A 56,905-nucleotide genomic window follows, 5' to 3' on the forward strand; every position below is an offset into this window, starting at 1 on the left:
CTTGGCCTCCTCGACCGTGATCACGCCCTCGTTGCCCACCTTCTGCATGGCGTGGGCGATCATCTCGCCGATCTCCTTGTCGCCGTTGGCGGAGATCGTGCCGACCTGGGCGACCTCGTCGGAGGTCGAGACCTTCTTGGCGCGCGCGATGATGTCCTTGACGGCCGCCTGGGTGGCGAGGTCGATGCCGCGCTTCAGGTCCATCGGGTTGATGCCGGCGGCGACGTACTTGGCGCCCTCGCGGACGATGGCCTGGGCCAGCACGGTCGCGGTGGTGGTGCCGTCACCCGCGATGTCGTTGGTCTTCGAGGCCACTTCGCGCACCATCTGGGCGCCCATGTTCTCGAACTTGTCGGCGAGCTCGATCTCCTTGGCGACCGTCACACCGTCCTTGGTGATGCGCGGGGCGCCGAAGCTCTTCTCGATCACGACGTTGCGGCCCTTCGGGCCGAGCGTCACCTTCACCGCGTCGGCGAGGATGTCGACGCCGCGNCGCAGGCGCTCGGCCAGGTGTCGCTGCCAGCACGGTCGCGGTGGTGGTGCCGTCACCCGCGATGTCGTTGGTCTTCGAGGCCACTTCGCGCACCATCTGGGCGCCCATGTTCTCGAACTTGTCGGCGAGCTCGATCTCCTTCGCGACCGTCACACCGTCCTTGGTGATGCGCGGGGCGCCGAAGCTCTTCTCGATCACGACGTTGCGGCCCTTCGGGCCGAGCGTCACCTTCACCGCGTCGGCGAGGATGTCGACGCCGCGCAGCATCTTATCGCGGGCGTCGGCGGAGAAACGAACGTCTTTCGCTGCCATTGTGTGCCTCTTAGCTGGTTGTTGAACCCCAAGGCCGGGACGGCCTCAAAGGGCGATGGCGGGTGACCCGATCAGGCGGCGACGACGCCCATGATGTCGGATTCCTTCATGATCAGGAGGTCCTGACCGTCGATCTTGACCTCGGTGCCGGACCACTTGCCGAACAGGACGCGGTCGCCAGCCTTCACGTCGAGCGCGTTGACGCGGCCGGCCTCGTCGCGGGCGCCGGGACCGACGGCGACGACCTCGCCCTCCTGCGGCTTCTCCTTGGCGGTGTCCGGGATGATGATGCCGCCCTTGGTCTTCTCTTCGCCTTCGATGCGACGGACGACCACGCGGTCGTGCAGCGGACGGAACTTCATGAGCTGCCCTCTTGCTTCAGGTCTTGAGTTGGCGTTGATGCGGCCGGCGGGACCGCTCGCAAACTCGACTGTTAGCACTCTGTCTCGGCGAGTGCCAAAGACGGCCGCGAGATAGGCGCGGGCGGGTTCCGAGTCAAGGCTGTCGCACCCCCGCGCGACGGTGCGATGACGCGCCGGCGGCCCCGTTCCCCCTCATGGATAACGCGCTCTCATGCTGAGCCTGCACGGACCCGAAGGCCCGGTGGCGCTGCGACCCGGCGGCCCGATCGCGCGCGACACCGTGTGGCTCGACCTGAACGACCCCACGCCGGAAGAGGCCGCGGCGGTCGAGGCCGCGACCGGCCTGCGGGTGCCGTCGCGGGCGGCGCTCTCGGAGGTCGAGACGTCGAGCCGCCTGCGCCGCGTGAAGGGCGGCCTCTCGCTCTCGACCCCGATGATCACGTTCGAGCAGAGCGCGTCGCAGCTGAAGCCGCTGGGCTTCCTGCTGACCAAGGATCACCTCGTCACGATCCGCTTCCACGACCTGCGCGCCATCGAGGCGTCCGCGAAGCGTGTCGCCGACGGCGACGGCAGCACGACGCCGAGCGAGATCTTCCTCGTCGTGCTGGAGGAACTGGTCGACAGCCTCGCCGACGCCCTCGAGGATATGGGCTCCGAGCTCGACACGCTCTCGACCCGCATCTTTGACTTCGACGTCCGCGGTGCCGAGCGGCGGCGCCTGGAGAGCCCGCCGCCCCGGCGCCGCGACCTCGCCCTGCGCCGGATCCTGCGGGGCATCAGCAACCGCGGGAAGGTTCTGGGCAAGATCCGGTCGAGTCTGCTCGGGCTCGAACGGATCATCCCGTTCGTCGCCGCGGCCTGCGACAGCCTCGGCCTGCCGGAGGATGCGCGCTTCGAGACGATCAAGCGGGACATCGAATCCCTCGACGAGTTCGAGACGCGGCTCGCCGAGAACGTGCAGTTCCTGCTCGACGCGGCCCTCGGCCTGATCACCATCGAGCAGAACAACGTCTTCCGCGTCCTCACCGTCGTCTCGGTGGTCGGCGTCCCGCCGACGCTGATCGCGTCGATCTACGGCATGAATTTCAAGCACATGCCCGAGCTGGATTGGGCGCTCGGATATCCCTACGCGCTCGGCCTGATCCTCATCAGCGCGGTCGCGCCGATCGTATACTTTCGCATGCGCGGCTGGTTCTGATATTCGTAAGTATGCTTCGGCCCTGACTGAGTTTATATTTGAATGCAATCTCGACGATGGCGTCGGTCCGGTTACGGACGCACAGAGGGCGCGGCGCTCCAAGCATTCGATTTCCGTCAGGCAACTCTTAAACTGGACGAATGCCAGAATAAGGGATTCATTAACGCTGTGAGGCTACACCCCACGGCGGGGGAACGCGAGCCGTACCATGTTCAATCGCACTGTTTTCAATGAAGCCCAGGCCAAGATCGACGCGCTCGACCGCTCGCTGGCGATCATCGAGTTCTCGATGGACGGAACGGTCCTTCACGCGAACGAGAACTTCCTGCGATTGATGAAATACGGCCTCAGCGACGTCCGGAACCGCCATCACCGCATCTTCGTGGACAAGAGCTACGCCGAGTCCGCCGATTACGCGGCGTTCTGGAGCAAGCTGAAGGACGGCCAGTACGTCACGGGCGAGTTCCTGCGCCTCGACAAGGAGGGCGACTCGGTCTGGCTCGAGGCGACGTACAATCCTGTCCTCGACGCGCGCGGCAAGCCGATCAAGGTCGTCAAGTTCGCCGCGGACATCTCGGCGAAGAAGAAGGAGATCAACCGGCTCCTGACGATGATAGACAACGTTCCGGTGGCGGTCATGACGGCCGATCTGAAGGACAACTTCAAGATCGACTACATGAACGCCACGTCGCGCAAGACCCTCGGCACGATCGACCAGCACCTGCCGGTGAAGGTCGACGACATGCTCGGCCGCTCGTTCGACATCTTCCACAAGAACCCCAGCCACCAGCGCACGATGCTGGCCGACGCGAGCCGGCTGCCGCACAGCACCAAGATCAAGGTCGGGCCCGAGACCCTCAACCTGCGGGTCACGGCCGTGAACGACGAGAAGGGGCAGTACCTCGGTCCGATGCTGACTTGGGCGGTGGTCACCGCGCAGGTGAACATGGAGACCGACGTCAAGCGGGTCGTCGAGGCCGTCGGCTCCGCCATCCAGGAAATGCAGAGCTCGGCCGTGGGCCTGATGCAGTCGGCCGAGTCCGCGCGCCACAAGGCGTCGTCGGTCGCGTCGAACTCCGAGCAGATGAACGGCGCGATCCAGGAAATCTCCGGCCAGGTCGGGCGGGTCTCGGAGCGCGCGCAGCAGATCGCCGCCCAGGCTGGGACCACCGACGCGACCATGCGCCAGCTCGCCGAGAACGCCCGCAAGGTCGACGCGGTGGTGGGCATGATCAAGTCGATCGCCGACCAGACCAACCTGCTCGCCCTGAACGCCACCATCGAGGCGGCCCGCGCGGGCGCCGCCGGGCGCGGCTTCGCCGTGGTGGCCTCCGAGGTGAAGGCGCTCGCCGAGCAGACCGCCAAGGCGACCGGCGAGATCACGCAGCAGGTCTCGGCGATCCAGAGCGCGACTGGCGAGGCCGTCGGCGCCATCGAGATGATCACGGCTGCGGTGGACGAACTGTCCAAGCTCACCCTGGCGATGGCGAGCGCCGTCGAGGAGCAGGCGGTCTCGACCCACGAGATGGCGGGCAATATCGGCGGCGTCTCCGAGGCCGCCAACGCCACCGGTCAGCTCGCCCAGGCGGTCCAGGGCATCGCCGAGAGCCTCGCCGGCCACTCGACGAGCCTGTCGGAGAGCGTGATCCGGTTCATGAAGACGGCCTGATCGGGCGACTCAGTCCCGGGCGAGCTGCGCCCGGCCGATGGCGAAGACCCGCCCGTCCCCGAGGAGATGGGCGGTGAAGCCGTCGGGGAACAGGCTCTCGATCGCCCGGTCGCGGACGTTCAGGCCGCCGGCGTAGGCGCCGAAGGCCGGCATGACGAGGCGGGTGCCGTCCGTGACGAAGCAGCGGCGGCGCACCGCCCGCCCGCGCATCGCCACCTTTCCGCAGGGATGGAGGTGGCCGGCGATCTCGCCGGGCACGGGCTCCGGGCTCGGCTCGTGGCGCAGGACGAGGCCGCCGAGCGTCAGCGCGTCCGCGTAGGGGCCGCCGACGCCCTCGTTCACGGCCGCGTCGTGGTTGCCGGCGATCCAGACCCAGTCCCGCCCTTCCTGCAGGGCCGCCACCAGGGCGCGGTCGCCCGGCTCCATGCGCTCGGGACCGCGGGCGTCGTGGAAGGAATCGCCCAGCGCCACCACCCGGGCCGGATCGTGCCGCACCACCGCCTCGTGCAGGCAGGCGAGCGTCTCCCGGGTGTCGTAGGGCGGCAGGAACTGGCCGGAGCGGGCCGCGTAGGACGAGCCCTTCTCCAAGTGGAGATCGGACACGATCAGCGTCCGGTGCTCCGGCAGCCAGAGGCCGCCGCACAGGTCCAGCACCAGCGTCTCGCCCGCGAGCTGCAAGGTGGGGTGCTTGGGAGTCTTCTCGAGTCTCAGGCCGGCCGCCAAGATCGCATCCTCGGTGTCGTCGGGGGAGGGCGGATCGACGGTCAGGACAGAGCCTCTTGGAGAAGCTCTGCCTCGGCCTCGGCCAGGATCTCGTCGGCGCCCTCGCCGTAGACCCGCTCGCGCCCGATCTCGAGCATCACGGACACGGAGAGCGGCGAGACCCGGTCGAGAGACCTGTGGATGATTCGCCCCTGGATGCGCTCTAGCATCATGCCGAGGCGCCTCACGTCGAGGAGTCCGGTTGCCGCATCCTGCCGCGCGGCCCGCAGCAGCAGGTGGTCGGGCTGGTGCTTGCGCAGCACGTCGTAGATCAGGTCGGTCGAGATCGTGACCTGCCGGCCGGACTTCTTCTGTCCCGGGTGATGGCGCTCGATCAGGCCCGCGATCACCGCGCATTGGCGGAAGGTGCGCTTCATCATCGCCGATTCGTCGAGCCACGCCTCAAGATCGTCACCCAGCATGTCGACGGCGAAGAGGTCGCCGATGAAGTCCGGATCGATCGCGGCGCGCTCCGAGACGTCGCGGGTCGACCAGATCGCGATGCCGTAATCGTTGGCCGCGAAGCCGAGCGGGCGCAGGCCGGAACGCTCCAGCCGCCGGGTCAGCAGCATGCCCAGCGTCTGGTGGGCGAGGCGGCCCTCGAACGGGAAGGCGGTGAGATAGTAGCGCTTGCCGCGCGGAAAGGTCTCGACGAGAAGGTCGCGCTCGCCCGGCAGGACAGAGCGGCGGCGCTGCTGCAGCAGGTAGGCGCCGATCTGCTCGGGCAGGCGGTCCCACGCGAACGGGTCGGCGATCAGCGCCCGGACCCGGGCGGCCAGGAAGGTCGAGAGCGGAAACTTCGCGCCCGCGTAGGACGGGATCGCCGGGTCGGTGCCGGGCGGCGCGCGGGTGACGAGGCACTCGTCCTCGGCAAGCCCCTCGAAGCGCAGGGTCTCGCCGGCGAACAGGAACGTGTCGCCCACCGTCAGCGTCTCGGCGAACTCGTCCTCGATCTCCCCGAGCACGCGGCCGGTCTTCGGCAGCACCGTGCCGGGCTTGCCGCGCAGGGTCCGGCCGAGGCGGACCTTCACCCGGGCCGCCTCCACGATGGTGCCGACATTCATCCGGTAGGCCTGGGCGGTGCGGGCGTCGCGCACCCGCCAGAGTCCGTCCGGCCCGCGCAGGATCTTGGCGAAGCGCTCGTAGGCGCGCAGCGCGTAGCCGCCGGTGGCGACGTAATCGACCACCTGCTCGAACGATTCCCAGGTCAGGCCGGCGTAGGGCGCCGCCGAGACGATCTCGTCGTAGAGGTCGAGGGGATCGAAGGCGTCAGCGCAGGCCATGCCGAGGACGTGCTGGGCGAGGACGTCGAGGGCGCCCTGGCGGGCGTCCGGCGTGTCCTGGGCGGCCTCCTCGACAGCGTCCAGCGCCGCCTGGCACTCCAGCATCTCGAAACGGTTGCCCGGGACGAGGTAGGCCTTCGAGGGCTCGTCCATGCGGTGGTTGGCCCGGCCGATCCGCTGCATGATGCGGCTCGCCCCCTTCGGCGCGCCGACATTGACCACGAGGTCGACGTCGCCCCAGTCGATCCCGAGGTCGAGGGTCGCGGTGCAGACGATCGCCCGGAGCTGGCCCGCCGCCATCGCGGCCTCGACCCGGCGGCGCTGCTGGGCGTCGAGCGAGCCGTGGTGGATCGCGATCGGCAGGGCGTCGTCGTTGAGCCGCCACAGCTCCTGGAACGTGTACTCGGCCTGGAGGCGGGTGTTCACGAAGACCAGCGTGGTCCGGTGCTCGCGGATGAGGTCGTAGATCGCCGGCATCGAGTGCCACGCGGTGTGGCCGGAGATCGGCAGCGCCCGGCCGAGATCGAGCATGCGCAGGTCCGCCTTCGCGCCGCCGGCGACGGTGACGAGATCGGCCATGGGCGGCGCGACGCGCTCCCCGTCCCGTCCGGGAGAGGGTCGGGGTGGGGGAGGAGACGCGTCAGGACTGGACGCGCCGTCCCCGCGCGCGGCGGGAGGAGAGGGAAGCGGCCCCTGCGGCACCAGGTACTTCCGCAGCTCGTCCGGTTCCCGCACCGTGGCGGAGAGCCCGATCGCCGCGAGGCCGGGGCTCAGCCGGTGCAACCGCGCCAGCGCCAGGGACAGCAAGTCGCCGCGCTTCGAGGTCACCAGCGCGTGCAGCTCGTCGAGCACCACGCAGCGCAATCCGGAGAAGAATTCCGCCGCCTCGCGATGGGCGATCAGCAGCGCCAGCTGCTCGGGCGTGGTCAGCAGGATGTCCGGCGGCCGGCTGACCTGGCGGGTGCGCTTGTGGGCCGGGGTGTCGCCGGTGCGGGTCTCGACGCGCACCGGCAGCGCCATCTCGGCGATCGGCGCGTCGAGGTTGCGGGCGATGTCGACCGCGAGCGCCTTCAGGGGCGAGACGTAGAGGGTGTGGAGGCCCGCCGCCTTCCGCTGGGGGCCACGCTCGGCGAGGGCCACGAGGCTCGGCAGGAAGCCGGCCAGCGTCTTGCCGGCCCCGGTCGGCGCCACCAGCAGGGCAGAGCGGCCGGCGCCGGCGATCCGCAGGAGATCGAGCTGGTGCGATCGGGGCGCCCAGCCGCGCCCGGCGAACCAGGCGCGGAACCGCTCCGGCAGGATCTCGGACGGGTCGCTCAGGCGAGCGCCATCAGGAAGCGGTCGATCAGCTCCAGCGCCCGCTCGCTCATCGGGCTCGGGTAGCGGGCGAAGACGTGGCAGCCGCCGGGATAGATCGCCGTGTGGCCGCCATTGCCCGCCGCCGCCCAGCGCGCCGACATGTACAGCGTGTCGTCGAGGAGTGGGTCGGCGGTGCCGATGGTGAACAGGGCCGGCGGCAGACCCTTCAGGTCGGCGTAGATCGGCGACACGTCCGGCCGGCGCCGGTCGATGCCCTCGCGGACGTAGCCGTCGGCGAACTTGGTCAGGTCGCGGGTGTTCACGACCAGCCGCTCCTCGCCCCAGTTCCGCACGGACGGTGTGAGGCCGAGATCGAAGAAGCCGGCGTTGAGGTTGGCCCCCCGGAAGGCCCGCGGCAGGTTGTGCTTGTCGCGCAGCCGGAGGAGCACCATCACGGCGAGGTGCGCCCCCACCGACTCGCCGCCGATGGTCAGCGCGTGGATGCCGAGCTCGGTCTTGCCCGGACCGGCCAGCCACAGGGCCGCGGCCTCGCAGTCGAGCAGCGCCGCCGGATAGGGGTGCTCGGGGGCGAGGCGGTACTCGACCGACAGGGCGACGAAGCCGCAGGTGTCGGCGATGCGCTCCAGCCAGGGATCCTGCTCGTCCGCGGAGCCCCAGACCCAGCCACCGCGGTGGATGTGCAGGTAGGCGCCGCGCAGCTTCGTGCCGGGCTTGGGTCGGACCACGCGGAGCTTGAGCGGGCCGCCGGGCCCGTCGATCGTCAGCCACTCGGCCCGGGCGCTGTGCGGCATGGCGGGGGCCGCCTTGGTGCCCAGACGGCGCCGCTCGCGCACCTCGGCGATCGGCAGCGACCAGGGATCGGGCAGCGCGGCGTGCGCCGCGACGATCTCCGCATTGAGCCGGAGCGTCTCGGGATCGATCGTCGCCGGGTCGAACAGGGCGTGGTCGATCATCGTGCGTATGGTCCCGTCGGCACTCAGAGCCTCTCACACCAATTCCCGATTCCCGGGAGTTCTCCCTTTGGCCGAGGCCGCGCCGCGAGAGTCCCGCGGCGTAGTCCACCCCGTCCGGCATCTTGGCGCGCGCGACGCCGCTTGCCATCTGCACGGCGCGCGAGAAACCCGCCAACGCCTGATCCGCGCTCGGGTTTCGACGCGGTGTGGTGTGCCGGTCACGGTTCCGCCCGCTTCGTCGCCGATCCGAGGGCCCTGAGGCTTCACGAGGACGCAATGCTCGTCGATCACGACCGGCGCCGGCAAGGTTATCAGCAGGGCGCCCCGCCGAACGCCCCCTACGGCGCGGACAGCTACCGGTCGCGCCCCTCCGCCCTGCGGCGGTTCCTCGGCGGCTCGCCGGCCGGCGTGTTCCTGCGGCTCCTGTTCCTGTCGGTGCTGGTCGGCGCCTTCATGTCGATGCTCGGCCTGACGCCGGGGCGGCTGTTCTGGCACGTCTACGATTCGGCGCGGGCGCTGGTGGAGGTCGGGCTGGCGTCGCTCCACGATTTCGGCGGCTGGATCGTCGCCGGGGCGATCGTGGTCGTGCCGCTCTGGCTGATCGCGCGCCTGTTCGCCGTCTCCCGCTGACGAAGTTCGGGGCCGATCCGGCCCGGTCGCGCCCCGACGGCCCGGCGCGCCGGGGGTTCGGGCAGATCGGCCGCCCGCCATCGCAACCCGCCGATGCGATCAGCCCGCTTTGCGCGGAGGGCGCGGCTACTTAGCGTGCGGCATGATTCACACCGTCGCCAGCTCGGGCCGTCCGACGAACCGCCGCGTCCTGGCCCTGGCGCTGCCCATGACGATCGCCAACGTGACGACGCCGATGCTCGGCTTCGTCGGCGCGGCGGTGATCGGGCGGCTCGGCGACGCGGCGCTGCTCGGCGCCATCGCCCTCGGCGCGGTGATCTTCGACGCGATCTTCTGGTCGTTCGGGGCGCTCCGCATGGCGACCGCCGGCCTGACCGCGCAGGCGGTCGGCGGACGCGACGACGCCGAGGTCGACCGCATCCTGGCGCGGGCGCTGGCGGCGGGCGCCCTGATCGGGCTCGTCCTGGTGGCCCTGCAGGGGCCCCTCGCGCAGCTCGCCTTCGCGATCAGCGGGGCGAGCGCGGCGGTGATCGCCGGTCTCGCGACCTACTTCCACATCCGCATCCTGTCCGCGCCCTTCGTGCTGGCGAGCTACGGCGTGCTCGGCTCGGTCCTGGGGCGCGGGCGCACCGATCTCGGCCTGCTGCTGCAGGTCGCCATCAACCTGACCAACGTCGCGCTGACGCTCATTCTGGTCCTGGGATTCGGCCTGGGCCTCGCCGGCGCGGCGCTGGCGACCCTCGGCGCCGAGGCGCTCGGGCTCGGCCTCGGGCTGATCCTCCTGGCGCGGCTCGGCTCCCGGCCCTTCCGGGTGCCGCTGCGCGACCTCCGCGACGCCGCGGCGCTCCGCCGGACGCTCAGCGTCAACGGCGACGTCATCCTGCGGACGCTCGCGCTGATCACCGGCATCGTGCTGTTCTCGGCGCTGGGCGCCCGGCAGGGCGACGTGGTCCTGGCCGCGAACTCGGTCCTGTGGAATCTCTTCCTGATCGGCGGTTTCTTCCTCGACGGCTTCGCCACGGCGGCCGAGACCCTGTGCGGCCAGGCCGTCGGCGCCCGGGACCGGGAGGCGTTCGACGCGGCCGCCGCCCTGAGCCTGCGCTGGTGCCTCGGCTTCGGCCTCGCAGTCAGTCTTGTGTCGCTGGCGGGCGGCCCGGCCTTCATCGATGCCGTGACCACGAACGGGCCGGTGCGCGAGGCGGCCCGGTCCTACCTCGTCCTCGCCGCCCTGGCGCCGCTCGCCGCCGCGGCGCCCTTCGCGTATGACGGGATCTATATCGGCGCGACCTGGACGCGGGCGATGCGCAACCTGATGGTGTGCGCGCTCGCCGCCTACTGCGCGATCCTCGCGCTCGTCGAGAGCCTGGGCTTCGGCAATACCGGGCTGTGGCTGGCCTTCGTGAGCTTCCTGGGCGCCCGGGGCCTCGGACAGGCGATCGCGTTCCCGCGCCTCGCCCGGGACACGTTCCGGACGCCGGCCGCGGCCGCCCTCGAACCGGCGGCCTAGGCGGCACCCGCGCGCGACCTCGAGACGTGCTAGCGCGGATCCTTCCAAGTGGTGGGCTGGGCCGGCGGCGCGGCGCGGGCCACGGAGCCGGTGGTCCGCGGTACGGCGGCCTCCGCCCGCCGCGGGTAGGACCGGCGCGGGGCCGCGTAGCCGTAGCGGCGTCCCCGGCGGACGTGCCGGCGCCCGCGCTCCGACGAGTTCCCCACGAAGCCGCCGACCACGGCCCCCGCGACGGCGCCGATCGGGCCGCCGACCAGCGCCCCCGCGACCGCACCGGAGCCGACGCCGAGGGTGGTCCGGCTCTGGGCCCGGGCCGCCTCAGGTGCCGCCAATGTCCCGAGCAAGGCGAGGGTGACCAAGACTTTGCGCATCGTAGAGATCCCGGACTTCGAGAATTGGTTTCGTCCGGCCTTTAAGCGGCGGAACATGACCAAACCGCGGCTTCGATCTGCGGAGAGACGGCGCGGTATCAAACCGCGCGGGGACTCACCCGCCCCGACCTTTAGGGTGTGGCGCGGCCAGGTTCGTGCTTTAGGGTGCAGCGCAACGACGGGAGGCCGCGCGACGGCCCAGGAGGGAGAAGCCGATGGCCACGACCACCGATCTGCGCCTGCGCCGCAGCGTGCTCTACATGCCCGGCTCGAACCAGCGGGCGCTCGACAAGGCCAAGTCCCTGCCGGTGGACAGCATCATCCTCGACCTCGAGGACGCCGTCGGCCCGGAGGAGAAGGAGCTCGCCCGCGATCAGGTCTGCGCCGCGGTGAAGAGCGGCGCCTACGGCAGCCGCGAGCTGGTCATCCGGGTCAACGCCCCGCAGACCCCGTGGGGCGAAGCGGATCTCCACGCCGCCATCGAGGCCGAGCCCGACGCGATCCTGATGCCGAAGGTCTCGTCCCCCGCCGTGCTGGAGAGCATCGCCGACCGGCTCGAATCCCTCGACGCGCCGGACGGAATCGCGATCTGGGCGATGATCGAGACCCCGGCCTCGATCCTCAACATCCAGGAGATCGCCCGGGCGAAGCGCGACCCGCGCAACCGGCTGACCTGCCTCGTGCTCGGCACCAACGACCTCGCCAAGGACACCTGGGCCAAGATCGTCCCCGGCCGCGTGCCGATGCTGCCCTGGATGATGATGGCGCTGGCCGCCGCGCGGGCGGAGGGGCTCGCGATCCTCGACGGCGTCTACAACGACATCGCCGACACAGAGGGCTGCCGCGACGAGTGCCGGCAGGCCCGGGACCTGGGCTTCGACGGCAAGACCCTGATCCACCCGACGCAGCTGGAGCCGGCCAACACGTCCTTCGCTCCGACCGAGGAGGAGGTGCGCCGCGCCAAGCTGGTGATCGAGGCGTTCGAGCGCCCGGAATACGCCAAGCGCGGCGCGATCAAGCTGGAGGGCCGGCTCTACGAGCGGCAGCATCTCGGCGTGAACCGGCGGGCGGTCACCTGGGCCGAGGCGATCAAGGCGAAGGGGTTCTGAGCGCGTCCGTCCTCGCCGGAGCGAAGCGATCCAGGGCAGCGCCACGCCCGAGTCTGTCGCGGTCCCTGGGTCACTTCGCTACGCGCGTGATGACGGCACCGACGGCCCTGAATCGGCGGTCGTGTAGCGCGTCCGCTGGGTGCGCCCGTCGCGGGCCGTGACGGCGACGAGGCCCGCCTCGTCCAGGCCCGAGAGGGCGCGCAGCACCAGGGCGTGCTCCACCCCGAAGGTGCGGGCGAAGGCGCGGCTGTCGCCCGGCAGGCCGAGGTCGAGCGCCGCCAGGAGGCCCGCCGCGAGCGGGTCGAGATCCGGGCGGGCGGCCGAAACCCGGTCGAGGGCGGCGACGAACGCCGCCTCGTCGGGCTCCGCGCTCACGCGGCCGCGCGCGCCTGCAGGGTGACCAGCACCGACTTGGAGGTCGGCGTGTCGCTCTTCTCGCCGTAGGTCGAGAGCGGCACGAGCACGTTCAGCTCCGGATAGTAGCCGGCCAGCGCCCCCCGCGGCATATCGAAGGGCACGAGGCGGAAATCTTCCGCCCGGCGGGTGATGCCGTCGTCGTGCGTGCCGACGACGTCGACCCGGTCGCCGAGCCGGTCGCGGATCTCCGCGAGGTCGTCCGGATGGGCGAAGATCACGCGGCGCTCGCCGTAGACGCCGCGGTAGCGGTCATCCAGGCCGTAGATCGTCGTGTTGTACTGGTCGTGGCTGCGGAAGGTCTGCAGCACGTAGGTGTCGCGCGTCTTCCGGGCGGCCTGGTGCTCGGTCTCGACCGGGAGGGCGTCGGCCGAGAAGGTGGCCCGGCCGGTCGCCGTCTCGAACACCCGCTCGGCGGCGAGGTTGCGCAGCATGAAGCCGCGCGGCTTGCGCACCCGGGTGTTGTAGCCGGTGAAGCCCGGGATCGTGGCGGCGATCGCCTCGCGGATCCGGTCGTAATCGGCGGCGAAGCCGGCCCAGTCGATGGCGGCGGAGCCGACGGTCGCCTGCGCCATGCCGGCGATGATGGCGATCTCGGAGCGCAGCTCCTTGGAGGCCGGCTTGTTGATGCCGCCCGACCCGTGGACCATGCTCATCGAATCCTCGACGGTCACGATCTGGATCTTGCCCTCGGCGCCCCGGTCGATCTCGGTGCGGCCCAGGCAGGGCAGCAGGTAGCCGACCGCACCGGGCACCAGATGGGCGTGGTTGAGCTTGGTGGCGATGTGCACGGTGAGCCGGCACGAGGCCAGCGCCTGCGCCACGACGGGCGTGTCGGGCGTCGCCCGCAGGAAGTTGCCGCCGAGCCCGATGAAGGCCTTCGCGGTGCCGTCGCGCATGGCCCGGATCGCCGCCAGGACGTTGTGGCCGTGCCGGCGCGGCATGGCGAGGCCGAAATGCTGCTCCAGGGAATCCAGGATGGCTGCGGACGGGCGCTCGTTGATGCCGACCGTGCGGTCGCCCTGCACGTTGGAATGGCCGCGTACCGGGCAGAGGCCCGCGCCGGCCCGGCCGATATGGCCGCGCAGGAACAGCAGGTTGGCGATCTCCCGGATCGTCGCCACCGAGTGGCGGTGCTGGGTCACGCCCATGGCCCAGGTCGCGATGACCCGCTGGGCGCCCAGATAGACGTCCGCCATCGCGGCGATCTCGTCCATGGTCAGGCCCGACTGGTCGAGGATCGCGTCCCAGGACGTCGCCTCGACGGCGGCGCGGTAGGCCTCGAGCCCGGCGGTGTGGTGCTCGAGGAAGGCGCGGTCGAGGAGCGAGGGCCGGCCCGCCGCCAGCGCCTCGGCGTCGCGGGCGAACACGACCTTGGCGATGCCCCGGAAGGCCGCCATGTCGCCGCCCGAGCGCGGCTGCAGGTAGTGGCTGGCGATGGGGCGGCTGGCGCCGCGCAGCATCTCGACGGTGTTCTGGGGGTCGGCGAAGCGCTCCAAGCCGCGCTCCCGGACCGGGTTCAGAACCACGACCTTGGCGCCGCGCTCGGCCGCCCGGCGCAGGTCGCCGAGCATCCGCGGGTGGTTGGTGCCGGGGTTCTGGCCGACGCAGAAGATCGCGTCCGCCTTCTCGAAATCCTCCAGCAGGACCGTGCCCTTGCCGATGCCGATCGCGTCGATCAGGGCGACGCCGCTCGCCTCGTGGCACATGTTCGAGCAGTCGGGGAAGTTGTTGGTCCCGTAGGCGCGGGCGAAGAGCTGGTACAGGTACGCCGCCTCGTTGGAGGCGCGGCCCGAGGTGTAGAACTCGGCCTGGTCCGGATGGTCGAGCCCGCGCAGGGTCGCGCCGATCTCCGCGAAGGCCTCGTCCCAGCTCACCGGCAGGTAGCGGTCGCTCGCAGCGTCGTACCGCATCGGGTGCGTCAGGCGGCCCTGGCCCTCCAGGGCGTAGTCGCTCCAGGTACGCAGCTCGGTCAGCGTGTGCTTGGCGAAGAAGGACGGCTTCGTGCGCTTGTCGGTGGCCTCCCAGGAGACCGCCTTCACGCCGTTCTCGCAGAACTCGAAGGACGAGCCGTGCTCCGGGTCGCCCCAGGCGCAGCCGGGGCAGTCGAACCCGTCGGGCTGGTTCGCCTTCAGCAGCGCGCGGGCGCCGGTGAGGGGCGCGCGGCTGCCGAGCAGGTGCTTGCCGCAGCTCTTCAGAGCACCCCAGCCGCCGGCGGCGGAGGAGCGCTTGGAAGACCCTTCAGACTGGGCCATGAACCGTCCTGGATTGGCTGACGCGATGTGTCTCGCAATCGCGAGATAAGCGCCTCTCCAGTCCCCTCACAATGGCGTGCCGGCGCAGGCCCCTCATGCACGGGGCACAGGCTAAGCTCCCGCTGTGCAAAGCCTTTCTAAACTGCGACCGCAAAAAATTTATCCGGCCCGGCCCCGTTCACGGGCCGCCGCGCCGTCGACGCAATCCGCGGCGGTGCGCGGCCGGCTGCGCCGCGCTACGGTCGCTCTCGCGCCCGCTCAATCCCCGCGGGCGAGATCGGCGGCGTCGCGCCCGACGGCGTGCCGGAGCGAGGCGATGCCGGCCTCGTTCATGCGCCGCAGGAGCCCGTCCTTGATGCGCCCGACGAGGCCCGGGCCCTCGTAGACCAGCGCCGAGTAGAGCTGCACGAGGCTCGCGCCGGCCCGGATTTTGGTCCAGGCGGCCTCGGCCGAGTCCACGCCGCCGACACCGATGAGCGGCAGCGCGTCCCCGACGCGCAGGCGCGTGTGGGCGAGCATCCGGGTCGCGGGACCGAAGAGCGGCCGCCCCGAGAGACCGCCGGTCTCCCGGGCGAGCCCCTGCTCGCGCAGGCTCGCCGGGCGGGCCACCGTCGTGTTGGACACGACGAGGGCCTGGACCCCGCGCCGCTGGGCCGTGGCACAGACCGCGTCGAGGGCGTCCAACGCCATGTCGGGGGCGATCTTCAGGAGGATCGCCGCGCCGGCACCTGCCGCGTCCCGGGCCTCGACCGTCCGGGCGAGCAGCTCGTCGAGGAAGGCCTCGCCCTGCAGGTCGCGCAGGCCCGGCGTGTTGGGCGAGGACACGTTGACCGTGACGAAGTCGACCAGCGGCGCCAGGGCGGCGGTGCAGGCGGCGTAGTCGGCGAGGCGGTCGGCGGACTCCTTGTTCGCACCGATGTTGACGCCGACGATCCCGGGCCGACCCTTCCGGGCGCGCAGCCGATCGGCCACGACCTCCAGCCCCTCGCTGTTGAGCCCGAAGCGGTTGATCACCGCGCCGTCGGCGGCGAGCCGGAACACCCGCGGCCGCGGGTTGCCGGGCTGGGGCCGCGGCACGACCCCGCCCACCTCGACGAAGCCGAAGCCGAGGCCCAGCAGCGCGTCGGGAACGCGCGCGCCCTTGTCGAAGCCGGCCGCGAGGCCGACCGGGTTGGGAAAGCGGCGGCCGAGCAGGTCGACGGCGAGGCGCGGGTCGTCCGTCGGCCGCGGCCCCGCGGGCAGGAGCGCCAGGGCGGCGAGGGTCAGGTCGTGCGCGCGCTCCGCGTCGAGGCGGTGCAGCAGCGGCCGGACGAGGGGGAAGGCGGCCGCGATCATGCCGGCAGGATCCCGGCCGGGAAGGCGTGCCGGCCGTCGGCGCCCAGCGGCATATCGTCCACCGCGACCACGGCGGAGAGCGGCAGCGGGCCGTAGAGATGCGGGAACAGGTCGCCGCCGCGAGAGGGCTCGTAGCGCAGGCCGTCGCCGAGGGCGTCGGCCTCGACCGCGACGAGGAGCAGGTCGTCCTGCCCGGCGAAGTGCCGGGCCGCCGTCTCGGCGACCTGGCCGGCCGTCGAGAAGTGGATGAAGCCGTCCTGATGATCGATCGGCGCGCCCGTGAACCGGCCCGCGGCCTCGGCCTCGCGCCACAGGGCACGCGGACAGATCTTGTAGATGAGCGGCATCGAAGCTCCCCGGAAACGACGCTGCGATAGAGCCGCCGGGCGCCAGCCGCAACCGCGGGGCGTCGGGCCTGATTCGAGGAGCGATTGCAATCTGCCGCCCGTAGTTCTACTTTCCTACGACTAGGCTGGACGTCACACAGCACCGTCCGGACCGGCAGAGCGGATCCGGAAAGCAGATTGTCAAGTATCTCCGCGCGTACCCGGCGGGTGTCGAACGGACCCGGCGGGCGAACCGTCTCCGTGCCTCCGAGGCAGCCGGATCCCGGCTGGTGAGACGGGGGTGCCGGCCCGCTCAGGCTGAGCTTCCGAGCCCGCTATGCTGTCGCACGAGCAGATCTGGAACGCCATCGACCGGCTCGCCGAGCGCCACGGCTACTCGGCCTCGGGCCTCGCCCGCCGCGCCGGCCTCGACGCGACCAGCTTCAACCGGTCGAAGCGCGTGGGCGCCGACGGCCGCAAGCGCTGGCCGTCCACCGAATCCGTGTCGAAGGTCCTGGCCGCCACCGGCTCGAGCCTCGACGAGTTCCTGCGGCTCATCGAGGCCCGCGAGATCCCCGCCCGCACGATGGTGCCGCTGATCGGCCTGACCCAGGCCGGGGCCGGCCGCCTGTTCACCGACGAGGGCATGCCCACCGGGGGCGCCGGCTGGGAGGAGATCGAGTTTCCGGATCTCGGCGAGGAGCGGGCCTTCGCGCTGGAGATCCAGGGCGATTCCATGCTGCCGCTGTTCCGGGACGGCGACGTCCTGATCGTGTCGCCGACGGCCAGCGTGCGCAAGGGCGACCGCGTCGTGGTCCGCCTGCACGGCGGCGAGGTCCTGGCCAAGGAGCTGCGGCGGCGTACCGCCCGGACCGTGGAACTGGCCTCCCTGAACCCCGAGCACGAGGACCGGGTCCTCAATCTCGGCGAGGTGGCCTGGATGGCCCGGGTGATGTGGGTGCGCCAGTAGACGGTGCCCGGACGGGTCGGCACGCCGTTCGACGCGCGGATCCTCCCGCGGATCCACGCTTGGCCGTGAGGCCGTTCATCGCTATCGCTGGCCCGTCGCGGACCTTCCGCATCCGCTGAGCGCGAACGCAGCATGGCGCAGCCCGGGACGGATCACAGCGCGGCCGAAGGCGGGTCGCTGGCGGACGAGGCCCGCGCGCTCCTCGACGCGCTGCCGACGCCCAGCCTGGTGCTCGATCCGCAGGGCCGTGTCCGCCACGCCAATCCCGCCCTGGAGCGGATCGCCGGCTACCCGGCGGAGCGGCTCGTCGCGCAGGGACTCGACCTGATCCTGGCGCAGCGCACGGCGCCCCTCGACCCCGCCGGCACCGAGCCTCAGGAATTCCTGGCCAGCCGCGCGGACGGGACGAGCTTCTGGGCCCGCCTGGAGACGGCGGCCCTGCCCGGGACCCCGTTCCGCATCGGCCAGATCCGCGACGAGACGGCCCGGCGCGAGGCCGAGGGCGCGCTCGCGCTCTCCCGCCAGCGCGAGGCGCTGGGGCTCCTGACCAACAGCGTCGCCCACGAGTTCAACAATTTCCTGCAGATCCTGATCGGCTACATCGACGGGCTCAAGCGGCGGCTCGGGGACCGGCAGGAGCCGTTCGTCCAACGGGCGATCGCCCGCTCGGCCGACGCCACCGAGCGCGCGGCGATCCTGACCCGGCACCTGCTCGCCTATTCGCGCCGCATCGCGCCGGACGTCCGGTCGGTCGACCTCGACGCCATCGTGGCCGACCTCGCCTCCCGCCTCGAGCCCGACCTGCCGCCCGGGATCCGCCTCACCGTGGCGGCGACGCCGGGCCTGCCGCGGGCGATCAGCAATCCCACGCAGATCGAGTTCGCCCTGCGGCATCTCGTCGCCAATGCCTGCGAGGCGATGCCGTCGGGCGGGACGCTGACCCTGTCGACCTTCCGGGTGGATCCCGGCGACCGCTCCCTGCAGCAGCCGGGCCAGGGAAGCGTCGGGATCGCGGTCGGCGACACCGGGCAGGGCATGTCGCCCGAGATGCTCGCTCGGGCCCTGGCGCCGTTCCAGACCAGCCACGAGGCCGGACGCGGCGCGGGCCTCGCGATCGTCCACGGCCTCATGAAGCGGCAGAACGGGACCATCACCCTCGACAGCCGCAGCGGGGAGGGGACGCAGGTGCGCCTCTCCTTCCCGGCCGCCCCGGAGCGCACGCTCCACTAGAGCCGTGCCATTCACGCGATGGGCGCGACGGGCGGGCTCGGAATGCGCCGCGGCGATCCGGTGGAAAACGTCGCCCGGGCGACGGCGGCCAGGACTAAAACCGCTGCCCGACCGTTCCCATATCGTCACTGGCGCTCCGCGCCACCCGGTTCTCGTCCTCTGAGGCGTGTACATGTTTACTGAGATTTCGCGCCGCCGGCGTGTGGCCGCCCTCCTGGCGCTGGCCGCTGCGCTGACCGTCGCGGCACCCGTCGTGGAAGCCCGTCCGGGCGGCGGCGGGTCCGTCGGGTCCCGCGGCTCGCGCACCTACACGGCGCCCTCCGCCACGCCGACCGCCCCCGGCGGCGGCACGACGATGCAGCGCTCGCAGACCGCGCCTTCGCCCGGCATGGGCAGCCCCGGCATGCAGGCCCCGGCCGCGCCCGGTCGCCGCTTCGGCGGCGGCTTCTTCGCGGGCCTGCTCGGCGCCGGCCTGATCGGCGCGCTGCTCGGCGGCGGCTTCTTCGGCGGTCTCGGTGGCCTCGCCTCGATGATCGGCCTCCTGTTCCAGGTCGGTCTCGTCGTGCTCGTGGTGATGCTGGCCCTGCGGTTCTTCCGCCGCCGGAACGAGCCGGCCGGCGCCGGCGCGCCCTACGCGCGCTCGTCGCTCGACGATCAGCCGGGCGCCCGCGGCCAGATGGGCGGCGCTCCGGGCGGCCCGGCTCCCGGCGGCATGTTCGGCGGTGGGCAGCGCCCGCCGCAGACGCGCCCGGTGCAGATCGGCCCGGCCGATTACCAGGCCTTCGAGCGCCTGCTCGGCGACATCCAGGATGCCTACTCGCGCGAGGATCGGGTGACCCTGGGCAACCTGTCGACGCCCGAGATGGTCAGCTACTTCGATGAGGAGCTGCGCGGCAACGCCTCCCGCGGCGTGGTGAACAAGATCTCGGACGTGAAGCTGCTGCAGGGCGACCTCGCGGAGGCCTGGGGCGAGGACCGCACCGACTACGCGACCGTGGCCATGCGCTACGCCCTCAAGGACGTGATGATCGAGCGGGCGAGCGGCCGCGTCGTCTCCACGGACTCGTCCGAGGCGACGGAGCTCTGGACCTTCCTGCGCCAGCCCGGCCGCGGCTGGGTGCTCTCGGCGATCCAGCAGACCCGCTGACCCGGCAACGCTCCGGCCTCCGGGCCGGAGCCACGGCTCTCCGTCAGGCCGGCGTCCCCACCGGGGCGCCGGCTTTTCTATGCGCGTCCCAGCGATTGGCGAGATCGACGAACCCGGACACCGGGATCTCCTCGGCGCGCGCGGTCTCGGACAGGCCGGCGGCGGCCAGCAGGGCGCCGGCCTCGGGCGTCAAGGCCTTGAGGCTCTGGCGCAGCATCTTCCGCCGCTGGCCGAAGGCCGCCCGGGTGACGGCTTCGAGCGCGCCGGCGCGGCAGGGCAGGGGCTGGGCGCGCGGAACCAGACGGACCACGCTCGAGGTGACCTTGGGCGGCGGCACGAAGGCCGAGGGGCTGACGTCGAACAGGATCTCGGCCTCCGTGCGCCAGCCGCAGAGGACGCCGAGCCGGCCGTAATCGGCCCGCTCCTCCGGGCCGGCGACGATCCGCTCGGCGACCTCCCGCTGGAACATCAGCACGGCCTGATCCCACCAGGGCGGCCAGACCTCGCCGTCGAGCCAGCCGGTGAGCAGGGCGGTCCCGACATTGTAGGGCAGGTTGGCGACGATCCGCGCCGGGGCCTCGCCCACCAGCGGCCGCGGGTCGAAGGCGAGGGCGTCGGCGTCGACCACCTCGAGCCGGCCGGGATAGTGGGCGGCGATCTCGGCGAGGGCCGGCAGGGCGCGCGGGTCGCGCTCGATCGCCACGACGCGGGCGGCGCCCTCGGCGAGGAGCGCGCGCGTCAGCCCCCCCGGGCCCGGCCCGACCTCCACCACGGTCACCCCCGCGAGCGGACCGGCCGCCCGGGCGATCCGGCCGGTCAGGTTGAGGTCGTAGAGGAAGTTCTGGCCGAGCGCCTTCTTCGGCTCCAGGCCGTGGCGGGCGACGACCTCGCGCAGCGGGGGAAGACCGTCCCCGGCGCTCATGCTGGCTGCCTCACAGCTCGTCCTCGGGATCGAAGTGGCGGGCGCCGACGGGCCGGGGACGGCCGGCATAGATGCTGAACGGGATGATCTCGGCCCTGGCGGGGGCCTCGCTCCGCGCCGCCGCGTTGGCGGCCAGCCGGTCGGCGAGGCGCAGGGCCGCCACGAGGCTGTCCGGCCGGGCGACGCCCTGGCCGGCGATGTCGAAGGCCGTCCCGTGGTCCGGCGAGGTGCGCACGAAGGGCAGGCCGAGGGTGACGTTCACGCCGTCGTCGAACGCGATCGTCTTGATCGGGATCAGGGCCTGATCGTGCGTGGGCGCGAGGGCGACGTCGTAGGTCTCGCGGGCGCGGGCGTGGAACAGGGTGTCGGCGGGGAGCGGCCCGCGGATGTCGATGCCCCGCGCCCGCAGGCGCGCCACCGCGGGGGCGAGGACGTCGCGGTCCTCGCGGCCGATCGTTCCGGCCTCGCCCGCGTGCGGGTTCAGGCCGGCGAGGACGAGGCGCGGCTCGGGCAGGCCGAACCGTTCCCGCAGATCCCGGGCGACGATCGCGGCGGTCTCCTCGACGAGCTCCTGGGTGAGCAGGTCCGGCACGTCCCTCAGCGGCACGTGGATCGTCACCGGCACGACCGAGAGGCCGGCGCTCCAGATCATCATCACCGGCCGGGGCGGCGTCACGCCGGGCGGCACCGCGAGGGCGGCCAGGAACTCGGTGTGCCCGGGATGGGCGAAGCCCGTCCGGGTCAGCACGAACTTGGCGATCGGGTTGGTCACCACCGCGCTCGCGCGCCCGGCCTTCACGAACTCCACCGCCGCGGTGATCGACTCGATGGTCGCGCCGGCATTGCCGGAATCGGGGACGCCGGGATCGGCCGCGACGCGGGCGCCGCTCGGCAAGGGCACCACGGGGAGCGCGCGCGGGAACACCTCGGCTGCCGTCTCCGGATCGACCTCCGCCACCGGGACGGGACGGTCGAGGCGGTGGGCGAGGCGCTCGACGAATTCGGGATCGGCCACCAGGAAGAACGGCGGCAACGGATCCGCCCCGCCGCGCCCGAGCCACGCGCTGAGCGCCAGCTCCGGGCCGATGCCGGCGGGATCTCCGAGGGTGAGGGCGAGGGGCGGCATGGGCGCTCTATAGCGCCCGCGCGGCGCGGGCGCATCCTCGGCGGCTCAGACCGAGCGGCGGGATCGCGGCGGGCGACGCGCCGGACCGGCGCGCCGCCGGTCCCGGTTCCTCAGCGGATCGAGGCGATGCCGTCGGCGGTGGTGGCGGTCCCGACGTTCTGGCGCAGGTCGGCCTCGCCCAGGGTCTTCAGCTCGACCCGCAGCAGCACCGTCTGGTTGCGCTCGCGGACGCCCGTCGCGGTCGCGATCGGCGAGTTGATGTAGTTCAGCGAGACGGTGGTGCACTCGTCCTGGTAGCCGCCGCCGAAGCTCGCGCCCGACAGGTAGAAGCGGCCCGGGTTCTGGTAGATCGGCACGGTCCCGATCGGGTTCGCCAGGTACGAGCTCAGCGCGTCCGTGTAGGTGTTGCGCACGTCGAGGTAGTGGGTCAGGTCGACGAGCAGCGAGCCCGACACGAACCAGTTCGGCGTGATGTTGTAGGTCGCGGTGGCGGTGATGCCCTCGCGGTAGTGGCTGTAGCCCAGCAGAGGCTGCGCCTCGTAGTACGAGTAGAAGGCCGAGACGGTGAGCGGCAGGAACGGCGCGAACCGCGCCGTCGCGCCGGTCTCGAACCGCGCCACGTGGAAGTCGGCCTGGTTGAACCGGGCCCGGCTGATGAACGTGATGTTCTGGTTCGGCGAGACCTGGAAACGGCCGACGAAGTCCGACCGCTGCGTCTCGAGCCCGGAATCGAGGCCGGTGTTGGCGATGTCGCCGCGGCGGAACGAGTTGACGCCCGCGAGCTGGATGGACTCGCCGAACAGGACGTTCGCGTACCAGCCGGACGGGGTCACGACGGAGTACTGGCCGCCGAGATTGGTTCGCACGCCGCCCTCGACCCGGTCGTAGCCCGAGAATTTGTCCCACTCGAACAGCGAGGTGTCATCGAAGACGAGGCTCTGCGCGTCCTCGTTCGGCAGGCGGCCGATCCGGGTCTCCGACGGCCGCGCGATGATCTGGCCGATCGGCTCCAGGGTGTGGACGCCGAGGGCGCCGAAATTGGCGACGAACGGGTAGCGGTAGTCGAGGCCGATCGCCGGCATGACCCGCCCGGCAAAGCCCTGGTCGACGTGCGCGACCTGCGGGACGAGGTCGTTCTGGTAGCCCGAGAAGCTCGTGCTGTTGAAGAACGCGTCCGTGCGCAGGTAGGCGAAGGGCGTGAATTTCTGGCCCAGATCGTCGATGAAGCTGCGGCGCCAGGACAGCTCCGCGGAGGCGCGGGTGTTCGTGCCGGCGAGCCCGTCGATGGCGCACAGGCCGCGCTGGAAGACCGTGCAGGTCTGGTACAGCGGGAAGCTGACGCCGTTGACGCTCGGCGAGAACAGGTAGCTCGAGGTCCGCGGCAGGCCCTGGTACTGCGTGGTCTCGCGGGTCAGGCTGGTGATGTTCGCCTGGAAGCGCACCTCGCCGCCGATCTCCGATGGGCCGTTGATCCGCTTGTCGTAGTCGATCACCGGCGCCACGATCGGCTGCTGCTTCTGCCAGTCGAAGCTCGACAGGCCCTTGAAGTAGTAGCCCCGCGCCTCGAACCACGAGCGGTCGCCCTGGCCGATCAGGAAGGCCGTCGAGGTGGCCTCACGGAAATAGTCCGTGGTGATGTTCTGGTTGCGGATCCGGTAATTGTCGAGGAACCACTTGTCGGTCACGCCGACGAGGTCCCAGCCCGTGCGCCAGCGCGGGTTGATGTAGAATCGGCCCTGCGATTCGACGGAGCCGCGGAAGTCGCGCTCGCCGGCGCCGAGGGGACTCGGCAGGAACGCCGAGGGCGTCGTCTGCGAGATGCCCGACAGGCGGATGTTGTAGAAGCCGTTGTCGATTCGCTGGCGGAACTCGCCCTGCGCGAGCAGGCCCTGGCGGCTGAGCAGGGTCGGCGTCAGCGTCAGGTCGTAATTCGGCGCGAGGTTGATGAAGTACGGGAGCGACACGCCGTTGCCGAGCGCGGTCGTCGTGACGAAGCGCGGCGTCAGGAAGCCGGTCTTGCGCTTCACCGTCGGGTCCGGCGCCTCGAAATACGGCAGGTAGGCCACCGGGATGCCGGCGATCTCGAGCGTCGAGTCGTCGAAGTAGACCGTGTGGGTCTCGTTGTCGTGGATGATCTTCTTCGCCTTGATCTGCCACAGCGGCGGCGTCTCAGGGTTGTCCTTGCACGGCTCGCAGGCCGTGTAGCTGCCGGACTCGAAGCTCGTCTGCTCGCCGTTCAGGCGCTCGGCCCGCGGCGCGGAGAAGCGGGTGCGCACCGTCTCGAACTTCCGCTGCACGGTCTGCTGCCCGCGGAAGGCGTCGACGAAGCCGGTCTTGAAGTCGTCGGTGAGCTCCATGCGCGCGCCGGTCACGACGCCGCCGTCGGCCTCGGTGAGGCGGACGTTGCCCTCGGCGAAGACCCGGCCGGAATTCCGGTCGTAGCGCACGCGGTCGGCCTGCAGGGTCCGGGGGCCGTAATGCAGCTCGGCGTTGCCCCGCGCCGTAACGGTGCCGCGGTCGTTGTCGTAGATCAGCTCGTCGGCCTCGACGAGCAGCTTGTCGCCCGGCTTGCCGGCCGCGACGGCGGGCAGGCCCTGGGCATGGGCGGACAGGCCCCCGGCCAGCGGCGCGGCGAGCGCCAGCGCGGCCCGGAAACCAGCCTTCCGCAGGATGTCGGCGACCTTACGCAACGCGCGTCCCAACCCCTGTGACGTCTGCCGCCACCAACCTCAACACCCGTCTCCCGTCCCGCGAAGGATCGCGGAAGTCAGCCGTCTTCCTGGTACAGAAGCGTGAGCGTACCGAGAAGACTGCCTACCACGGCCGGGAACCAGGCCGCCACCGGTGCGGCGACGAGTCCGGATGCTCCGAGCCCCTCCATGACCTGTCGGACCACGTAGAGGGCGAAGCCGGCCGCGACGCCACCGAGGACGAGTTTACCGACACCACCAAAGCGGAAGAACCGTAAGGAAACGGTTGCGGCGACGATGACCATGGCCACGAACAGCACCGGCCGCGCCCACAGAACATCGTACTGGAGACGGTAGCGGGTGGCGTCCAAACCGGCCCGCTCGGTCCGCGCGATCGTTGTGGGAAGTTGCCAGAAAGGCACAGATTCCGGGGGGGTGAACCCCTGACGCACCTGTCCGGGGTCGAGGTTCGAGGCGATCAGGTAGGTGTCGAACGACTCAGGCGGTGTGCCCGGTGTGAGAACGCGCACATCGGAGAGCTCCCAGTAGCCGTCGTGGAGCGTCGCGCGGGCCGCGACGAGCTGCTCGGCGAACTTGCCGGCGTCGTCGAAGGTGAAGACCGACACGCCCGCCAGGGTGGTCGTGCCCTCGATGGCGGTCTCGGCGCGCAGGATCGCCTCGCCATCGAGGCCCTTCTGGCGGATCCAGAGGTCCTTGCCCGAACTCGCCTTGGTGGATTTGGCGAAGATCTTGGCCTCGATCTCGGTGGAGCGCTGCTTCAGCATCGCGGAGACCGGGTTGTAGACGCCGACCGCCAGCGCGCCGAGGGCGAGGGCCACGAAGAAGCCGGGCTGCAGGAACTGCCAGGCCGAGATCCCGGCCGCGCGGGCGACCACCAGTTCCAGCTTGCGCGAGAGCTGGAGCAGGGCCGCCATGGAGCCGAACAGGACCGCGAAGGGCAGGACGCCCTCCGCCACCGCGGGGGTGCGGTAGAGCGAGAGCTGCGCCATCAGGCCGGCGGACGCGCCCTGGGCCTCGCCGGCGCGGCGGAGCAGCTCGACGAAGTCGAGCGTGTAGACCAGCGCGAACACGGTGATGAAGACGCCGAGCACCGTGCGGAGGAACCGGGCGGCGAAGTACCGCCCGAGAGTGGGACCGATCAGCATCATCGGGTTCAGGCCGCCGGCGCGAGGCGCGGGCCGCGGAACCGGCCGCGGACGGCGCGGGCCAGGGCGGCGTTGAAGGCGCGCACCCGGGGCCCGTAGAAGATGAGGAGGCTCGACAGGAGGATCGCGAGCAGCGGCACGCCGTAGACCGCCAGGACCGCCGCGGGGCTGCGCGCGGCGGCGCTGACCGCCGCGAAGCCGCCGATGCGCAGCGCCACGACGGCGACGATCGCGCCGGCGATCGCGACGCCGCGCCCCTGCCGGGTCGTGCGGGGATCGCCCAGAGCCGCGAAGGCGATGAAGACCAGGGCCAGCGGGTAGAGGCAGGCGGAGAGCCGGTCGTGCAGCTCGGCCCGGAACCGGCCCTTCTGCAGCTTGTAGTAGCCTTCCGTCGTGTCGGGGAACAGGAGCTGCGCCGTCGAGCGCTCGCGCGGCTTGTAGATCGTGTCGGAATCCGGGGGCGCGAAGGCCGCGAGGTCGATCGTGTAGCGCTCGAAGGTCAGGATCGAGGAATCGCGGGAGTCCTTCTGCTGCTGGTGGACGCTGCCGTTCTCCAGGATCAGGTAGCTCTGGCCGTCGACGTCGACCGCGTTGCCGCGCTCGGCGAGGTAGACCTTGGTCTTCCCGGCCTCGCGCCGGTCCTGGATGAACAGCCCCTTGAGGGTGCCGCCCGGCCCGCGCTCGCGGAAGTGGAAGGTGATGCCGTTGTCGAGCTGGGTGAACTGTCCTTCCTTGACGACGTTCGCGATGAAGTCGCCGCGCACCCGGGTGATCACGTCGCGCAGCTCCTGGAAGCTCGCGGGCATGACCACCACGACCAGGAATCCCACCAGGAAGCTGACGAACAGCGCCAGGGTGAGGAAGGGCCGCAGCAGCGAGCGCGGCGGCATCCCGGCCGCCGACATGACGATCAGCTCGGAATCGCCGTTCAGCTTGTTGAGCGCGTAGATCGTGCCGATGAACAGCGCCACGGGGGCGATGACGACGACGAGGGTCGGCAGCGACAGGCCGGTGACGAAGAGGAAGACCAGCAGCGTCTGGCCCTTGGCGGTCACGAGATCGAGCTCGCGCAGGGCCTGGGTCAGCCAGATGGTGCCCGTCAGCCCGATCAGGCAGGCGAGGGTTGCGCCCAGGGCGATCCGAAAGATGTAGCGCTCGATCTGCCTCATCGGCCCGGCAGTCCCGCTCGTCCTCTCGCGCCCTCGAGGCGGCAGGGACCCGACAAAAGGGGCGATTCCAGGGCTGTCACGCCGCGTTGCGTTCTCCGTCTCAGCGGCTACACAGGGCGGATCGCCCGCGCCTCGGCGCGCGGGTGCGTAGTACGGCTCCGGAATAACGGGCAGGGCGACGGGTATGGCGGACGGTATCGAGGTCGGTTTCGGTCCCCTGGAGCAGAGCGGCCAGGGCCCCGGCGGATCCGGCGATCTCGTGGTCTTCGTCGGCGACGACCTGTCGCTCGGGTCGGCCGCCCGCGAGGCGCTGGGCGCCTCCGGGGCGGATCTCGTGGCGCGCGCCGCGGCCTCTGAAAAGTTCAAGGGCCGCTCGCTCAGCGCCCTGTCCCTGCCGGCCCCGGCGGGCGTCGGCGCCGACCGCCTCGTGGTCGTGGGCCTGGGCTCGGAGAAGGACCGGGCCAAGACCGACTGGCCGGCGCTCGGCGGCTTCACCGCCGGCAAGGTGGCGGGACGGACCGCCCGGGTGGTGCTCGACTGGCCGGGCGCGACGGTCACGGCGGCGCAGGCCGGCGAGTTCGCTCTCGGCGCGCGCCTGCGGACCTACGCGTTCGACCGCTACAAGACCAAGAAGAAGCCCGATGCCGACGACAAATCGGCCACCGCGCTGACCCTGCTGCTCGCCGATCACGGCGCGGCCGCCCGCGAGGGCGAGGGCGCCAAGAGCCTGTCCGACGGCGTGGTCCTGGCCCGCGACCTCGTGAACGAGCCGCCGAACGTGCTCTTCCCGGCTGAGTTCGCCCGCCGCGCCTCGGAACTCGCCAAGCTCGGCGTCGAGATCGAGGTGCTGGAGCCGGCCCGGATGCGGGAACTCGGCATGGGCGCGCTGCTCGCGGTGGCGCAGGGCTCGGCCCGCGAGCCGCGGATCGTGATCATGCGCTGGAACGGCGGCCCCGCGGCCGAGGCGCCCGTGGCCCTCATCGGCAAGGGCGTCGTGTTCGATTCCGGCGGCGTCTCGATCAAGCCGGGCGGCGGCATGGAGGACATGAAGGGCGACATGGGCGGCGCCGCCGCCGTCGTCGGCGCGCTCCACGCGCTCGCCGCCCGCAAGGCGCGCTGCAACGTGGTCGGCGCCATCGGCATCGTGGAGAACATGCCGGACGGCGGCTCGTACCGCCCGTCCGACATCCTGACCTCCATGTCGGGCCAGACCATCGAGGTGATCAACACCGACGCCGAGGGCCGACTGGTGCTGGCCGACGTGATCACCCACGTCATCCGCAGCACCAAGCCCAAGGCGATCGTCGACCTCGCGACGCTGACCGGCGCGATCATCGTGGCGCTGGGCCAGGACATCGCCGGCATGTTCTCGAACGATGACACGCTGGCGGGCAACATCCACGCCGCCGGCGAGGCGACCGGCGAGAAGGTGTGGCGGATGCCGCTGATCCCCGCCTACGACAAGGCGATCGATTCCAAGTTCGCCGACATGAAGAACACCGGCGGCCGCCACGGCGGCGCCGCCACCGCGGCGTCGTTCATCAAGCGCTACGTCGAGGACGTTCCGTGGGCGCATCTCGACATCGCCGGCGTCGCGATGTCGTCGAACGCCAGCGAGATCAACCGCAGCTGGGGTGCGGGCTGGGGCGTGCGCCTCCTCGACCGGCTGATCCGCGACCATTACGAGGCCCGCTAGAGCGGCCGCGGCGGTCCCGACCCCGCGCGCCTCTCCGGGTGATCCCAGCATGGCCGCACACGCCAACGCCGCGCGCGACCGGGTCGGCTCGGGCGCCGGGACGTCCGGAGGCCGCGCCGGCGGCCTTCTGGCAGCGGCGGGGCCGATCCTCGCCATGCTGGCCGCCCTGGCTCTCGTCGCGGCGACCGGCCTGAGCCAGCGCGACGCCGTGCCGGAGGCCCTCGAGCCCTGGATCTTCGGCTACTTCATCGCCCGCTACCCGCTCTTCGCCTTCGCGCTGGTCTACGGGCTCGGCCACCTCGCGCGGGTGGCGACGGGCCCGGGCCCGGGCTCCGCGCCGCGCCGGATCGTGTTCGGACTGGCGGGCGCGGCCGCGCTCCTCGCCGCCGGGCTCTACCCGACCTTCGGCGGGCTCGTCCTGCGCGGCGCCTTCGCCACCGGGGGCATGGCCTTCCTCACCCACCAGCCCCTGTGGCTGGCCTACGGACTCGGCGCCGCCGTGGGCGCGCTGACGTTCGGCGGCGTCCTCGGCCTGTTCGCGGTCGCGGCCAACAGGCCCCTGCGGCCGCGGCTGCGCCGGGTCGGCTACGGCGCGCTCGCCTTCCTGACCCTGTGGCTCGGCGCGATCCTGATCGGCCTCGCCGGCGACCTGGGCGTCGGCCCCTGGCCCCGGCGGGCCATGCGGCCGGAGGAGGCCGCGCTCGCCGCCGGCCTGCTGATCGCGGCGGCCCTGCCCCACACCGTGCTGGCGACATTGCGCCGGCATCGTCCAGCCCTCTGACCCCCCTGCCTTGCGGGCCGGCCTCCGTTCCCGCAGAGTCCGCGCGACAGGCGTTGCGGGACTCGGCCCCCGAGAGTCGGGCCCGCGGGAGGCATCGCGATGCATGAGGCGAACGTGATGGAGCACGGCGCTCGAGCCGCCACGGCCGGAGCGATGCCGGGCCACGGGGCCTCCGACCGGCCTTGGCTGCCCTTCTATCCGCCCGGCGTGCCGGCGGAGATCGACGTCGCGGGCCTCGGGACCTTGGTCGACCTGTTCGAGACCAGCGTGACCGCCTTCGCAAGCCGGCCGGCGATGCTGTGCTTCGGCTCGACCATGACCTACGCGACCCTCGGCCAGCAGGCGCGCGACCTCGCGGCCTGGCTGCGCGGACAAGGTCTGGCGAAGGGCGACCGCGTGGCGATCATGCTGCCGAACGTCCCCGCCTACGCCGTGGCGATCTTCGGCGTCCTCCTGGCGGGGGGAACGGTGGTCAACGCCAACCCGCTCTACACGCCCCGGGAATGCGTGCAGCAGATCAACGATTCCGGCGCGCGGATCCTGATCGTCCTGGAGAATTTCGGCGCCACCATCGCGGCGGCGCTGCCGGACGTGGCCCTGGAGCGGGTCGTCCTCGTGGGTCCGGGCGACGGGCTGGGGCTGAAGGGGCGGGTGATCAACCTCGCGAGCCGGCACGTCCGCAAGGCGGTGCCGCCGTTCCGCCTGCCGGAAGGGCTGGCGATCCCGTTCGCCACCGTGCTCCGCCAGGGCCGGACGATGCCGCGCGCGTCCGCCGCGGTCGACCCGGAGGACCTCGCCTTCCTGCAATACACCGGGGGCACCACCGGCATCGCCAAGGCGGCGATGCTGAGCCACCGCAACATCATGGCGAACGTCGAGCAGTCGCAACTCTGGTTCAACTCGAAGGATCCGAGCGTCGCGCGCTGCGTGGTCACGGCGCTGCCGCTCTACCACATCTTCGCGCTCACCGCGTGCTTCTTCCAGTTCATGCGCAGCGGCGGCTCCTGCCTGCTGATCCCCAATCCGCGCGACTGCGACGGCATGGTCAAGACCCTGAGCCGCACGCGCTTCACCCACCTGATGGGCGTGAACACGCTGTTCAACGTCCTGATCAACCATCCGAAGATCGGCACGGTGGATTTCGCCCACCTCGACTTCGTGGTCGGCGGCGGCACGGCCGTCCAGCGGGCGGTGGCCGAGCGCTGGAAGGCCCTGACCGGCAACACGATCATCGAGGGCTACGGCCTGTCGGAGACCTCGCCGGTCGTGTGCGTCAACCCGCGGGGCATGCGCGACTTCTCCGGCACGATCGGCTACCCGCTGCCCTCCACGGAGGTCTCGATCCGCGCCGTCTCCGGCGAACCCCTCCCGGCCGGGCAGCCGGGCGAGATCTGCGTGCGCGGCCCGCAGGTGATGCGCGGCTACTGGAATCGGCCGGAGGAGACCGCGCGGGCGATGACCGCGGACGGGTTCTTCCGGACGGGCGACGTCGCGATCCTGCAGGCGGACGGCCAGGTCCGGATCGTCGACCGGATGAAGGACATGATCCTCGTCTCCGGCTTCAACGTCTATCCGAACGAGGTCGAGGACGTGCTGGCGGCCCACCCGGCCGTGCTCGAATGCGCGGTGGTCGGCGCGCCGAGCGAGGAGACGGGCGAGATGGTGGTGGCCCACGTGGTCCTGAAGGACCCGTCGGTCTCCACCGATATCCTGCGGGCGCATGCCCGCACACAGCTCACCGGCTACAAGGTTCCCCGCCGCGTGGTGCTCCACGAGACCCTGCCGAAGACCAATGTCGGCAAGGTGCTGCGGCGGATGCTGCGCGACGAGACGCCGCCGGCCTGAGCGTCGTCCGCGCGGCGGAAGACGGCCTGCGTCCCGGTGCCGCTCACGGGCGGCGTAACTCCTGCGCGCCGTTCGCCGAAAGGTGAGGCTGCGGCGCTTGCGCACCTGTCGGCCGCGGCCGATCTGTGGGTTGTGCAGGCAGGAGATCCGAGGAGACGGCCATGTTGATCAAGCGCAGGCGCGGTTGGGAGATTCCGGAGCATCTGGCGACGCCGGAGGCCGTCTTCCTCAATCGGCGGGCCCTGATCGGCGGCGCGGCCGGGCTCGCGGCCGGCTCGCTCCTGGGTGGGCGCGCGGCCCTCGCGGCGGCGGGCGACCAGCCGCTCTACCCGGCGCCGCAGAACCCCGCCTACACGCTCGACCGCCCCCTGACCCCGGAGCGCTTCAGCGCCGACTACAACAATTTCTACGAGTTCGGCACGTCGAAGACGGTGCTGCCGGCGGCCAACGCCCTCAAGACGCAGCCCTGGACCCTGAAGATCGACGGGCTCGTCGAGAAGCCGTTCGAGGTCGGCGTCGACGACCTGATCCGGAAGGTCGGCCTGGAGGAGCGTCTCTACCGTCACCGCTGCGTCGAGGCGTGGTCGATGGCGGTGCCCTGGACCGGATTCCCGCTGGCGAAGCTCGTGGCGCTGGCCAAGCCCGCCTCCGGCGCGAAGTACATCCGCTTCGAGACGTTCATGGACAAGGCGATGGCGCCCGGCCAGCGGGCGTTCTTCTATCCCTGGCCCTACACGGAGGGCCTGACCCTGGCTGAAGCCGGGAACGACCTCGCCTTCATGGTCACGGGGATCTACGGCAAGCCGCTGCCCAACCAGTTCGGGGCGCCGATCCGCGTCGCGGTGCCGTGGAAGTACGGGTTCAAGTCGGCCAAGTCGCTGGTGAAGATCTCGTTCACGGCCGACCGGCCGAAGACCTTCTGGGAGGGCCTGCAGGCCTCGGAGTACGGCTTCTGGGCCAACGTGAACCCGGCCGTGCCGCACCCGCGCTGGAGCCAGGCGACCGAGCGCGTCCTCGGCACCGATCAGCGCGTACCAACGCTGATCTACAACGGCTACGGCGAGCAGGTCGCCGGCCTCTACAAGGGCCTCGAGGGCGAGCGCCTGTTCGTGTGAGCACGGGCCTGCCGGAGCCGCGCTGATCTGGCGCGGCTTCCGCAGCGACGACGCGGCTCCTACGCTGCCCGGCCGACGAGGTCGACGGTCCGCGGCCTAGCGTGGGCAGGCATGGGCCCGCTCGAAGGCCTGCAGATCCGCCACCGTCGCCTGCTCCTGGCGCGAGAGCGGCACGCGATCCATGGCGTCGTACCGGCAATCGGCGTTGCCGAAGGTCCGGATCGCCCGCGGCGTGCTGAAGCAGTAGCCCGCCTGCTTGTAGATCAGGTTGCGTTGGTACCAAGCTTCCGCGCAGTCATCCGCCATCGCGCCGGTGGAGCCCGCGACGAGGATCAGAGCGTAGAGAGCAGCGCGCATCGAATCGTCTCCGTGAGGAGCCGGATCCAACCATCGGATGCTCAGTAGGTCCAGCGCTGCGCCTTCGAGACGAGGAAGTCGCGGAACGCCTGCACCCGGGCGACCGAGCGCATCTCCTCGGCGTAGACGAGGTAGCTCTCCAGGCTCGGCATCTCGGTCTCGCGCAGCACCTGCACGAGCTGCTGGCCGCCATCCACCGCGTAATCGGGCAAGATGCCGATGCCGGCGCCGGCCTCCATGGCGCGCTGCAGGGCGCCGATATTGTTCACCGTCAGGTGGACCTGGCGACGCTCGCGGCCCTCGCGGCCCGCATCGGCGAGCCAGTGGGCGGCCAGCAGGTACGAGGGCTCGTTGCCGCCGAAGGAGACAAGGCGGTGGTCGTCGAGCTCCTCGATGGTCTTGGGCTCGCCGAACCGCTTCACGTAATCCGGACTGGCGAAGGCGTGGTAGTGCACGGTGAACAGCCGCCGCTGGATCAGGTCCGGCTGCGCCGGGCGGCGCATGCGGATCGCCACGTCGGCCTCGCGCATGGCCAGATCGAGCTCCTCGTTGGTGAGGATCAGCTCGATGCGCACGTCCGGGTAGAGGTCCAGAAACTCGCCGACCCGCTGCGACAGCCAGGACGTGCCGAGGCCGACCGTGGTGGTGACCTTGAGGTCGCCGGTCGGCCGCTCGGAGGTCTCGACGAGGCGCGCCCGGGTATTCTCCAGGCGCAGCTTCATGTCCCGCGCGGCGCGGAACAGCAGGTCGCCCTGCTCGGTGAGCAGGAGGCCGCGGGCGTGGCGATGGAAGAGCGGCGCCTTGAGCTCGCGCTCCAGGGCGCTGATCTGGCGGCTGACCGCCGATTGGCTGAGCCCGATATCGTCACCCGCCTTGGTGAAGCTCCCCGCCTCCGCGACGTTGAGGAAGATCCGGATCTTGTCCCAGTCCAAGGCGAGAACCCCTACCAGCGCGCGCCCGCGGGTCGCGCCCGGGGTGGAGAAGGGGCGCGAAGCGGCGGGCAGATCACCGGGCGAACTGCGCGGTGCCGCGTGCGGATGGCCGCTCCCGACACCGCGCGGGCATGCAATCGGTGCATCCCGGCGCAGTCAGCACTCCTATGCACACGGTGCATGGTCCTGCGCAAGCATAAGCAGCGCGAACTTGTTGAAATGCGGGGCCCGACGGCTTCGCGCGGGAGGTGCGGAGGCCCGTCCGGCCGTCATTCCGCCGCGGCGGCCTGGACCGGGCTCTCACCGATCTCGAGATTGGCCAGGAATTTCTCCGCCTCCAGCGCCGCCATGCAGCCCATGCCGGCGGCGGTGATCGCCTGGCGGTAGACGTCGTCCGTGACGTCGCCGGCGGCGAACACGCCCGGGATCTCGGTCTCGGTCGTGCCGGGCTTCACGGTGAGATAGCCGCCGTGGCGCATGGGCAGCTGACCCTCGAAGATGGCGGTCGCCGGCTGATGGCCGATCGCCACGAACACGCCGTCGGCCTTCACCTCGCTGATCTCGCCCGAGCGCGGATCCTTGAGACGGACGTGCGTCACGTTCGGTGCCGGCTTCTGCACGCCGCAGATCTCGGCGATCTCGCGGTGCCACAGCACCTCGACGTTCGGGTGCTTGAACAGGCGCTCCTGAAGGATCCGCTCGGCGCGGAAGCTGTCGCGGCGGTGGACCACCGTCACCTTGCTGGCGATGTTGGCGAGGTACAGGGCCTCCTCGACCGCGGTGTTGCCGCCGCCAACCACCACGACGTCCTTGCCGCGGAAGAAGAACCCGTCGCAGGTCGCGCAGGCCGAGACGCCGCCGCCCTGGAACGCCGCCTCGGACGGGATGCCGAGCCACTTGGCCTGCGCCCCGGTGGCGATGACCAGGGCGTCGCACGAGTAGGTCTCGCCGGAATCGGCCTCGAGGCGGAACGGCCGCTGCTTGAGATCGACCTTCGTGATGTATTCCGAGACGATCCGGGTACCGACGTGCTCGGCCTGGAGGCGCATCTGCTCCATCAGCCAGGGGCCCTGGATGGCCTCGGCGAAGCCCGGGTAGTTCTCGACATCCGTGGTGATCATGAGCTGGCCGCCCGGCTGGAAGCCGGAGATCAGCAGCGGCTCGACCATGGCGCGGGCGGCGTAGATCGCCGCCGTGTAGCCGGCGGGTCCCGAGCCGATGATGACGAGCTTGGCGTGGGTGTGGGCCATCTGTCTCGGTCTCCTCAGGCCGGTCCGGCCGCGCGGCGCGCGGCATAGGCGTCGGCGAGCGCCCGGGCGATCACCGGAGTCGCGTCGATCGGCTTGTACGTCAGATCTGCCAACTGACCGGTGAACGGTCGCAGCGCCCCGGCGATCGCCAGCCCGGCGAACATGCGCCGATGCCGGATATAGGTACGCGGCAGGTCGAACAGCAGGACCGGCGCGCCGGTGGACACCGCCTCGCTCACCATGTTGGCCGAGTCGGAGGTCACGACGATCGCCTCGGCGAGCGCCAGCATGGCCACGTAGGGGTTGTCGCCGCTCCCGTCCCAGAGGAACCCACCAGTCTCGGCGGCGAGCACCTTCACGGCATCGCGGAGCGGGTTCGGCGTCCGGCGGGAGATCGTCACCATCAGCCGGCAGCCCTGCGCGGCCAGCCCGCGCAGATCCTCCACGAGGCGGTTCATGTCGGTCTTGCGGTAGCTCAGGTGACGGCTGTCGCCGCCGACCAGCACCGCCACCCGCGGGCCGTCGAGGCGCGCGAGCCGCGGATCCGGTCGGGCCCGGGCCGCGGCCAGGCGCGCCGCGGTGACGAGGTGCGGCGCCGTGAGCGTGGTGAAGACGTTGGGACCGCGCAGATCGTCGTAATCCGGCACCCAGATGAAGTCGGCGCTGTCGGCGCCGGTCCGCGGATCCTTCAGGAAGGCCGTGAAGGTCCGGCCGCCGGTCGCGCGCCGCACGGTCCGCAGGTACGGGACCGACCGGCGGCCGGAGGCGATCAGGATGTCGGGGTAGGGGCCCGACAGGGCTCCGGCGCGGCGGCGCGGGCCCTCGCGCGGGTCGATCGGCCCCCAGGGCGCCATCCAGCCGAATGGTCCTGAGGGCGGCACCTTCCGGATCTCGAAGTCGAGACCCAGGGTCTCGGCGATGCCGACGCACTGGTTCTCGTCGCCGGCCTTGCCGTCCGTGACGATCCAGGCGCGGGCGCGGGCGAGCTCGGGCAGGCGCTCACGCCGCGGGTCCGAATTGCTGACCGGCGCGCTCTGCGCCTCCGACACGTCGATGCTTGCCATGCTCCTCACCGGATACGCCCCACGCTGCCGACCGGGGCCGGCGGCCGCCTTCTAATCCCGCGGAAGGTCGCGGGSGAGCCACTGGGCGTAGATGTCGGCGATGGCGGCGAGCCGGCGCTGCTCGAATTGCGGATCGTACCACGCGCCGCCGTAGCTCGACGGCGTCGCGGTCATCTGCGGGTAGCGCCCGAGCACCTGCCCCTTGGGCCCGACGAGCAGCGCCTCGCCCTCCATGTAGTCGGTCTCGAAATTGCCGCCCAGGCCGCGCAGGGAGCCGCTGCCGACATAGGGCCGGAGCGACAGGCTCGTCACGACCACGACGAGGCGCGGCCCGCGGCCGCCGATCCGACCGGCGAAGTTCTTCCGCAGGGCGTCGGTCAGGTCGCCGGCCAGCGCCTCGGCCTGCAGCCCCGCGCCCTTGTTCAGGAGCGGCCGCACGTCGACCCTGACGTCGGAGAAGACCGGAGTCGGCGGAAAGTCGCTCGCCGCCGCGGACCCCGCGACGGCACCGAGGAGCAGGCCGGCGAGCCGGCCCCACGTACGCGGGCGCATCGGCTCAGCCGCCGTACTGGACGGCGACGACCTCGTAGGACTTGCCGCCCCCGGGCGTGGTGACCTCGACCGTGTCGCCGACGCCCTTGCCGATCAGCGCGCGGGCGATCGGCGAGGTGATCGAGACGCGGCCCGAGCGCACGTCGGCCTCCGGCTCTCCCACGATCTGGTAGGTCTTCTCCTCCTCCGTGTCCTCGTCGACGAGCTTCACGGTGGCGCCGAACTTGATCCTGTCACCCGAGAGCTTCGTGACGTCGATCACTTCGGCCCGCGCGATCATGCTCTCCAGTTCGAGGACGCGGCCCTCGTTGTGGGACTGCGCCTCCTTGGCGGCGTGGTACTCGGCGTTCTCCGACAGGTCGCCGAGCGCGCGGGCCTCCGCGATCGCCTGGATGATGCGCTGGCGCTCCACCTGCTGGCGGTGCTTCAGCTCCTCTTCGAGGGCTGCCAGCCCGCGCACCGTGATCGGAACCTTGTCTATCGCCATCGTCTCGCGCCACAATGAAGAGGCCCGGCCGAGAGTGCAGCACTCTCCCCGGGCCATGAAATGAAGTCAGCGGAACCCTGAGGTTCAGGCCGCGAAGTATTCCTGCAACGCGCGGACCTTGAGATCGCCTTCTAGATAGGCCTTGATCCCCTCGGCCGCGGCCATCGCGCCGGCTAGAGTGGTGTAATACGGCACCTTATGCAAGAGGGCCGCGCGCCGGAGCGAGCGCGAGTCCGACAGGGCGCCGGCCCCCTCGGTGGTGTTCAGGACGAGGTGGATCCCGCCGTTCTTGATCGCGTCGACCACGTGCGGCCGGCCCTCCAGAACCTTGTTGATCCGCTCTGCCGGAACGCCGTTCTCCGCGAGGTAGCGCTGCGTGCCGCCGGTCGCCAGGATGGTGAAGCCGAGATCGGACAGGAGCTTCATGGTCGGCAGGATGCGGGCCTTGTCGGCATCCCGCACCGAGACGAAGACGGCCCCCGCCTTCGGTACCTGGGTGCCCGAGCCGAGCTGGCTCTTGGCGAAGGCCACGCCGAAGCTGGCGTCGAGCCCGATCACCTCGCCGGTGGAGCGCATCTCCGGTCCGAGCAGCACGTCGACGCCGGGGAAGCGGGCGAAGGGGAAGACCGCTTCCTTCACGGCGATGTGCGGCAGGGTCTTGGGCTTCAGGCCGAAGGTCGCGAGCGGCTCGCCCGCCATGATCCGGGCCGCGATCTTGGCGATCGGCTCGCCGATGACCTTGGCGACGAACGGCACCGTGCGCGAGGCGCGGGGGTTCACCTCCAGCACGTAGATCGTGCCGTCCTTGATGGCGTACTGCACGTTCATCAGGCCGACGACGTTGAGCGCCAGCGCCATGGCCTTGGTCTGCCGCTCCAGCTCGTCCACGATCTCGGGCGAGAGCGAGCGCGGCGGCAGGGAGCAGGCCGAATCGCCGGAATGGATGCCGGCCTCCTCGATGTGCTCCATGATGCCGGCGATGAACACGTCCTTGCCGTCGCAGACCGCGTCGACATCGACCTCGACCGCGTCCGACAGGTAGCGGTCGAACAGGAGCGGGTTCTTGCCCAGCACCGTGTTGATCTGGCCGGTCTTGTCGTTCGGGTAGCGGGCCTTCACCTCGGAGGGGATCAGGCTCGGCAGCGTGTCGAGCAGGTAGTCGGCGAACTGCGTCTCGTCGCGGATGATCGCCATGGCGCGGCCGCCGAGCACGTAGCTCGGGCGGACCACGAAGGGCAGGCCGAGCGTCTCGGCCACCAGCCGGCTCTGCTCGACCGAGTAGGCGATGCCGTTCTTCGGCTGCTTCATCGCGAGCTTGTCGAGGAGCCGCTTGAACTGGTCCCGGTCCTCGGCGAGGTCGATCGCGTCGGGCGAGGTGCCGAGGATCGGCACGCCGGCGGCCTCGAGGGCGCGGGCGAGCTTCAGCGGGGTCTGGCCGCCGAACTGCACGATCACACCGTGCAGGGTGCCGGCCTGCCGCTCGGTCTCGATGATCTCCAGCACGTCCTCGGCGGTCAGCGGCTCGAAGTAGAGCCGGTCCGAGGTGTCGTAGTCGGTCGAGACCGTCTCCGGGTTGCAGTTGACCATGATGGTCTCGTAGCCGGCGTCCGACAGCGCGAAGCAGGCGTGGCAGCAGCAATAGTCGAACTCGATGCCCTGGCCGATCCGGTTCGGGCCGCCGCCGAGGATCACGACCTTCTTGCGATCCGAGGGCTCCGCCTCGTCCACGACCGCGCCCGCGAACGGCGCAACGTAGGTCGAGTACATGTAGGCGGTGGGCGACTTGAACTCGGCCGCGCAGGTGTCGATCCGCTTGTAGACCGGGCGCACCGCCAGGGCACGCCGGGCCGCGCTGACGGCGGCCTCGTCGGTTTTGGCCAGCACCGCGAGGCGGGCGTCCGAGAAACCGGCGGCCTTGAGCTGGCGGAAGGCGCCGGCCGTCTTCGGCAGGCCGTGGGCCTTCACGCGGTTCTCAAGGTCGATGATCGCCTGGAGCTGCTCGAGGAACCACGGGTCGATCTTGCAGGAGGCGTAGACCTGCTCGTGGCTCACGCCGAGCCGCAGGGCCTGCGCGACCTTGAGCAGCCGATCCGGGGTCGGGGTGCCGATCGCCGCCTTGATGGCGTTGTGGTCGTCGCCCTTGCCCAACCCCTCGATCTCGATGTCGTCGAGGCCGGTCAGGCCGGTCTCGAGCGAGCGGAGGGCCTTCTGGAGCGATTCGGCGAAGCAGCGGCCGATCGCCATGGCCTCGCCGACCGACTTCATCGCGGTGGTCAGCGTCGGCTCGGCGCCCGGGAATTTCTCGAAGGCGAAGCGGGGGATCTTGGTGACGACGTAGTCGATCGTCGGCTCGAACGAGGCCGGAGTCGCGCCGCCGGTGATGTCGTTGGCGATCTCGTCCAGCGTGTAGCCGACCGCCAGCTTGGCTGCGACCTTGGCGATTGGGAAGCCGGTGGCCTTGGAGGCGAGCGCCGAGGAGCGCGAGACGCGCGGGTTCATCTCGATCACGATCATGCGCCCGTTCTCGGGGTTGATCGCGAACTGCACGTTGGAGCCGCCGGTCTCGACGCCGATCTCGCGGAGCACCGCCAGGGACGCGTCGCGCATCACCTGGTATTCCTTGTCGGTGAGCGTCAGCGCCGGGGCGACGGTGATCGAATCGCCCGTGTGCACGCCCATCGGGTCGATGTTCTCGATCGAGCAGACGATGATGCAGTTGTCGTTCTTATCGCGAACGACCTCCATCTCGTACTCCTTCCACCCGAGCACGCTCTCCTCGATCAGCACCTCGTTGGTCGGCGACGCGTCGATGCCGCGCTCGACGATGTCGAGGAACTCCTCGCGGTTGTAGGCAATGCCGCCGCCGGTGCCGCCCATGGTGAAGGACGGGCGGATGATCGCCGGCAGGCCGACCTCGGCCAGCGCGATCAGCGCCTGACCGATGGCGTGCTCGCCGTAGCGCTTGCGCCGCTCGGTCTCGCCCGCGGCCCAGCTCTTCTCGTAGGCCGCCAGCGCGGTCTGGCGCGCCGCCGGATCGCTGTTCGCCGCCTCGATCCTGGCAATCTCGGCCAGGTAGGCCTGACGGTCCGCCTTCTTGGCGGCGGACGCGTTGGCGAGCGCCGATTTCGGGGTGTCGAGCCCGATCTTGGTCATGGCGTCGCGGAACAGGCTCCGGTCCTCGGCCTTGTCGATGGCCTCGGCGGTGGCGCCAATCATCTGCACGCCGTATTTCGCGAGCACGCCCATCTTCTGCAGCGACAGGGCGCAGTTAAGCGCCGTCTGGCCGCCCATCGTGGGCAGGATCGCGTCGGGGCGCTCCTTCTCGATGATCTTGGCGACGATCTCCGGGGTGATCGGCTCGACGTAGGTCGCGTCCGCCATGTCCGGGTCGGTCATGATGGTCGCGGGGTTCGAGTTCACCAGGACGATGCGGTAGCCCTCCTCGCGGAGCGCCTTGCAGGCCTGGGTGCCGGAATAATCGAACTCGCAGGCCTGTCCGATGATGATCGGACCCGCACCGATGATCAGGATCGAGGAGATGTCGGTGCGTTTGGGCATCGTGGGCCTTCTCAGGCCAAGCGCGCCCGATCGGGCACGGCTCGAGTGAGCCCTGCTCCCGGACGCGCGTGGCGGGAATGTCGTTGAGCCCCGCGTTTACACGGGCGACGGGCGCATTGGAAGGCCGGGACAACCGCGCAGTCTGGCCGCGCGCCCGGCGCATCGATGCGGCACCGATCCTTCGATTTGGAGGATTTACAAATTCTCACAAGACTTCATCGATTTCTTGCAGGAAATCGACGCCGGACCTTAAGCTCCGATGGGTCGGCCAGCGCGCCGATCGACATCATCATCGTTCGAGACCGAAAATGCCCAGGCCAGCGACACTCTTCGCGATACTTCTGATCGGCCCGATGACGGGCGCGAACGCTTCGGAGGTCGCCATCAAGACCTTGAACAGCGGTCCGGGCGGGATGATGGTCTTCGACCCGGCCTTCGTGAAAATCCAGCCCGGCGACACGGTGCGGTTCGTGCCGGCCGACAAGGGTCACAATGCCGAGCTGATCAAGGGGATGGCGCCCGAGGGCGCGGCGCCGTTCAAGACGGTGGTCGGCAAGGAGGAGGCCGTGACCTTCGACAAGCCCGGCCTCTACGGCATCAAGTGCTCGCCGCACTACATCATGGGGATGGTCGGCCTCGTCCAGGTCGGCGACAAGCCCGAGAACCTGGAGGCGGCCCGGGCGGTGCCGCAGAACAAGCTGGCCGCCAAGCGGTTCGAGCCGCTGTTCGAGAAAGTTCAGTAGGCGCCGGGGCGGCTCTGGCCGCCCCGATCCGTCTCAGAAGCCGGCGTGGAGCGCGGCGACCGCCCGGTCGATCGAGAGGTAGAAAACCCCGAAGGCCACCAATGCGGCGGCCGCGAACTCCACGGCGACGTTCGAAAGCGTCTGCGCGCGCCGCAGGGCCTCGCGGCCGAAATAGACCGAGACCCAGGCGAGGGCGAGGACCGCCGGCATGGCGAAGAGGTAGGACACCGTGCTCTCGACGCGGTCGAATCCGCCGGTCGGATCGATCAGCGCCCGGATGTTGCGCACCCAGGGGGCGTAGACGGCGGCGTAGAGGGCGGTCAGCCAGGACAGGCCCGCGGCGACGCCGAGATGGAAGGTGAAGCTGCGGTGCAGGCGGGAGAAATCGTCGCGCGCCTCGTCGATGGTCATCCGGCAATCCCCTGCGACGGGCCGCCGTCGCCGGGCGCGGATGCGCCGCCGTTCAGGGGCCGTCGTGGGCTCCCTTAAGCCGTCCGATCTGGCGGATTTTATGGCCCCGCCGCGGCCCGATTGGGGTCGGGACGCAGGACTGAAAGGCCGCGCGCCGCGGCTCCGCCGCGCTCGCGAAGACGACGCGTCAGGCGCGCTTGGGCTCACCCGAGCGCATCAGCGTCACGAAACGCTCGAAGAGGTAGTGGCTGTCGCGCGGGCCGGGGGAGGCCTCCGGGTGGTGCTGCACCGAGAAGGCCGGGCGGTCGGTGAGGGTCAGGCCGCAATTCGAGCCGTCGAACAGCGACACGTGGGTCTCCACGGCCGTCTCCGGCAGGCTGTCCGGGTCCACCGCGAAGCCGTGGTTCATCGACACGATCTCGACCTTTCCGGTGGTCTTGTCCTTCACCGGGTGGTTCGCGCCGTGGTGGCCCTGACTCATCTTCACGGTCCGGCCGCCGAGGGCGAGACCCATGAGCTGGTGGCCGAGGCAGATGCCGAAGGTCGGCACCTTCTGGTCCAAGAGCTTGCGAATCACCGGGACCGCGTAGGCGCCGGTGGCGGCCGGGTCGCCGGGGCCGTTCGACAGGAACACGCCGTCCGGCTTCAGCGCCAGGATCTCCTCGGCCGTCGTGGTGGCCGGCACGACGGTGACGTCGCAGCCGGCCTGGGCGAGGAGGCGCAGGATGTTGCGCTTCACGCCGTAATCGATGGCCACGACCCTGAGGCCCTCGCCGGGTGCGCGCGTGCCGTAGCCGTTACCGAGCGCCCAGACGGTCTCGGACCATTCCGACGGCGCGCGGCTCGTCACCGGCGGAACGAGGTCCAGCCCCTCCATCGGCGCGAGGGCCGCCGCGCGGGCCTTGAGGGCCTCGCGGTCGAAATTGCCCTGGGGATCGTTGGCGATCACGGCGTTGAGCATGCCCTGGTCGCGGATGCGGGCCGTGAGCGCCCGGGTGTCGACGCCCGTGATGCCGACGATGCCGCGCGCCCTGAGCCACCCGTCGAGGTGCGACGAGGACCGCCAGTTCGACGGATTCGTCACCGCCGAGGCGATGACGGTGCCGCGGACGCCCGAGGCCGGTGCCGCATCCAAGCTCTCCAGATCCTCGTCGTTGGTGCCGACATTGCCGATATGCGGGAAGGTGAAGGTGACGATCTGGCCGGCATAGGACGGGTCCGTCAGGATCTCCTGGTAACCGGTCATCGCGGTGTTGAAGCAGACCTCGCCGTCGGCCACGCCCGTCTGGCCGATGCCGAATCCCTCCAAGATGGTGCCGTCCGCCAGCACCAGCAGGGCCGTCGCGACGGGCTCGGCCCAGGGCTCGGGAGCCTGGGGCTCGGGGGCATGCGCGGCGGCGTCTTGCAGCATGGGCTGAGTCTCGCTTATGTCCGGCCGAAGGCGGGCGCCGGGTTGCGGCGCTCTCGGCTTGCGGCATGATCGTGTGCGGCGCTCTTAGCGAGCGGCCCGCGATGGGGTCAATGTGGCTCCGCTGCCGGCAGGGCTCAACACCCGCAAATCGCAGGCCAGCCCCCCGCTTCGACCGTTGGAAGGTTCATCGAGATGCTGCGCGCGCGCTTCACCACCGAGATGAAGGAGGCCATGAAGGCCGGCGACAAGGAGCGGCTGGCGACCGTCCGGATGATTCAGGCCGCCCTGAAAGACCGGGACATCGAGGCCCGCGGCAACGGCAAGGAGCCGATCTCCGATGAGGAGATCCTGTCGCTGCTCCAGAAGATGATCAAGCAGCGCACCGAATCGGCCGCGGTCTACGAGCAGGGCGGCCGGCCGGAACTCGCCGCCAACGAGCGCGCCGAGATCGCCATCGTCGAGACGTTCCTGCCGAAGCAGATGGACGAGACCGAGACGAAGGCCGCGGTCGAGGCGGCGATCCTCGAGACCGGCGCGGCCGGCCCGAAGGACATGGGCAAGGTGATCGCCGCCCTGAAGGGCACCTTTGCGGGCCGCATGGATTTCGGCAAGGCGAGCGGCCTGGTGAAGGCCGCGCTGGCGGCGAAGGGCTGAACCTCTCCCCGCAATCCTCCATCGGATTCCGGCCGTGTGAGGGACTCGGTCACGCCTCTCGCGCTATAGGAGCGGGTTCACGCAACCCGTCCCAGGCCCCGTGCGCTATCCGCCCCACATCCTGGAAGAGATCCGTTCCCGGCTGCCGGCCTCGTCGGTGGTCGGCCGCCGCGTGCAGTTGAAGAAAGCCGGACGCGAGTGGCGCGGCCTGTCGCCGTTCAACGCCGAGAAGACGCCGTCCTTCTACGTGAACGATCAGAAGCAGTTCTACCACTGCTTCTCGTCCTCCAAGCACGGGGACATCTTCACCTTCCTGATGGAGACGGAGGGCCTCAGCTTCCCCGAGGCGGTCGAGCGGCTGGCGGGCGAGGCCGGCGTCAGCCTGCCGGCGCCCACCGAGGACAACCGGGCCAGCGAGCAGAAGCGGGCCGGGGCGATCGAGGTCATGGAGATGGCCGCGCGCTGGTTCGAGGAGCGCCTGCGATCCGGCCAGGGCAGCGAGGCCCGCGCCTATCTCGAGCGGCGCGGGTTGCGGGACGAGACGCAGCGCGCCTTCCGCCTCGGCTACGCCCCGGGCGAGCGCTACGCCCTGCGCGACCACCTCGCCGGGCAGGGGGTCGAGAAGGCGCTGATGGTCGAACTCGGCCTGCTCGCGGCTGGGGAGGGGGTCTCCGTCCCCTACGACTATTTCCGCGACCGGGTGATGTTCCCGATCACCGACACCCGCGGCCGGGTCGTGGCCTTCGGCGGCCGGGCGCTCGCCAAAGAGGTGCGCGCCAAGTACCTCAACTCGCCGGAGACGCCGCTCTTCCACAAGGGCCGGACGCTCTACAACCTGCACGGCGCCCGCAAGGCCGCGCATGATCGCGGCTCGATCATCGCGGTGGAGGGCTACGTCGACGTCATCGCCATGATGCTCGCGGGCCATCCCGAGACGGTGGCGCCGCTGGGCACCGCTCTCACCGAGGACCAGCTCGGGCTGCTCTGGCGCCACGCCGACGAGCCGATCCTGTGCTTCGACGGTGACAAGGCCGGCCAGCGGGCGGCCTTCCGGGCCCTCGACATCGCGCTGCCGATCCTCGAGCCCGGCCGCTCGCTGCGGATCGCGCTGCTGCCGGGCGGCCAGGATCCGGACGACCTGCTGCGCTCGGGCGGCCCGACGGCCATCGACCAGGTGCTCGCGGCCGCGCTTCCCCTCTCGGAGCTGCTGTGGCGGCGCGCCCTCGAGGCGGGACCGGTCGACACGCCGGAGCGCCGCGCCGGCCTGACCCAGACCCTGCGCACCACCGTCGCGACGATTCGCGACGAGACCGTGCGGCGCTACTATCGCGACGATGTCGAGGAGCGCCTGCGCGGCCTGTCGCCCCGCGCCAACCGCGCCGCCGGCGCGGCCCCGCGCGGGCGCCAGCGCTTCGCCCGGCCCGGCGAGCCCGTCTCGCCGCGCATCACCGGGAGCCCGAGTCCCTCGGTGACGGCCTCGGCGGGCTTCACGGGCGCCGCCCCGGTGCGCGAGGCGGTGATCGTCGGCACCCTGCTGGCCCATCCCGAGATGATGGCGGAGTTCGGCGAGGAGGCGGCCGAGCTCGACTTCGCCGATCCCGACGCCCGGGCGCTGCTGTCGGTCCTGCTGGCCTGCGCGGCCGAGGACGAGGACACGGCGCCCGAGGTGTTGCAGAACCGCATCAATCGCGCCGGACTCACAGGGGCGGCCGATCGAATCCTCGCCCTGGCCCGCTCGCGGGACCGCACGACCCTGGCCCCGCACGCCGATCCTGCCCACCGCGCAGACGCGCTCCGACAGGCGATGATCTTGCACCGGCAGGCAGGAGCGCTACATAGCGAACTTCGCGAAGCACGGCAGGCGTTTGAGGACGATCCGACCGATGCCGGGTGGGCATGGCTCTGCGAAGTGAAGGCGAGGCTGGAAACCGTCATCGCCGCCGAGGCGGAGGCCGATGCACCGGTGTCGAGCGACTCGACGGCCGTGTGATGCCTGTGTCATGGCGGTGGCGGGGTGACGTGTCCCGCCATAGTTAACAATCGGTCAAGCCTCGAGCTTGCATACGGAAACCGACGACTCACGGCGACCGGAGCGATCTGGCGCCGATCTCATACAGCGGCGCCGACGGCGTGGACCGGCCTCATCGGGGCCTCCGCTACGCGCCGCGTGCGAAACAATAGGCTGATCATGGCGACGAAGGCAACGGAACGGGACGAGACGGACGCTGCCCCCGAGCAGCAGACCGACGGGCCGCTCCTCGACCTGACGGATGCTTCGGTCAAGCGGATGGTCAAGCTCGCCAAGAAGCGCGGCTACGTGACCTACGAAGAGGTCAACGAGGTCCTGCCCGAGGGGCAGTCCGATCCGGACCAGCTCGAGGACGTGCTCTCGCAGCTCTCCGAGATGGGCATCAACGTCGTCGAGGCCGAGGAGACCGACGAGGCCGCGGGCGAGAAGGCCGCGGACGGCGAGGAGGAGGAGGCCGAAGGCGGCGAGGTCGCCGAGGTCGCGCCGGCGCGCGCCGTCGCGGTCGCCACGACCACCAAGGAGCCGACCGACCGCACCGACGATCCGGTGCGCATGTACCTGCGCGAGATGGGCTCGGTGGAGCTCCTGTCCCGCGAGGGCGAGATCGCCATCGCCAAGCGCATCGAGGCCGGCCGCGAGGCGATGATCGCGGGCCTCTGCGAGAGCCCGCTGACCTTCCAGGCGATCATCATCTGGCGGGACGAGCTCGTGGAGGGCAAGGTCCTCCTGCGCGACATCATCGACCTCGAGGCGACCTACGCGGGCCCGGACGGCAAGAACGCGCCGCAGATCGCCGAGGGCGAGGATGGCGGGGACGATGCGGAGCCGCCCGCGCCGCCGGAGGGTGGCGACGACGAGGACGACCTCGAGAACAACGTCTCGCTCGCCGCCATGGAGGCGGAGATCAAGCCGCGGGTCCTCGAGACCTTCGACGCGATCGCCGCGAACTACCGCAAGCTGCGCAAGTTCCAGATCGAGGGCACCGAGCGCAAGGCCGCCGGCGAGCAGAACACCCCGGCCCAGAATCAGAAGCAGATCGAGCTGAAGGACATCGTCGTCGCCGACGTGAAGTCCCTGTCTCTGAACAACAACCGCATCGAGGCGCTGGTCGGCCAGCTCTACTCGATCAACAAGCAGCTGATCGGCCACGAGGGCCGGCTGATGCGCTTCGCCGAGAGCCACGGCGTGGCCCGCGACGAGTTTCTGCGCCACTACCAGGGCTACGAGCTCGATCCGAACTGGATGGAGCGCGTCGGTACGCTCGGCGGCAAGGGCTGGAAGAACCTGGTCGAGCGCGGCTCGAGGCAGGTGGCGGAGCTGCGCGCGCAGATCCTCGACCTCGCCTCGGAGACGGGCCTGGAGATCGGCGAGTACCGCCGCATCGTCAACATGGTCCAGAAGGGCGAGCGCGAGGCCCGGCAGGCCAAGAAGGAGATGATCGAGGCGAACCTGCGCCTCGTGATCTCGATCGCCAAGAAGTACACGAACCGCGGCCTGCAATTCCTGGATCTGATCCAGGAGGGCAACATCGGCCTGATGAAGGCGGTCGACAAGTTCGAGTACCGCCGCGGCTACAAGTTCTCGACCTACGCCACGTGGTGGATCCGGCAGGCGATCACCCGTTCGATCGCCGACCAGGCCCGGACCATCCGCATCCCGGTGCACATGATCGAGACGATCAACAAGATCGTCCGCACGTCGCGTCAGATGCTGCACGAGATCGGCCGCGAGCCGACCCCGGAGGAGCTGGCCGAGAAGCTGGCCATGCCGCTGGAGAAGGTCCGCAAGGTCCTGAAGATCGCCAAGGAGCCGATCTCCCTCGAGACGCCTATCGGCGACGAGGAGGACAGCCACCTCGGCGACTTCATCGAGGACAAGAACGTCGTCCTGCCGATCGACGCGGCGATCCAGTCGAACCTGCGCGAGACCACGACGCGGGTCCTCGCCTCGCTCACGCCCCGCGAGGAGCGCGTGCTGCGCATGCGCTTCGGCATCGGCATGAACACCGACCACACCCTGGAGGAAGTCGGCCAGCAGTTCTCGGTGACCCGCGAGCGCATCCGCCAGATCGAGGCGAAGGCGCTGCGTAAGCTCAAGCATCCCTCGCGCAGCCGGAAGCTCAGGAGCTTCCTGGACAACTGAGCCCGCGCCGCGGACCGCGCGGCGCTTCCCCGTCGCCCGCGTTGCCTCGGTGCCGCGCGGCATCCAGTCTGGCGCCATGCTCGAACGCCGCCCGCCAACGCCCGGATCCCCGACGGCCTTCGCGGACGGCTCGGAGGCCGACGACGTGCCCTTCGGCGCGCTCCAGCCCTCCGTGGGCATCCGCGACTGGCTTCTCGGCGAGGGCGCGCGGATGCCCAACGCCGAGGAGATGCTGGCCGGGCTCGCCGAGCGCCTGATCGCGATCGGCGTGCCGGTGGACCGGGCCTCCACGGCGATCGACACCCTGCACTCGGAATATGCCGGCGTCGGCCGCATCTGGACGCGGGACGGCGGCACCACCGTGCGGCTGTTCCCCCACGGGGCCCGCTCGACGGACGCGTACCTCAACAGCCCGTTCCACACGGTCCACGAGACCGGCGAGTGGCTGATCCTCGACCTGTCGAAGACTCCGGACGACGCCTACGCGATCGTTCCCGACCTGAAGGCCGGCGGCTACACCCACTACGTCGTGGCGCCCCTGTTCTTCACGAACGGCACGCAGAACGGCATCACCTTCGCCACGCGGGCCCCCGAGGGGTTCCGGGACGACGACATCGCGATCCTCCGCTTCGTCATGCCGGCGCTGGCGGCCGTGATGGAGATGCGCGTCCTCAACAAGCAGCTCGACCACGTGCTCCGGCTCTATGTCGGCGACGAGCCGCACCGGGCGATCCTGGCCGGCGACATCCGCCGCGGGCAGGTGACCCGGATCCGCTCGGCGATCCTGTTCGCCGACATGCGCGACTACACCCGCACCACCGCCGACATGACGCCGGAGGAGGCGGTGGGCCTGCTCAACGTGTTCTTCGACTGCCTCGTGCCGCCGATCGAGCGTGAGGGCGGCGAGGTCCTCAAGTATCTCGGCGACGGCCTGCTGGCGATCTTCCGGGAAACCGGCGACGATCTGGGCGGCGCGGCCAAGGGCGCGCTCACGGCGGCCCAGCACGCCCTGGCGGCCCTCGACGAGGCGAACGCCCTGCACCAGTTCCCTGTGCCGGTGGCCGCCGGCATCGCGCTCCACCACGGCGAGGCCGCCTACGGCAATGTCGGGTCCGGCTCACGCCTCGACTTCACGGTGATCGGCCGCGACGTGAACCTCGCGAGCCGCATCGCGCAGCTGAACCGCGCCCTCGGCGAGCCGCTGCTGATGTCGAAGCCCTTCGTGGACTTCCTCTGGGGAGACCCGATCCCAATGGGAGAGCACCGGCTCAACGGCTTCGACGAGCCCATGGCGGTGTTCCGGCCGAAATTCCTGCGGCCGCGCAAGTCCAGCTGAGCGGCCCTCCGATCGGACCCGACGTCACGCGGCGCTCGCGGAGATCCGCCGCGATCTGAGGCTCGCGGGCGATCCGCGCGCGGTGCGTGTCACCACGTCGGCACGAACGGCAGAGCGTAGGGTGTGTGCCGGCAACCCCAGACCGGATCGATCATCTGCGCCATCACGTCCCGGGCCAGGGCGCCGGCGCGTATGGCGACCTCCCGCGGGACATGCGCTCGCTCGAGGATCTTCAGGCAGGCATGTCCGCAGGCGCTGAACTGGCCGCTGTGGTACGCGTTGAGGGCGAACTCGTCGAGCAAACCGTACTCGTAGACCCACGGGTTCAGGGAGATGCCCTCGCTCGGAAGCTCGAGAGCCAAGCCCGCCTCGGCGTAACGATAGCCTTCCGCGAACCGCTTCCTCAGCCTGCAGAATCGGCTGGCCCCGTGGCGCGCCTCCGCCCGTCCCGGACGGATTGCGGTGGCGCGCTCGTAGAGCTGCAGCACCCTGTCCTCCGGCTCGTCGAGGCGCTCCGCGTTCACCGCGGCCATCAGCAGGTTGAAATAGACCTCCTCGTCCCATCCGCCGAGATCGGCCCGCTTCAGGAAGCAGGCGAGCGCTTTCCGGTACTCGCCGGCGGCGTCGTAGGTGGTGCCGAGGTACATCGTGTACCGGGCGATCATGAAGGGGTCCGTCTCGACCGCCAGCGCCTTCTCGAGGACGGCGATATCCCGCGCGTCCGCCGTCGCGTCGCGGTGGCGGGCACCGTCGTCGCCCCGACGCATCGCGAGGGGGAGGATCGGTGTCTCTGTCACGCCGGGGCAGCTGAGGAATTCGTGCAGGACGCCCCGGTAACGCCAGTTCTCCCGGGTGCTGACCAGCTGGTTGCGCCAGTACCGCGTGTGCGCGTCGATGATCTCGAACCGATAGCCGGGCGCACGCAGCGTCGGCATCGTGAAGTCCGCCGGGATGATCAGCTCATCGTCGGCGTCGATGATCAATGCGTACTGCGCGTGACGCCGCGCGAGTTTCAAGGCCTCGTTCCGGTTGAAGGCGAAATCAACCCAGGGGCGCTCGACCAGGGCACCCGGTATGTCCGCGAGCGCGGCACGGACGACATCCTGGGTTCCATCCGTCGAGCCGGTATCGACGACGATCCAATGATCGATGATCGGACGAACAGAATCGAGGCAACGCCGGATAACGTGGGCCTCGTCCTTCACGATCATGGACAAACAGATCTTCGATCCGCGATTCTTCATACCGAAGCCGTCCCATCGTGCGCTCACGTGTCGGATGCGCAGTCATGAACGCTCCTAGCATTGCCGGAATGCGCTGACAAAACAAACATATCTTCCGGCAAAATTTGGATTAAATATCTGAAACTACATATAATCGGCCAGTTATATATAAATACTCCGGCTCACGGTCTTATGACTGCAAATACCCGCGACCGACAGACTGATCGAGCGGATCAGGAGACACCCGCCATCGGGCTGGCACGAGGCCCGAACGCCGTAGGTCATCGGCGCGGGCGTTGGGCCCGCAGCCGATCCCCTGGTGCAGGCCCGGGGGATCCCCACAGGCGCGCCTCGGCCAGACAGATCAGCGTCGATCTCCGGCCGCTTCAGCCCCTGAGCGTCATCGTGCTGCCAGAGATGCCGAAATCGCGCAGACGCCTGAGGAACGACATGCCCAGCAGGCTCGTCGACAGGAGCCCGCGCGGGATCACGACCGCATCGACGTCCCGCACCGTGATCGATCCGATCTGCACGATGGCGATCCGGATCGGCGCCACGCGGACTGTGCCGTTCGCGGTGTTCCAGACGCGGGTGAAATCGGTCGGAGTGACCCGGATCCCGATCCGCGCGGCATCCTCCTCGGAGAACGCGCAGGCGCTCGCTCCCGTATCGACCATCATCGGCAGCGAGCGGCCGTCCAGCAGCGCGTTGACGAAGAAGTGGCCGTTGCGCCCGGCCTGGAGAGCCACGCCGGCGGCGTCGACTGCGGGAACGGGCTCCGGCGGCGGCGTGACGGCGAGGGCCACCGGCGCCGGCCTCATGCCGTCGCGCAGCTTCAAGGCGGCCGTGACACCGAGGAAGCCGAGCAGGCAGATCAATAGGATTGCGCGCACGCGAGTCCGCCCGTGACGTGGAGTGCCGGCGACCGGAGACGTTCCGGAATCCCGGTGATGAGATGCCAGACCGGTGAAGGGATGGTGCGCGATCGCGGTCGCCGCCGCGGCGCGCGCGCCGATTCCGCTCCGCTTGGTGTCCAGATCGTCACCGGGATCCGCGGATTGTCGCGGGAACGACTGGATGCTCGCGGCGCGGGGTTGACCGGCAGCGGCCGGGGAGCCACATCTGCGTCTGTTCCAGGGAGATCCCCGGCAAGGGGCTGAGAAACCGCTGGCACGTCCGTCAGGACCTGCGGCGCGGAAATCCTTCGAACCTGATCCGGCTCATACCGGCGTAGGGATTGGACCGCGGCCGCCTGAAAGGCAGGCCACAGCTTCTCACCGAAGCGCACGGCCCGATCTCCGCGACGGCAATCCGCGGAGATGATTGTGCCCCTCGACCGACCCGCCTCACCGATCGGCCGCCGCCGCAACCCGGACGGCAGCGTCGCGCCGGCGACCCTTCCGGCGCGAACGGACGTCGCCGTGGTCGGCGGCGGGCTGATCGGGCTGTCGATCGCGTGGCGCCTCGCCCGGGCCGGCCGCGCCGTGACGGTGCTGGAGCGGGACACGATCGGGGCGGGCGCGAGCCTCGCGGCCACCGGCATGCTGGCCCCCGCCGCCGAGCACGAGCCGGGCTCCGATCCGCTGCTGCCGCTCGCCCTGGACTCGCTGCGGCTCTGGCCCGCGTTCCGCGACGCCCTGGAGGCCGCGTCCGGCCGGGCGATCGACTACCGCGCCGACGGCACCCTGGTGCTGGCGGTCGGCCGCGACGAGGTCGAGCGCCTGCGCTTCCGCTTCGACCTTCAGCGCCGCTCGGGGCTCGAGGCCACGTGGCTGCCGGGCAGCGAGGTCCGGCGCCTGGAGCCGGGCCTGCGCCCCTCCGTCACCGCCGGGATCCACTGCCCGCTCGACCATCAGGTCGATCCCCGTCTGGTCATGGACGCCCTTACCGAGGCCTGCCGCCGCGCCGGCGCGATCCTGGTTGAGCGGACCCCCGTCACCGCCCTGGACTGGTCGGGCGGCCGCGTGACCGGGATCCGCGCCGGCGACCGCGTCGTCGCGGCCGAGACCGTCGTCCTCGCCTCCGGCGCCTGGAGCGGGGAGGGCGGCCTGCTGCCCGACGCGCTCGCCCTTCCGGTCCGCCCGCTGAAGGGCCAGTCCCTGGCCCTGCGCACCACCGCCCGGACCGGTACCCTGGCGTGGATGGTCTGGACCGAGCAGGTCCACATGGCCCCGAAGAGCGACGGCCAGCTCGTCGTGGGCGCGACCGTGGAGGATTGCGGCTTCCGTCCCGGCGTCACCGCGGGCGGGCTCTACGCCCTGCTGGAGGGCGCCCGCCGGGTGCTGCCCGGCATCGAGGAGATGGAGGTGGAGGCTGTGTGGAGCGGCTACCGACCGACCTCGGACGACGACGCACCGATCCTCGACGCGATCGCCCCTGGCCTCGTCGCCGCCACCGGGCATCACCGCAACGGCTACCTGCTCGCCCCGGTCACCGCCGACGCGATCGCCGCGCTGGTGCTGCGCGGCGCGCTGCCGGAGGTGGCGCGTCCCTTCACCCGCGCGCGCTTCGGCCAGCCGGAAGCGCTGAGGGCCTCGGCATGAAACTCCTCGTCAACGGTGAGCCGCGCGAGTGCGCGGTCGAGACGGTGGACGCCCTGTTCCGCCTGGAGGCGGAGGAGAGCGGCATCGAGAGCCCGCAGGGCGTCGCCATCGCGCTGAACGGCCGCGTTCTGCGCCGCCGGGACTGGGGCGAGACACCGGTCGCGGAGGGCGACCGGGTCGAGATCGTCCGCGCCATGCAGGGAGGTTGAGCATGGACCAGAGTCACTTGCCGCCGCGCCCCGAGGGCGGGGATGACAGCCTGACCATCGCCGGGGTGAGGCTGTCGTCCCGGCTGTTCATCGGCACCGCCGGCTACCCGACGCAGGCGATCATGCGCGACGCCGTCGCGGCGAGCGGCGCCGACGTGGTCACCGCCTCGATCCGCCGGGTCTCGCTCCAGGGCCACGGCTCGGACACGGTCAAGATCCTGAAGGGCAAGCGCTTCCTGCCGAATACCGCCGGCTGCGAGACGGCCCGGGACGCGATCATGACCGCCGAGCTCGCCCGCGAGGCGCTCGACACCAACTGGATCAAGGTCGAGGTGATCGGCGACCGGGAGACGCTCTACCCGGACGTGATGGAGCTGATCGAGGCCTGCCGCCATCTCGTGGATGACGGCTTCGTCGTGCTGCCCTACTGCAACGACGACCCGATCGTGTGCCAGCGCCTGGAGGATCTCGGCTGCGCCGCCGTGATGCCCATGGGCTCGCTGATCGGCTCCGGCATGGGGGTGGCCAACCCGGCCAACCTGGAGCTGATCTGCCGCCGGGCGACAGTGCCGGTGGTGGTCGATGCCGGGATCGGCACCGCCTCGGACGCGGTAATCGCCATGGAACTCGGCGCCTCCGCCTGCCTGATCAACACCGCGATCGCCAAGGCCGACGATCCGGTGCGGATGGCCCGCGCCATGGGCCGGGCCGTGGAGGCCGGGCGCGACGCGCACCGCGCCGGGCGAATCCCCCGCCGCGGCCGGGCCGAGCCGTCGAGCCCGCAGCTCGGCCTCGTCGGCTCGTGAGGGCGCTGCCGTCGCCGCTGCTCGCGGTGACGGACCGGCACGGGCATCCGCGGCCCCTCGTCGAGACCGTCCAGGCGGTCCTCGACGGCGGCGGGCGCTGGATCTGGTTCCGCGACCGGGACCTGGAGGCGGATGCCCGCCTGCGCCTCGGCGCGCGCGTGGCCGAGCGCGTGCGGGCCGCGAACGGCGTCCTGACGATCGGAGGCGATGTCGCGCTCGCGCGCGCCCTCGGTGCCGACGGCGTGCATCTCGGCGGCGGCTCGGGACCGGAGGCGATCGCGGCGGCGCGGGCCACCCTGGGCGCGGCTGCGCTCATCGGCGTTTCCGCGCACGCGCCGCGTGAGGCCGCGGCCGCCGCGCGGGCCGGCGCCGACTACGTGACCCTCAGCCCCATCTTCACGACCACGAGCAAGCCCGGTTACGGACCGGCTCTCGGACCGGAGGGCCTCGCCGCCGCACGCGCGGTGGGCCTGCCGATCGTGGCCCTGGGCGGTGTCGGTCCGGAGGTGATCGGGGCCTGTCGCGCGGCGGGGGCTGCGGGCTTCGCCGTCATGGGTGGCCCGATGCGCGCCCTGGATCCGGCCGACGCGACCCGGGCACTCCTCGAGGCCTGGGGCGCAGCGGAGTCTTCAGCAGCTCGGACAGCCACGTAGAAATCTGCCCCCGTCCCGGCGAGCGCAGCGGAGCAAGACGGCCGATGCTGTGGTTGCCCTAGGCGTTGGACGGTCCGTAGGGCGGGCGCGGGATCGCCCGGTGCGCCGCGCGCAGCGCCGCCGACCAGCGCTCGCGCAGATCGTGGAAGTAGCCCTCGCCGGCCTCGATCCGGTGGTTCACCTCGAGCGTCAGCGCGTTCCGGCGGGCGACCGCGATGTCGATCGGCAGGCCGACGCCCAGATTCGACCGCATGGTCGAATCCATCGAGACCAGGCTCACCTTGAGGGCGTCGTAGAGGTCGGTCGTGTACTTCACGGCGCGGTCGAGGATTGGCTTGCCGTACTTGTGCTCACCGATCTGGAGGAACGGCGCGTCGGTGCTGCACTCGATGAAATTGCCGGCGGAGTAGATCAGGTACAGCCGCATCTCGCCGGTGCCGATCTGGCCGCCGAACAGCAGCGAGATCGAGAACCGGATATTGGCCGCCTCGAACCCGTCCTTCTCGATGGCGCGCACCCGCCGGATGGCCCGGCCGATCAGCTGCGCCGCCTGGAACATCGTCGGCGCCTCGACGAGCTTCTGCGGCGGCTCACCCTCCTCCTCGCCGGGCACGCCCTCCTGGAGCAGGCTGAGCACCGACTGGGTGATCGAGAGGTTGCCCGCGGAGGCGAGCATCATCACCCGCTCGCCCGGCACGTTGAAATGGTGGAGCTTGCGGTAGGTCGAGATGTCGTCGAGCCCCGCATTGGTGCGGGTATCGGCGACCATGACCAGCCCTTCCTCCACCAGGACACCGACGCAGTAGGTCATCGTTTTCGGGCTCTCGTGCGGTCGGCGGACCGGGGTCGGGACGGTCAGGATTGAGCGGCGGCCCTGCCTTGCTCGACCCGGAGCTTCACGTCCAGTGTCTCGGTGCCACCGCCGGTCCGGCTGCCGCGGATCGGCGCCGCCCCGAGATAGTCCAGGCCGGTGGCGACGCGGATGTAGTTGTCCGTCGGGCTGACATCGTAGCACGGGTCGAACGCCACCCAGCCGAGATCCGGCACCAGGGCCTCGACCCAGCCGTGGGGCGCCTCGACATCCGCCTGCCCGTCCTCCCGGGCCCGGTAGCCGGCGACGTAGCGCGCCGGGATGCCGATGTGGCGGGCGGCGGCGATGAGCACGTGGGCGAGATCCTGGCAGATCCCGCGGCCCGCCGCGAACGCCTTGCCGGCCGGCACCGCGCCGCTCGCGGGACCGGGCTCGTGGGCCACAGCACCGTGGACAGCCCCCATCAGCCGGTGGAGTCGGGCCAAGGTCGCACCGTCGTCCTCGGCGGCGACGCGCTCCGCGAAGGCGTGCAACTCCGGGCTCGCGGCGCACAGGTCCGTGTCGCGCAGGTAGAACTCGTCCGGCAGGCGCTCCACCGTGCCGCGCACGACGCCGTGCGTGTCGTCGGTGTCGACCTCGCCGGTGACCCGGATGGTCAGGGCGTCGGCCGGCTCGTCCGGGGTGAACCAGTGGACGACGTTGCCGAACCCGTCCTCGCGGGCGGTCAGCCGCCCGTCGACGGTGGTGTCGATCCGCCACCCGCGGACGTACTGCCCATCATGGTCGCGCGGCGTCAGCCGCAGGACCTGCACGAGCCCGCGGGCGGGCTGCTCGTACGTGTAGATGGTCTCGTGAACCACGCGGATGCGCATGCGCCGTCCTGTCCGTCCTGTTCAGCCGACCAGATACTGCTTCGCGATCGCCTCGCCCACCTTGTTGTTCTCGGCGATGAACGCCTCGACGAACTCGTGCAGCCCGGTGGCGAAGACCCGGTCGATATCCTCGCCCTCCAGCTTCGCCAACATGTTTCCGGCGAGGCGCTGGCTCGGGCCCCGGCGGCCGTAGGCGTCGGCGATCAGGTCGAGATACTCGACGATCACGCCGTAGCAGTTCGCGAAGGAGCGCGGCATCTGCTTGTTGAGCATCAGGAGGTCGGCCACCAGCAGCGGCTTGATGCTCTCCCGGTAGACCCAGTGGTAGGCGTTGAACGCCGACACTTCGCGCAGGATCGTGGTCCACTGGAAGTAGTCGAGGCTGCCGCCCACCGTCTCGTCGTGCGGCAGCAGGATCTGGTACTTCACGTCGAGGATGCGGGCGGTGTTGTCCGCCCGCTCGATCGCCGTGCCGAGCCGGGTGAACCAGAAGGCGTCGTTGCGCAGCATCGTCCGGAACGCCGAGCCGTCGAAGGTCAGCGAGACGGTCTTCACCCAGTCGAGGAAGCGGCCGAACTCGTCGCGGTTGAGGTCCTTGCCGGCGTAGTTGCGCAGTTCCAGCCACGCGCCGTTGATCGCGTCCCACATCTCGGTGGTGAGCGCCGTGCGGACCGAGCGGGCATTCTCGCGGGCCGCCTCGATGCAGGAG

General features: G+C 70.7%; 49 protein-coding genes, 2 pseudogenes and 1 riboswitch (1 of these 52 cut by a window edge). Of the genes and pseudogenes, 21 read left to right on the plus strand and 30 right to left on the minus strand.

What is annotated here, in order from left to right; all coding sequences use genetic code 11:
• The 3 genes and pseudogenes from ASG32_RS34875 to groES all read right to left on the minus strand — a co-directional run.
• Positions 1-492 (minus strand): annotated as a pseudogene (locus ASG32_RS34875) (TCP-1/cpn60 chaperonin family protein); the annotation flags it as partial.
• A 1-nt stretch (position 493) separates the two neighbouring features.
• Positions 494-805 (minus strand): annotated as a pseudogene (locus tag ASG32_RS32085) (TCP-1/cpn60 chaperonin family protein); the annotation flags it as partial.
• A gap of 71 nt (positions 806-876) precedes the next feature.
• Positions 877-1,167, minus strand: a complete 291-nt coding sequence (gene groES, locus ASG32_RS02755; RefSeq protein WP_020093567.1) for a co-chaperone GroES — start codon at positions 1,165-1,167, stop codon at positions 877-879.
• Between the two features lie 211 nt (positions 1,168-1,378).
• Here groES and ASG32_RS02760 point away from each other — a divergent pair, with 211 nt between their 5' ends.
• Together ASG32_RS02760 and ASG32_RS02765 are read left to right on the plus strand one after the other, a co-directional pair.
• Complete coding sequence (locus ASG32_RS02760) at positions 1,379-2,365, plus strand: CorA family divalent cation transporter (RefSeq protein WP_056522355.1); 987 nt, start codon at positions 1,379-1,381, stop codon at positions 2,363-2,365.
• Positions 2,366-2,573: 208 nt separating this feature from the next.
• Entirely contained in the window at positions 2,574-4,034 is a 1,461-nt protein-coding gene (locus tag ASG32_RS02765) for a PAS domain-containing methyl-accepting chemotaxis protein (RefSeq protein ID WP_056522359.1), read from the plus strand.
• A 9-nt stretch (positions 4,035-4,043) separates the two neighbouring features.
• Here the strand turns inward: ASG32_RS02765 and pdeM are convergent, their stop codons facing one another.
• Genes pdeM through ASG32_RS02780 form a run of 3 tightly spaced genes read right to left on the minus strand, consistent with a single transcriptional unit; the run spans position 4,044 to position 8,349 of the window.
• Entirely contained in the window at positions 4,044-4,757 is a 714-nt protein-coding gene (pdeM, locus tag ASG32_RS02770) for a ligase-associated DNA damage response endonuclease PdeM (protein WP_056522362.1), read from the minus strand.
• A 41-nt stretch (positions 4,758-4,798) separates the two neighbouring features.
• A complete protein-coding gene (locus ASG32_RS02775) occupies positions 4,799-7,396 on the minus strand; it encodes a ligase-associated DNA damage response DEXH box helicase (protein WP_056522695.1) in 2,598 nt (865 codons plus the stop codon).
• Entirely contained in the window at positions 7,393-8,349 is a 957-nt protein-coding gene (locus ASG32_RS02780) for an alpha/beta hydrolase (protein ID WP_056522365.1), read from the minus strand. Before ASG32_RS02780 ends, ASG32_RS02775 begins: the two co-directional genes overlap by 4 nt.
• Positions 8,350-8,625: 276 nt before the next feature.
• Here ASG32_RS02780 and ASG32_RS02785 point away from each other — a divergent pair, with 276 nt between their 5' ends.
• Together ASG32_RS02785 and ASG32_RS02790 are read left to right on the plus strand one after the other, a co-directional pair.
• Positions 8,626-8,979, plus strand: a complete 354-nt coding sequence (locus ASG32_RS02785; RefSeq protein WP_020093561.1) for a DUF6460 domain-containing protein — start codon at positions 8,626-8,628, stop codon at positions 8,977-8,979.
• Between the two features lie 142 nt (positions 8,980-9,121).
• A complete protein-coding gene (locus tag ASG32_RS02790) occupies positions 9,122-10,486 on the plus strand; it encodes an MATE family efflux transporter (RefSeq protein WP_056522367.1) in 1,365 nt (454 codons plus the stop codon).
• A gap of 29 nt (positions 10,487-10,515) precedes the next feature.
• On the opposite strand, the gene ASG32_RS02795 is transcribed toward ASG32_RS02790, so the two are convergent.
• The gene (locus ASG32_RS02795; RefSeq protein ID WP_026604994.1) at positions 10,516-10,857 is read right to left on the minus strand and encodes a YMGG-like glycine zipper-containing protein; all 342 of its coding nucleotides are present in this window, start codon (positions 10,855-10,857) and stop codon (positions 10,516-10,518) included.
• A 215-nt stretch (positions 10,858-11,072) separates the two neighbouring features.
• Between ASG32_RS02795 and ASG32_RS02800 the strand changes: the two genes are divergently transcribed.
• A complete protein-coding gene (locus ASG32_RS02800) occupies positions 11,073-11,966 on the plus strand; it encodes a CoA ester lyase (RefSeq protein ID WP_020093558.1) in 894 nt (297 codons plus the stop codon).
• A gap of 78 nt (positions 11,967-12,044) precedes the next feature.
• On the opposite strand, the gene ASG32_RS02805 is transcribed toward ASG32_RS02800, so the two are convergent.
• From ASG32_RS02805 to ASG32_RS02820, 4 genes are all read right to left on the minus strand, one after another.
• A complete protein-coding gene (locus tag ASG32_RS02805) occupies positions 12,045-12,341 on the minus strand; it encodes a hypothetical protein (protein WP_056522370.1) in 297 nt (98 codons plus the stop codon).
• Positions 12,338-14,635 (minus strand): FdhF/YdeP family oxidoreductase, encoded by a 2,298-nt coding sequence (locus ASG32_RS02810; protein ID WP_056522373.1) that lies wholly within the window; start codon positions 14,633-14,635, stop codon positions 12,338-12,340. Before ASG32_RS02810 ends, ASG32_RS02805 begins: the two co-directional genes overlap by 4 nt.
• A gap of 258 nt (positions 14,636-14,893) precedes the next feature.
• A complete protein-coding gene (locus tag ASG32_RS02815) occupies positions 14,894-15,970 on the minus strand; it encodes a quinone-dependent dihydroorotate dehydrogenase (protein ID WP_056522376.1) in 1,077 nt (358 codons plus the stop codon).
• A complete protein-coding gene (locus tag ASG32_RS02820; RefSeq protein ID WP_056522380.1) occupies positions 15,967-16,317 on the minus strand; it encodes a DUF952 domain-containing protein in 351 nt (116 codons plus the stop codon). The genes ASG32_RS02815 and ASG32_RS02820 overlap by 4 nt, the downstream gene beginning before the upstream one ends.
• A 316-nt stretch (positions 16,318-16,633) precedes the next feature.
• On the opposite strand from ASG32_RS02820, the gene ASG32_RS02825 reads away from it, so the two are divergent.
• The 3 genes from ASG32_RS02825 to ASG32_RS02835 all read left to right on the plus strand — a co-directional run bounded on the left by ASG32_RS02825 (position 16,634) and on the right by ASG32_RS02835 (position 19,643).
• Positions 16,634-17,266 (plus strand): helix-turn-helix transcriptional regulator, encoded by a 633-nt coding sequence (locus tag ASG32_RS02825; protein WP_012317556.1) that lies wholly within the window; start codon positions 16,634-16,636, stop codon positions 17,264-17,266.
• A 132-nt stretch (positions 17,267-17,398) separates the two neighbouring features.
• On the plus strand, positions 17,399-18,496 hold the full coding sequence (locus tag ASG32_RS02830) for an ATP-binding protein (protein WP_056522383.1): 1,098 nt from the start codon (positions 17,399-17,401) through the stop codon (positions 18,494-18,496).
• Positions 18,497-18,668: 172 nt separating this feature from the next.
• Positions 18,669-19,643, plus strand: a complete 975-nt coding sequence (locus ASG32_RS02835) for a TIM44-like domain-containing protein (RefSeq protein WP_056522386.1) — start codon at positions 18,669-18,671, stop codon at positions 19,641-19,643.
• 43 nt (positions 19,644-19,686) lie between these two features.
• Here ASG32_RS02835 and rsmA read toward each other — a convergent pair whose 3' ends face one another.
• The 5 genes from rsmA to lptF form a co-directional block, all read right to left on the minus strand.
• On the minus strand, positions 19,687-20,565 hold the full coding sequence (gene rsmA, locus ASG32_RS02840; RefSeq protein WP_056522390.1) for a 16S rRNA (adenine(1518)-N(6)/adenine(1519)-N(6))-dimethyltransferase RsmA: 879 nt from the start codon (positions 20,563-20,565) through the stop codon (positions 19,687-19,689).
• A gap of 10 nt (positions 20,566-20,575) precedes the next feature.
• On the minus strand, positions 20,576-21,691 hold the full coding sequence (gene pdxA, locus ASG32_RS02845) for a 4-hydroxythreonine-4-phosphate dehydrogenase PdxA (RefSeq protein WP_056522394.1): 1,116 nt from the start codon (positions 21,689-21,691) through the stop codon (positions 20,576-20,578).
• A gap of 110 nt (positions 21,692-21,801) precedes the next feature.
• The gene (locus ASG32_RS02850; protein WP_056522395.1) at positions 21,802-24,381 is read right to left on the minus strand and encodes an LPS-assembly protein LptD; all 2,580 of its coding nucleotides are present in this window, start codon (positions 24,379-24,381) and stop codon (positions 21,802-21,804) included.
• Between the two features lie 77 nt (positions 24,382-24,458).
• The gene (gene lptG, locus ASG32_RS02855) at positions 24,459-25,547 is read right to left on the minus strand and encodes an LPS export ABC transporter permease LptG (RefSeq protein WP_056522696.1); all 1,089 of its coding nucleotides are present in this window, start codon (positions 25,545-25,547) and stop codon (positions 24,459-24,461) included.
• An 8-nt stretch (positions 25,548-25,555) separates the two neighbouring features.
• Positions 25,556-26,716 (minus strand): LPS export ABC transporter permease LptF, encoded by a 1,161-nt coding sequence (gene lptF / locus ASG32_RS02860; RefSeq protein ID WP_020093547.1) that lies wholly within the window; start codon positions 26,714-26,716, stop codon positions 25,556-25,558.
• Positions 26,717-26,900: 184 nt separating this feature from the next.
• On the opposite strand from lptF, the gene ASG32_RS02865 reads away from it, so the two are divergent.
• The 4 genes from ASG32_RS02865 to msrP all read left to right on the plus strand — a co-directional run bounded on the left by ASG32_RS02865 (position 26,901) and on the right by msrP (position 32,153).
• Entirely contained in the window at positions 26,901-28,412 is a 1,512-nt protein-coding gene (locus ASG32_RS02865; RefSeq protein ID WP_056522398.1) for a leucyl aminopeptidase, read from the plus strand.
• Positions 28,413-28,461: 49 nt separating this feature from the next.
• Positions 28,462-29,193 (plus strand): hypothetical protein, encoded by a 732-nt coding sequence (locus tag ASG32_RS02870; RefSeq protein ID WP_056522402.1) that lies wholly within the window; start codon positions 28,462-28,464, stop codon positions 29,191-29,193.
• A 99-nt stretch (positions 29,194-29,292) separates the two neighbouring features.
• Complete coding sequence (locus ASG32_RS02875) at positions 29,293-31,038, plus strand: AMP-binding protein (protein ID WP_244491781.1); 1,746 nt, start codon at positions 29,293-29,295, stop codon at positions 31,036-31,038.
• A 161-nt stretch (positions 31,039-31,199) separates the two neighbouring features.
• The gene (msrP, locus tag ASG32_RS02880) at positions 31,200-32,153 is read left to right on the plus strand and encodes a protein-methionine-sulfoxide reductase catalytic subunit MsrP (RefSeq protein ID WP_056522405.1); all 954 of its coding nucleotides are present in this window, start codon (positions 31,200-31,202) and stop codon (positions 32,151-32,153) included.
• Positions 32,154-32,249: 96 nt separating this feature from the next.
• Here msrP and ASG32_RS02885 read toward each other — a convergent pair whose 3' ends face one another.
• The 7 genes from ASG32_RS02885 to carB form a co-directional block, all read right to left on the minus strand.
• On the minus strand, positions 32,250-32,510 hold the full coding sequence (locus tag ASG32_RS02885) for a YARHG domain-containing protein (RefSeq protein ID WP_056522408.1): 261 nt from the start codon (positions 32,508-32,510) through the stop codon (positions 32,250-32,252).
• A gap of 41 nt (positions 32,511-32,551) precedes the next feature.
• Positions 32,552-33,442: a LysR family transcriptional regulator gene (locus ASG32_RS02890; RefSeq protein WP_012317569.1), complete on the minus strand. Its 891-nt coding sequence runs from the start codon at positions 33,440-33,442 to the stop codon at positions 32,552-32,554.
• A gap of 269 nt (positions 33,443-33,711) precedes the next feature.
• Positions 33,712-34,692: a thioredoxin-disulfide reductase gene (gene trxB, locus ASG32_RS02895; RefSeq protein ID WP_020093541.1), complete on the minus strand. Its 981-nt coding sequence runs from the start codon at positions 34,690-34,692 to the stop codon at positions 33,712-33,714.
• A 14-nt stretch (positions 34,693-34,706) separates the two neighbouring features.
• A complete protein-coding gene (locus ASG32_RS02900; RefSeq protein ID WP_056522411.1) occupies positions 34,707-35,756 on the minus strand; it encodes a mitochondrial fission ELM1 family protein in 1,050 nt (349 codons plus the stop codon).
• A 51-nt stretch (positions 35,757-35,807) separates the two neighbouring features.
• The gene (locus ASG32_RS02905; protein ID WP_056522414.1) at positions 35,808-36,308 is read right to left on the minus strand and encodes a hypothetical protein; all 501 of its coding nucleotides are present in this window, start codon (positions 36,306-36,308) and stop codon (positions 35,808-35,810) included.
• 4 nt (positions 36,309-36,312) lie between these two features.
• Positions 36,313-36,789 (minus strand): transcription elongation factor GreA, encoded by a 477-nt coding sequence (gene greA, locus ASG32_RS02910; protein WP_170855149.1) that lies wholly within the window; start codon positions 36,787-36,789, stop codon positions 36,313-36,315.
• Positions 36,790-36,879: 90 nt separating this feature from the next.
• Positions 36,880-40,353: a carbamoyl-phosphate synthase large subunit gene (carB, locus tag ASG32_RS02915; protein WP_056522417.1), complete on the minus strand. Its 3,474-nt coding sequence runs from the start codon at positions 40,351-40,353 to the stop codon at positions 36,880-36,882.
• Positions 40,354-40,706: 353 nt separating this feature from the next.
• Between carB and ASG32_RS02920 the strand changes: the two genes are divergently transcribed.
• A complete protein-coding gene (locus ASG32_RS02920) occupies positions 40,707-41,096 on the plus strand; it encodes a pseudoazurin (protein WP_107351913.1) in 390 nt (129 codons plus the stop codon).
• A gap of 33 nt (positions 41,097-41,129) precedes the next feature.
• Here ASG32_RS02920 and ASG32_RS02925 read toward each other — a convergent pair whose 3' ends face one another.
• Positions 41,130-41,507 carry a hypothetical protein gene (locus ASG32_RS02925; protein WP_020093535.1) on the minus strand — a complete coding sequence of 126 codons (378 nt, stop codon included), beginning with the start codon at positions 41,505-41,507 and terminating at the stop codon, positions 41,130-41,132.
• Between the two features lie 187 nt (positions 41,508-41,694).
• On the minus strand, positions 41,695-42,918 hold the full coding sequence (gene carA / locus ASG32_RS02930) for a glutamine-hydrolyzing carbamoyl-phosphate synthase small subunit (RefSeq protein ID WP_056522423.1): 1,224 nt from the start codon (positions 42,916-42,918) through the stop codon (positions 41,695-41,697).
• A 192-nt stretch (positions 42,919-43,110) separates the two neighbouring features.
• On the opposite strand from carA, the gene ASG32_RS02935 reads away from it, so the two are divergent.
• From ASG32_RS02935 to ASG32_RS02950, 4 genes are all read left to right on the plus strand, one after another.
• Positions 43,111-43,572, plus strand: coding sequence for a GatB/YqeY domain-containing protein (locus tag ASG32_RS02935; RefSeq protein WP_020093533.1), 462 nt, complete (start codon positions 43,111-43,113; stop codon positions 43,570-43,572).
• Positions 43,573-43,672: 100 nt separating this feature from the next.
• Positions 43,673-45,562, plus strand: coding sequence for a DNA primase (gene dnaG / locus ASG32_RS02940; RefSeq protein WP_056522428.1), 1,890 nt, complete (start codon positions 43,673-43,675; stop codon positions 45,560-45,562).
• Positions 45,563-45,760: 198 nt separating this feature from the next.
• Complete coding sequence (rpoD, locus tag ASG32_RS02945) at positions 45,761-47,743, plus strand: RNA polymerase sigma factor RpoD (protein WP_020093531.1); 1,983 nt, start codon at positions 45,761-45,763, stop codon at positions 47,741-47,743.
• Positions 47,744-47,819: 76 nt separating this feature from the next.
• Positions 47,820-49,079 (plus strand): adenylate/guanylate cyclase domain-containing protein, encoded by a 1,260-nt coding sequence (locus ASG32_RS02950; RefSeq protein WP_020093530.1) that lies wholly within the window; start codon positions 47,820-47,822, stop codon positions 49,077-49,079.
• Positions 49,080-49,168: 89 nt separating this feature from the next.
• Here the strand turns inward: ASG32_RS02950 and ASG32_RS02955 are convergent, their stop codons facing one another.
• Both ASG32_RS02955 and ASG32_RS02960 read right to left on the minus strand, forming a co-directional pair.
• Complete coding sequence (locus ASG32_RS02955; RefSeq protein WP_244491782.1) at positions 49,169-50,290, minus strand: glycosyltransferase; 1,122 nt, start codon at positions 50,288-50,290, stop codon at positions 49,169-49,171.
• 398 nt (positions 50,291-50,688) lie between these two features.
• Positions 50,689-51,195, minus strand: coding sequence for a TIGR02281 family clan AA aspartic protease (locus tag ASG32_RS02960; protein WP_244491783.1), 507 nt, complete (start codon positions 51,193-51,195; stop codon positions 50,689-50,691).
• 233 nt (positions 51,196-51,428) lie between these two features.
• A riboswitch (TPP riboswitch) is annotated at positions 51,429-51,557 on the plus strand.
• Positions 51,558-51,621: 64 nt separating this feature from the next.
• Here ASG32_RS02960 and thiO point away from each other — a divergent pair.
• From thiO to ASG32_RS02980, 4 genes are read left to right on the plus strand one after another with little or no spacing between them, the layout of a single operon-like run.
• A complete protein-coding gene (gene thiO / locus ASG32_RS02965) occupies positions 51,622-52,845 on the plus strand; it encodes a glycine oxidase ThiO (RefSeq protein ID WP_056522436.1) in 1,224 nt (407 codons plus the stop codon).
• Entirely contained in the window at positions 52,842-53,054 is a 213-nt protein-coding gene (thiS, locus tag ASG32_RS02970) for a sulfur carrier protein ThiS (RefSeq protein WP_020093526.1), read from the plus strand. The genes thiO and thiS overlap by 4 nt, the downstream gene beginning before the upstream one ends.
• A gap of 2 nt (positions 53,055-53,056) precedes the next feature.
• The gene (locus ASG32_RS02975; RefSeq protein ID WP_056522440.1) at positions 53,057-53,860 is read left to right on the plus strand and encodes a thiazole synthase; all 804 of its coding nucleotides are present in this window, start codon (positions 53,057-53,059) and stop codon (positions 53,858-53,860) included.
• On the plus strand, positions 53,857-54,513 hold the full coding sequence (locus tag ASG32_RS02980) for a thiamine phosphate synthase (protein ID WP_056522442.1): 657 nt from the start codon (positions 53,857-53,859) through the stop codon (positions 54,511-54,513). Before ASG32_RS02975 ends, ASG32_RS02980 begins: the two co-directional genes overlap by 4 nt.
• Before the next feature lie 58 nt (positions 54,514-54,571).
• Here the strand turns inward: ASG32_RS02980 and ASG32_RS02985 are convergent, their stop codons facing one another.
• The 3 genes in view from ASG32_RS02985 to ASG32_RS02995 are tightly spaced (at most 44 nt apart) and all read right to left on the minus strand, a layout consistent with a single transcriptional unit that may run on beyond the window.
• Positions 54,572-55,324, minus strand: a complete 753-nt coding sequence (locus ASG32_RS02985) for a peptidase (RefSeq protein ID WP_020093523.1) — start codon at positions 55,322-55,324, stop codon at positions 54,572-54,574.
• A gap of 44 nt (positions 55,325-55,368) precedes the next feature.
• On the minus strand, positions 55,369-56,196 hold the full coding sequence (locus ASG32_RS02990) for a transglutaminase family protein (RefSeq protein ID WP_020093522.1): 828 nt from the start codon (positions 56,194-56,196) through the stop codon (positions 55,369-55,371).
• Between the two features lie 21 nt (positions 56,197-56,217).
• Positions 56,218-56,905, minus strand: partial view of an alpha-E domain-containing protein gene (locus tag ASG32_RS02995; protein WP_056522445.1) — the 3' portion only. It continues 260 nt past the right edge of the window; 688 of the gene's 948 nt are visible here — the last part of the coding sequence; its start codon lies off the right edge, out of view — the gene reads right to left on this strand; it ends in the stop codon at positions 56,218-56,220.

The sequence above is a fragment of the Methylobacterium sp. Leaf361 genome (assembly GCF_001424445.1).
Lineage (GTDB): Bacteria > Pseudomonadota > Alphaproteobacteria > Rhizobiales > Beijerinckiaceae > Methylobacterium.

Coding starts and splice junctions, on each gene's coding strand:
- groES (WP_020093567.1), bottom strand. CDS start 1,167: ATGAAGTTCCGTCCGCTGCACGACCGCGTGGTCGTCCGTCGCATCGAA.
- ASG32_RS02760 (WP_056522355.1), top strand. CDS start 1,379: ATGCTGAGCCTGCACGGACCCGAAGGCCCGGTGGCGCTGCGACCCGGC.
- ASG32_RS02765 (WP_056522359.1), top strand. CDS start 2,574: ATGTTCAATCGCACTGTTTTCAATGAAGCCCAGGCCAAGATCGACGCG.
- ASG32_RS02780 (WP_056522365.1), bottom strand. CDS start 8,349: ATGATCGACCACGCCCTGTTCGACCCGGCGACGATCGATCCCGAGACG.
- ASG32_RS02785 (WP_020093561.1), top strand. CDS start 8,626: ATGCTCGTCGATCACGACCGGCGCCGGCAAGGTTATCAGCAGGGCGCC.
- ASG32_RS02790 (WP_056522367.1), top strand. CDS start 9,122: ATGATTCACACCGTCGCCAGCTCGGGCCGTCCGACGAACCGCCGCGTC.
- ASG32_RS02795 (WP_026604994.1), bottom strand. CDS start 10,857: ATGCGCAAAGTCTTGGTCACCCTCGCCTTGCTCGGGACATTGGCGGCA.
- ASG32_RS02800 (WP_020093558.1), top strand. CDS start 11,073: ATGGCCACGACCACCGATCTGCGCCTGCGCCGCAGCGTGCTCTACATG.
- ASG32_RS02810 (WP_056522373.1), bottom strand. CDS start 14,635: ATGGCCCAGTCTGAAGGGTCTTCCAAGCGCTCCTCCGCCGCCGGCGGC.
- ASG32_RS02815 (WP_056522376.1), bottom strand. CDS start 15,970: ATGATCGCGGCCGCCTTCCCCCTCGTCCGGCCGCTGCTGCACCGCCTC.
- ASG32_RS02820 (WP_056522380.1), bottom strand. CDS start 16,317: ATGCCGCTCATCTACAAGATCTGTCCGCGTGCCCTGTGGCGCGAGGCC.
- ASG32_RS02825 (WP_012317556.1), top strand. CDS start 16,634: ATGCTGTCGCACGAGCAGATCTGGAACGCCATCGACCGGCTCGCCGAG.
- ASG32_RS02830 (WP_056522383.1), top strand. CDS start 17,399: ATGGCGCAGCCCGGGACGGATCACAGCGCGGCCGAAGGCGGGTCGCTG.
- ASG32_RS02835 (WP_056522386.1), top strand. CDS start 18,669: ATGTTTACTGAGATTTCGCGCCGCCGGCGTGTGGCCGCCCTCCTGGCG.
- rsmA (WP_056522390.1), bottom strand. CDS start 20,565: ATGAGCGCCGGGGACGGTCTTCCCCCGCTGCGCGAGGTCGTCGCCCGC.
- pdxA (WP_056522394.1), bottom strand. CDS start 21,691: ATGCCGCCCCTCGCCCTCACCCTCGGAGATCCCGCCGGCATCGGCCCG.
- lptG (WP_056522696.1), bottom strand. CDS start 25,547: ATGCTGATCGGTCCCACTCTCGGGCGGTACTTCGCCGCCCGGTTCCTC.
- lptF (WP_020093547.1), bottom strand. CDS start 26,716: ATGAGGCAGATCGAGCGCTACATCTTTCGGATCGCCCTGGGCGCAACC.
- ASG32_RS02865 (WP_056522398.1), top strand. CDS start 26,901: ATGGCGGACGGTATCGAGGTCGGTTTCGGTCCCCTGGAGCAGAGCGGC.
- ASG32_RS02870 (WP_056522402.1), top strand. CDS start 28,462: ATGGCCGCACACGCCAACGCCGCGCGCGACCGGGTCGGCTCGGGCGCC.
- ASG32_RS02875 (WP_244491781.1), top strand. CDS start 29,293: ATGCATGAGGCGAACGTGATGGAGCACGGCGCTCGAGCCGCCACGGCC.
- msrP (WP_056522405.1), top strand. CDS start 31,200: ATGTTGATCAAGCGCAGGCGCGGTTGGGAGATTCCGGAGCATCTGGCG.
- ASG32_RS02885 (WP_056522408.1), bottom strand. CDS start 32,510: ATGCGCGCTGCTCTCTACGCTCTGATCCTCGTCGCGGGCTCCACCGGC.
- trxB (WP_020093541.1), bottom strand. CDS start 34,692: ATGGCCCACACCCACGCCAAGCTCGTCATCATCGGCTCGGGACCCGCC.
- ASG32_RS02900 (WP_056522411.1), bottom strand. CDS start 35,756: ATGGCAAGCATCGACGTGTCGGAGGCGCAGAGCGCGCCGGTCAGCAAT.
- carB (WP_056522417.1), bottom strand. CDS start 40,353: ATGCCCAAACGCACCGACATCTCCTCGATCCTGATCATCGGTGCGGGT.
- ASG32_RS02920 (WP_107351913.1), top strand. CDS start 40,707: ATGACGGGCGCGAACGCTTCGGAGGTCGCCATCAAGACCTTGAACAGC.
- ASG32_RS02925 (WP_020093535.1), bottom strand. CDS start 41,507: ATGACCATCGACGAGGCGCGCGACGATTTCTCCCGCCTGCACCGCAGC.
- carA (WP_056522423.1), bottom strand. CDS start 42,918: ATGCTGCAAGACGCCGCCGCGCATGCCCCCGAGCCCCAGGCTCCCGAG.
- ASG32_RS02935 (WP_020093533.1), top strand. CDS start 43,111: ATGCTGCGCGCGCGCTTCACCACCGAGATGAAGGAGGCCATGAAGGCC.
- rpoD (WP_020093531.1), top strand. CDS start 45,761: ATGGCGACGAAGGCAACGGAACGGGACGAGACGGACGCTGCCCCCGAG.
- ASG32_RS02950 (WP_020093530.1), top strand. CDS start 47,820: ATGCTCGAACGCCGCCCGCCAACGCCCGGATCCCCGACGGCCTTCGCG.
- ASG32_RS02955 (WP_244491782.1), bottom strand. CDS start 50,290: ATGATCGTGAAGGACGAGGCCCACGTTATCCGGCGTTGCCTCGATTCT.
- thiO (WP_056522436.1), top strand. CDS start 51,622: ATGATTGTGCCCCTCGACCGACCCGCCTCACCGATCGGCCGCCGCCGC.
- thiS (WP_020093526.1), top strand. CDS start 52,842: ATGAAACTCCTCGTCAACGGTGAGCCGCGCGAGTGCGCGGTCGAGACG.
- ASG32_RS02975 (WP_056522440.1), top strand. CDS start 53,057: ATGGACCAGAGTCACTTGCCGCCGCGCCCCGAGGGCGGGGATGACAGC.
- ASG32_RS02985 (WP_020093523.1), bottom strand. CDS start 55,324: ATGACCTACTGCGTCGGTGTCCTGGTGGAGGAAGGGCTGGTCATGGTC.
- ASG32_RS02990 (WP_020093522.1), bottom strand. CDS start 56,196: ATGCGCATCCGCGTGGTTCACGAGACCATCTACACGTACGAGCAGCCC.